Source organism: Corynebacterium sp. HMSC069E04 (assembly GCF_001813175.1).
GTDB classification, from domain to species: Bacteria; Actinomycetota; Actinomycetes; order Mycobacteriales; family Mycobacteriaceae; genus Corynebacterium; species Corynebacterium aurimucosum.
This window is the reverse complement of the sequence record NZ_KV811674.1, coordinates 72,897-113,903: the sequence shown is the minus strand read 5'-3', so window position 1 is coordinate 113,903 and position 41,007 is coordinate 72,897. Positions and strand designations below refer to the sequence as shown.

38 protein-coding genes, 1 tRNA gene and 2 pseudogenes are annotated in these 41,007 nt (G+C 58.3%); 26 read left to right on the top strand and 15 right to left on the bottom strand.

Annotated elements, in window-relative coordinates; translation table 11 throughout:
• Both HMPREF2896_RS06715 and HMPREF2896_RS06710 read right to left on the bottom strand, forming a co-directional pair.
• Positions 1–374, bottom strand: a pseudogene (locus tag HMPREF2896_RS06715) (IS256 family transposase); the annotation flags it as partial.
• Complete coding sequence (locus HMPREF2896_RS06710; RefSeq protein ID WP_141754769.1) at positions 374–1,720, bottom strand: hypothetical protein; 1,347 nt, start codon at positions 1,718–1,720, stop codon at positions 374–376. The gene HMPREF2896_RS06710 and the pseudogene HMPREF2896_RS06715, both read right to left, overlap by 1 nt.
• Before the next feature lie 966 nt (positions 1,721–2,686).
• Here HMPREF2896_RS06710 and HMPREF2896_RS06700 point away from each other — a divergent pair.
• Positions 2,687–3,139, top strand: coding sequence for a hypothetical protein (locus HMPREF2896_RS06700; protein ID WP_141754768.1), 453 nt, complete (start codon positions 2,687–2,689; stop codon positions 3,137–3,139).
• 236 nt (positions 3,140–3,375) lie between these two features.
• On the opposite strand, the gene HMPREF2896_RS06695 is transcribed toward HMPREF2896_RS06700, so the two are convergent.
• A complete protein-coding gene (locus HMPREF2896_RS06695) occupies positions 3,376–3,558 on the bottom strand; it encodes a hypothetical protein (protein ID WP_141740744.1) in 183 nt (60 codons plus the stop codon).
• 363 nt (positions 3,559–3,921) lie between these two features.
• On the opposite strand from HMPREF2896_RS06695, the gene HMPREF2896_RS06690 reads away from it, so the two are divergent.
• The 7 genes from HMPREF2896_RS06690 to HMPREF2896_RS06660 all read left to right on the top strand — a co-directional run bounded on the left by HMPREF2896_RS06690 (position 3,922) and on the right by HMPREF2896_RS06660 (position 15,766).
• Positions 3,922–6,375 (top strand): type I restriction-modification system subunit M, encoded by a 2,454-nt coding sequence (locus HMPREF2896_RS06690; protein WP_070447683.1) that lies wholly within the window; start codon positions 3,922–3,924, stop codon positions 6,373–6,375.
• Positions 6,372–7,553, top strand: coding sequence for a restriction endonuclease subunit S (locus tag HMPREF2896_RS06685; protein ID WP_083276498.1), 1,182 nt, complete (start codon positions 6,372–6,374; stop codon positions 7,551–7,553). The genes HMPREF2896_RS06690 and HMPREF2896_RS06685 overlap by 4 nt, the downstream gene beginning before the upstream one ends.
• Positions 7,550–10,636, top strand: a complete 3,087-nt coding sequence (locus HMPREF2896_RS06680; RefSeq protein ID WP_070718602.1) for a type I restriction endonuclease subunit R — start codon at positions 7,550–7,552, stop codon at positions 10,634–10,636. Before HMPREF2896_RS06685 ends, HMPREF2896_RS06680 begins: the two co-directional genes overlap by 4 nt.
• Positions 10,620–11,360, top strand: a complete 741-nt coding sequence (locus HMPREF2896_RS06675) for a M48 family metallopeptidase (RefSeq protein ID WP_083306513.1) — start codon at positions 10,620–10,622, stop codon at positions 11,358–11,360. The genes HMPREF2896_RS06680 and HMPREF2896_RS06675 overlap by 17 nt, the downstream gene beginning before the upstream one ends.
• Positions 11,350–13,173 (top strand): ATP-dependent nuclease, encoded by a 1,824-nt coding sequence (locus HMPREF2896_RS06670; RefSeq protein ID WP_141754767.1) that lies wholly within the window; start codon positions 11,350–11,352, stop codon positions 13,171–13,173. Before HMPREF2896_RS06675 ends, HMPREF2896_RS06670 begins: the two co-directional genes overlap by 11 nt.
• A 9-nt stretch (positions 13,174–13,182) precedes the next feature.
• Entirely contained in the window at positions 13,183–14,865 is a 1,683-nt protein-coding gene (locus HMPREF2896_RS06665; RefSeq protein ID WP_070718596.1) for a UvrD-helicase domain-containing protein, read from the top strand.
• A 337-nt stretch (positions 14,866–15,202) separates the two neighbouring features.
• Positions 15,203–15,766, top strand: coding sequence for an RBBP9/YdeN family alpha/beta hydrolase (locus tag HMPREF2896_RS06660; RefSeq protein WP_070718593.1), 564 nt, complete (start codon positions 15,203–15,205; stop codon positions 15,764–15,766).
• On the opposite strand, the gene HMPREF2896_RS06655 is transcribed toward HMPREF2896_RS06660, so the two are convergent.
• Positions 15,761–16,090 carry a transcriptional regulator gene (locus HMPREF2896_RS06655; protein ID WP_070718590.1) on the bottom strand — a complete coding sequence of 110 codons (330 nt, stop codon included), beginning with the start codon at positions 16,088–16,090 and terminating at the stop codon, positions 15,761–15,763. The two genes, HMPREF2896_RS06660 and HMPREF2896_RS06655, sit on opposite strands and share 6 nt — an antisense overlap.
• Positions 16,083–16,487 carry a hypothetical protein gene (locus HMPREF2896_RS06650; RefSeq protein WP_070445022.1) on the bottom strand — a complete coding sequence of 135 codons (405 nt, stop codon included), beginning with the start codon at positions 16,485–16,487 and terminating at the stop codon, positions 16,083–16,085. Before HMPREF2896_RS06650 ends, HMPREF2896_RS06655 begins: the two co-directional genes overlap by 8 nt.
• 637 nt (positions 16,488–17,124) lie before the next feature.
• Between HMPREF2896_RS06650 and HMPREF2896_RS06645 the strand changes: the two genes are divergently transcribed.
• Positions 17,125–17,197: transfer RNA gene (locus HMPREF2896_RS06645), tRNA-Glu, on the top strand.
• Between the two features lie 94 nt (positions 17,198–17,291).
• On the opposite strand, the gene HMPREF2896_RS06640 is transcribed toward HMPREF2896_RS06645, so the two are convergent.
• Both HMPREF2896_RS06640 and HMPREF2896_RS12420 read right to left on the bottom strand, forming a co-directional pair.
• Complete coding sequence (locus tag HMPREF2896_RS06640) at positions 17,292–17,999, bottom strand: hypothetical protein (RefSeq protein ID WP_246815725.1); 708 nt, start codon at positions 17,997–17,999, stop codon at positions 17,292–17,294.
• A 116-nt stretch (positions 18,000–18,115) separates the two neighbouring features.
• Complete coding sequence (locus HMPREF2896_RS12420; protein WP_083276437.1) at positions 18,116–18,406, bottom strand: hypothetical protein; 291 nt, start codon at positions 18,404–18,406, stop codon at positions 18,116–18,118.
• 167 nt (positions 18,407–18,573) lie between these two features.
• Here HMPREF2896_RS12420 and HMPREF2896_RS12415 point away from each other — a divergent pair, with 167 nt between their 5' ends.
• Positions 18,574–19,377 carry a chymotrypsin family serine protease gene (locus tag HMPREF2896_RS12415; protein ID WP_083276436.1) on the top strand — a complete coding sequence of 268 codons (804 nt, stop codon included), beginning with the start codon at positions 18,574–18,576 and terminating at the stop codon, positions 19,375–19,377.
• Positions 19,378–19,420: 43 nt separating this feature from the next.
• On the opposite strand, the gene HMPREF2896_RS06630 is transcribed toward HMPREF2896_RS12415, so the two are convergent.
• Entirely contained in the window at positions 19,421–20,134 is a 714-nt protein-coding gene (locus HMPREF2896_RS06630) for an IclR family transcriptional regulator (RefSeq protein ID WP_070445015.1), read from the bottom strand.
• A gap of 48 nt (positions 20,135–20,182) precedes the next feature.
• Between HMPREF2896_RS06630 and leuC the strand changes: the two genes are divergently transcribed.
• From leuC to HMPREF2896_RS06615, 3 genes are all read left to right on the top strand, one after another.
• Entirely contained in the window at positions 20,183–21,625 is a 1,443-nt protein-coding gene (gene leuC, locus HMPREF2896_RS06625; protein WP_070718588.1) for a 3-isopropylmalate dehydratase large subunit, read from the top strand.
• A gap of 16 nt (positions 21,626–21,641) precedes the next feature.
• Entirely contained in the window at positions 21,642–22,232 is a 591-nt protein-coding gene (gene leuD / locus HMPREF2896_RS06620; RefSeq protein WP_070718583.1) for a 3-isopropylmalate dehydratase small subunit, read from the top strand.
• 75 nt (positions 22,233–22,307) lie between these two features.
• A complete protein-coding gene (locus HMPREF2896_RS06615) occupies positions 22,308–23,192 on the top strand; it encodes an EI24 domain-containing protein (RefSeq protein ID WP_070718581.1) in 885 nt (294 codons plus the stop codon).
• A 49-nt stretch (positions 23,193–23,241) separates the two neighbouring features.
• On the opposite strand, the gene HMPREF2896_RS06610 is transcribed toward HMPREF2896_RS06615, so the two are convergent.
• A complete protein-coding gene (locus tag HMPREF2896_RS06610) occupies positions 23,242–24,240 on the bottom strand; it encodes an NUDIX hydrolase (protein WP_070718577.1) in 999 nt (332 codons plus the stop codon).
• Positions 24,241–24,388: 148 nt separating this feature from the next.
• On the opposite strand from HMPREF2896_RS06610, the gene HMPREF2896_RS06605 reads away from it, so the two are divergent.
• The gene (locus tag HMPREF2896_RS06605) at positions 24,389–25,387 is read left to right on the top strand and encodes an NAD(P)H-dependent glycerol-3-phosphate dehydrogenase (protein ID WP_070643396.1); all 999 of its coding nucleotides are present in this window, start codon (positions 24,389–24,391) and stop codon (positions 25,385–25,387) included.
• A gap of 21 nt (positions 25,388–25,408) precedes the next feature.
• The gene (locus tag HMPREF2896_RS06600) at positions 25,409–26,479 is read left to right on the top strand and encodes a D-alanine--D-alanine ligase family protein (RefSeq protein WP_070718575.1); all 1,071 of its coding nucleotides are present in this window, start codon (positions 25,409–25,411) and stop codon (positions 26,477–26,479) included.
• A 29-nt stretch (positions 26,480–26,508) separates the two neighbouring features.
• Here HMPREF2896_RS06600 and HMPREF2896_RS06595 read toward each other — a convergent pair whose 3' ends face one another.
• Positions 26,509–27,423 carry a DUF3515 domain-containing protein gene (locus tag HMPREF2896_RS06595; protein ID WP_070718572.1) on the bottom strand — a complete coding sequence of 305 codons (915 nt, stop codon included), beginning with the start codon at positions 27,421–27,423 and terminating at the stop codon, positions 26,509–26,511.
• Positions 27,424–27,513: 90 nt separating this feature from the next.
• On the opposite strand from HMPREF2896_RS06595, the gene HMPREF2896_RS06590 reads away from it, so the two are divergent.
• From HMPREF2896_RS06590 to HMPREF2896_RS06555, 8 genes are read left to right on the top strand one after another with little or no spacing between them, the layout of a single operon-like run.
• A complete protein-coding gene (locus HMPREF2896_RS06590) occupies positions 27,514–28,479 on the top strand; it encodes a thiamine-phosphate kinase (protein WP_141754766.1) in 966 nt (321 codons plus the stop codon).
• A gap of 35 nt (positions 28,480–28,514) precedes the next feature.
• On the top strand, positions 28,515–29,123 hold the full coding sequence (locus HMPREF2896_RS06585; RefSeq protein ID WP_201829587.1) for a uracil-DNA glycosylase: 609 nt from the start codon (positions 28,515–28,517) through the stop codon (positions 29,121–29,123).
• Between the two features lie 10 nt (positions 29,124–29,133).
• Positions 29,134–30,552, top strand: a complete 1,419-nt coding sequence (locus tag HMPREF2896_RS06580) for a DAK2 domain-containing protein (protein WP_070718566.1) — start codon at positions 29,134–29,136, stop codon at positions 30,550–30,552.
• 3 nt (positions 30,553–30,555) lie between these two features.
• Positions 30,556–32,652 (top strand): ATP-dependent DNA helicase RecG, encoded by a 2,097-nt coding sequence (locus HMPREF2896_RS06575; RefSeq protein WP_070718563.1) that lies wholly within the window; start codon positions 30,556–30,558, stop codon positions 32,650–32,652.
• 42 nt (positions 32,653–32,694) lie between these two features.
• Entirely contained in the window at positions 32,695–33,297 is a 603-nt protein-coding gene (gene rsmD / locus HMPREF2896_RS06570; protein ID WP_070718560.1) for a 16S rRNA (guanine(966)-N(2))-methyltransferase RsmD, read from the top strand.
• A gap of 2 nt (positions 33,298–33,299) precedes the next feature.
• The gene (coaD, locus tag HMPREF2896_RS06565; RefSeq protein WP_070444976.1) at positions 33,300–33,776 is read left to right on the top strand and encodes a pantetheine-phosphate adenylyltransferase; all 477 of its coding nucleotides are present in this window, start codon (positions 33,300–33,302) and stop codon (positions 33,774–33,776) included.
• A 6-nt stretch (positions 33,777–33,782) separates the two neighbouring features.
• The gene (locus tag HMPREF2896_RS06560) at positions 33,783–34,538 is read left to right on the top strand and encodes a sulfite exporter TauE/SafE family protein (protein ID WP_070444973.1); all 756 of its coding nucleotides are present in this window, start codon (positions 33,783–33,785) and stop codon (positions 34,536–34,538) included.
• A gap of 25 nt (positions 34,539–34,563) precedes the next feature.
• Positions 34,564–35,418 carry a PPK2 family polyphosphate kinase gene (locus HMPREF2896_RS06555; RefSeq protein WP_201828279.1) on the top strand — a complete coding sequence of 285 codons (855 nt, stop codon included), beginning with the start codon at positions 34,564–34,566 and terminating at the stop codon, positions 35,416–35,418.
• A 3-nt stretch (positions 35,419–35,421) separates the two neighbouring features.
• Here HMPREF2896_RS06555 and HMPREF2896_RS06550 read toward each other — a convergent pair whose 3' ends face one another.
• From HMPREF2896_RS06550 to HMPREF2896_RS06530, 5 genes are read right to left on the bottom strand one after another with little or no spacing between them, the layout of a single operon-like run.
• Positions 35,422–35,952 (bottom strand): hypothetical protein, encoded by a 531-nt coding sequence (locus HMPREF2896_RS06550; RefSeq protein ID WP_070444967.1) that lies wholly within the window; start codon positions 35,950–35,952, stop codon positions 35,422–35,424.
• Positions 35,949–36,473 carry a hypothetical protein gene (locus tag HMPREF2896_RS06545; RefSeq protein ID WP_070444964.1) on the bottom strand — a complete coding sequence of 175 codons (525 nt, stop codon included), beginning with the start codon at positions 36,471–36,473 and terminating at the stop codon, positions 35,949–35,951. The genes HMPREF2896_RS06550 and HMPREF2896_RS06545 overlap by 4 nt, the downstream gene beginning before the upstream one ends.
• A complete protein-coding gene (locus HMPREF2896_RS06540; protein WP_070444961.1) occupies positions 36,470–36,991 on the bottom strand; it encodes a YbjN domain-containing protein in 522 nt (173 codons plus the stop codon). The genes HMPREF2896_RS06545 and HMPREF2896_RS06540 overlap by 4 nt, the downstream gene beginning before the upstream one ends.
• Positions 36,984–37,499: a YbjN domain-containing protein gene (locus HMPREF2896_RS06535; protein WP_070444958.1), complete on the bottom strand. Its 516-nt coding sequence runs from the start codon at positions 37,497–37,499 to the stop codon at positions 36,984–36,986. The genes HMPREF2896_RS06540 and HMPREF2896_RS06535 overlap by 8 nt, the downstream gene beginning before the upstream one ends.
• 28 nt (positions 37,500–37,527) lie before the next feature.
• Positions 37,528–38,925, bottom strand: coding sequence for a TIGR01777 family oxidoreductase (locus tag HMPREF2896_RS06530; protein ID WP_070718557.1), 1,398 nt, complete (start codon positions 38,923–38,925; stop codon positions 37,528–37,530).
• 160 nt (positions 38,926–39,085) lie between these two features.
• Here HMPREF2896_RS06530 and pyrR point away from each other — a divergent pair, with 160 nt between their 5' ends.
• The 3 genes and pseudogenes from pyrR to pyrC all read left to right on the top strand — a co-directional run.
• Positions 39,086–39,676: a bifunctional pyr operon transcriptional regulator/uracil phosphoribosyltransferase PyrR gene (gene pyrR / locus HMPREF2896_RS06525; RefSeq protein ID WP_070444952.1), complete on the top strand. Its 591-nt coding sequence runs from the start codon at positions 39,086–39,088 to the stop codon at positions 39,674–39,676.
• Entirely contained in the window at positions 39,677–40,648 is a 972-nt protein-coding gene (locus HMPREF2896_RS06520) for an aspartate carbamoyltransferase catalytic subunit (RefSeq protein WP_070718555.1), read from the top strand.
• A 44-nt stretch (positions 40,649–40,692) separates the two neighbouring features.
• A pseudogene (gene pyrC, locus HMPREF2896_RS06515) lies at positions 40,693–41,007 on the top strand (dihydroorotase); the annotation flags it as partial.

Below are 41,007 nucleotides of genomic sequence, written 5' to 3'. Positions count from 1 at the left end.
TTTCTTATGCCTAAGCTGGGGTTCCATTCGCTGTCGATGTGGATGTCGTATGTGGCTGGTCGCCCGTCTGGGTGGCCGCGTCGTGTGAGTTCTTCTTTTGCCCAGGCTGCGCGTGCTGCTTTTTCTCCTTGGCGTTCGAAGTCTTGTTGCTTGGCTAACTCCAGTGGCGCTACAGGGTCTTCGGTGTGGGTGTAGAGCCACCAGTCCATGGTGATGCGCTGATGCTCATCGAACATGCCCCGATGGTTTCCGGCTAAGTCTTTGAGCTGTTTGTTGATGCCACCTTCCAGCAGGTTCGTGGTGGCTTTTAGATCCTGGGGGACACCTTCAGGCGGGGCAAAGAAGGTAAATAGGTGTCCTGCGTGTATGAGCTTCATTGAGTATGCACCAGGCAGCGTTGAACGAGTGTGGTAGGCCAGCACTGTTTGATGGCACTGGCAGCTCCTTGCCCGCCGTCGATGACGGCGATTAAAGGTGCTGGAATGGTCTTGAATTCATCCCACTTCACCACTCTTTCTCGGAGAGCTTCGTGGAATTGACGGCTGCGGATGATTTCATCGGCCCGCTTCTCAGCTATCGCGACCTTCTTGCCCCAGAGCTCCCTGGCACGCCGGCTCAACTCTCGGTCATGCTCGACCCAGCAACGAGACAGCGTGATTTGGGCGAAAGCCGCCGGTATTGAGGTTTCGGCAGTCCTGGTGATTGAGTCTTTGGCCTGGTACTTGCCGATCGTAATGGTGAGGTTTCCGGTGTACGGGTGGTCGTAGGGCTTCTTGATCCTCGCGTCCGGCCACCAGCGTAGATCTCTTTCAAGGTCTTCGAGTTCTTGCTTGGTGGGTTCTCGCTGGACAATGTCTACCCGCTCGGTAGCAGAGACAAAGTAGTCTCTATGCCCGCCGTTGAAGCCGTAGCCCGTATTTCTAGGGTTGAGAGAGCCGCGCTCGCGAGATGTCTTATGGCCGGAGTATGGAATGACATCGATCTCCTTGTACTCCCACCCACGAGCCTCGACCTCACGAAACAGCATGTGCAAGGCTCTCTTGGTACGCTTTTGGAGGTCACGAGTCGTGTTGGTGGAGTACTTCATGACCTGGCCTACGGCTGGGTGGTAGCGTTTAATCTCATCTGAAATTGGATCGCTGAGCCACTTGTCTACTGGAACGAGCGTGAGGTCGAAGAATTTCTGTGGTGCACGGTAACTGCCCTCGTTTCGGACTCGGGAGGTCACCCGCCAGGTGTCGCCGAGGAGAGAGCGTGAGGAACGGAGCCTTCTCAGGGCGTCTTTCCATCTGGCTTCTTCGTCATCGGTAGCCAAGGGTCTGGTGATGACTTGGAACTCTGCCGCCAGCAGCTCGTCGAAGAGCTGCTCGGTATCTACAGCCGGGGGAGCGGGTGGTGCGATCTTCTTTGGGATTGCGGGCCTGGTGGCGGTTGGACCTGTGGCCAGATCTCGCCGTGGAGCTCGAGACTTCACCTGAGACGAGCCGGTGAGTGCCTCTACGCCGGCGAGGACGTCCCTGCCTCGCTGCGTGATTTGAGCCTGCCACTCCTTGCCTCGCCCTTTGATCTTCACGAGGCCGTAGCTGGCCATCATGCGGGCTGAGCCCTTGTAGTAGGTTTCTGGCCAGTCGGTGTCAGGGCACCCGTCGTTGATCCGCTGCAGGACTGTCTTCTGGCGTTCAGTGAGCTCCTTCTTTGCCACAACTTCAGTATCGGCCAAGACTCCTACCTGGAGGATCGATTACGGCAATCTATCTGCATAACCGGACCACCCCTGATTACTGCGTCAATTTGAGTTAGTACGTTTGGGAACGAGTGTTCTAAAATTTCGTCAGACAGAAGCGATACTCCAGCAGTACCCGGCTACGATCAGCTTATGGCCAAGAAGAAGTCGAAAGACCAGAGCAAAGACCTTAAGCGGTTGTCGAGTGAAGCGGACCTGCCAACGATAGTGGTCGTAGCTCTGGGGGATGCTACAGCGCTCGATTTCTCACCCCTGGCGGGACAACGGAGAGTCGCGGAAGAAGTCCGCTAGGTCCGCTCAGCCTTGCTTTATGCGGGGCAGGTCGAGCTCGTGTCTCCGGCACTGTTGCACCTGAAAACTCGTTGATCTCTCTCGGTCGGGGACTGACGGGGTCATAGCACTGCTTGAGATGCATTCGGGGGAAAAGGGAGCTGACCTAGTAGGACGAAGTCAGCGTGAGATAAGTGAAGTCTTGCGGGTGTCACGCGAGTTGGCAGCTTTTCAGAAGCAGTATTCCCGCGCACAGCGACGGAATAGTCCCGAACTTCGCGAAGCTCAAAAGGTCCACGATCAGTATCTTGGTTCGGGGTACGACTCGATAGCCAGTCGGATGCGCCGGCAGTATGAGGACTCTTGGCGTAACTATGGCGGAGACGATATTGACCAAGCCCTGGACAGTGGCGCGCTGACCTTTAGCTCTTCTAGCCTATTCTTGGATGAGACGACCAGTGACTTGGACTCAGCGTATTTCACAGCCCTACTTACCAGACTCCTACAGAACCCGAGATCGCACCTACTCCTCGATGATCACATTCGCCTGTTGGCTGAAGAACTTACCCAAAATGGTGAAGCCTCCCCGTCGGACGTCGCTCTGACCAACTCTGCCCGTGCCGGGGTCTGCTCAAGATTTATCGAGCACTTACCGGTTTTCCCGATGCTTCCATGGAGAATATTCTTGAAGCTAGATCCGAACTTACAGATCTTCGTGGCCGGTACTTTAGGGGAGTGCGGCACGTCCAGGACAAGATTGCATCATCTCCACTTGAAGCAGACTTCCTGCCAGAAGTGAATGTCTACTGGCGCGACGAAGTTCACCTTACTGTGGCGGAGATGGCCAAGGCAGCGGCTCAGACTAAGGCTGCTGCTACCTGGGAAGTTTCAAGTGAAGCCCTGGCTCGATTCCTTGATGTCCCCACGATTCAGGAGGGGGTCGGAGCCCTAACGATGGGGTTGGCTGGGACTGCGTTGGCAGACCTGGCTACTGGAGGACTTTCTGCACTGGCATACAAATACGGGCTAAACGTGCATGAAATTCTAAAAGCTCGCCAGGCGAAGCGGACGCAGGACGCAGGCTCGGAATGGCAGTACTTACTCCAGCTGACGAAGCGGCTCTGACCTGGAAGCGAGCAGCTCGGAGCTCCAGGTTGGAGAGCGTAGATCTCGCTTGTAGTGCTGCGCCGATACTTGTTCAAGCCTGGCGAGACGGCCCTTGTGCTCATCGATGACTTCATCGTGGCGACTGAGTTGCTCATTCTAAGGTACTCGCTTTGCGATTTAGTTGTTCATCGTTCACATGTTCTTATTTGGGAAGCGCTTCCTGGCGAGCTGAAATCGCTACAGTGTAGCTATTGTCACAGCTTAAAGTACCTTTTCCACTCTCGCCTGTAGATCGGCTCGCCGCCCGTATGTTGGGAGACCCACTGGGCCTCCTCCTCAGTTTCACACGGCTCGGAAAAGGAATTCCAGTCTCGGTCGAAGACGATCCAGTCAACGTAGCCGTCCAGGCCTGGGTTGCGGCTCTCGGAGGCGCTCATGAGCACGACGCTACGAAGCATTACCAGGCAGGGTCGCCCCCCCTGGAGTGGACGAAGTTCCACCGCTTGCGTGTTCGAACATGGCGACCTCTCCGAGAGGTGTGTGGACTCGTGGACATAGTTAACAAAACCCCAGTTCGGAGGTATAATCAAAACATTGACGACCAACCCAGGGCTGAAGCTACAGTCCGCCACTTCACACCTGACGAGGGCAGTTCCCGGCAACCATGTCGGTGGCGATCAGTAGAGTCAACTACCTAACAAGATTTAGACCACCCAGCGTGGAGGAGAAAACCGCAAGATGAGCCTGAGAGTCCAACAAGCATCAATTAACGCCGAGTCGTCGAAGGCGGTGACGTGGTAGTGGCTCTCAAGAAGTCTGATCTTTACAGCTCCCTCTGGAAGAGTGCCGATGAGCTGCGCGGCGGCATGGATGCCAGCCAGTACAAGGACTACGTCCTGACGCTCCTGTTCGTGAAGTATGTCTCGGATAAGGCCAAAAGCGACCCCTACAGTCTGATCGAGGTTCCCGAAGGTGGATCTTTCGATGACCTGGTAGCACTCAAGGGTGCTCCCGATATCGGCGAGAAGATGAACATCGCCATCCGTCGCTTGGCTGAGGAAAACGACCTGCAGGGTGTGATCAACAACGCCGACTTCGATGACCCGAACAAGCTAGGTGAAGGTAAGGCGATGCAGGATCGCCTAACGAACCTCATCAGCATCTTCCAGGACATCGACTTCACCGGTTCCCGCGCTGAAGGTGACGACCTGCTCGGGGATGCGTATGAGTACCTGATGCGGCATTTTGCGACGGAGTCCGGCAAGAGCAAGGGGCAGTTCTACACCCCGGCTGAGGTTTCCAGAATTATGGCCCAAGTGCTGGAGATCCCGAAGGATGCTCCCCGCTCTACCACCGTTTATGACCCGACTTGTGGGTCTGGATCACTCTTGATCAAGGTTGCTGACTCTGCTCCCAACGGCTTGTCGATCTATGGCCAGGAGAAGGACAACGCCACCTGGGCACTATCTCGGATGAATATGATCCTTCACGGCAACGAGACGCACGACATTCGCCAGGGAGATACGCTCTCTGATCCGAAGTTTCTCAAGGGCGAGCAGTTGCAGACCTTTGACTACTTCGTGGCCAACCCACCGTTCTCCGTAAAGACTTGGAAGAACGGCTTCGACAAGGAATATGACCGGTTCGAGGGTTTCGCTGAGCCGCCGGAGAAGAACGGCGACTATGCCTTCTTACTCCACATGGTGAAGTCGCTCAAGTCTGATGGTCGGGGAGCGGTGATTCTTCCCCACGGAGTGCTCTTCCGTGGCAACACTGAAGCCGCGATCCGTGAAGAGCTGATCCGGCGCGGCCTGATCAAGGCGATCATCGGACTGCCGGCCAACCTCTTCTACGGTACGGGAATTCCGGCCTGCATCATCGTCATCGACAAGAAGGACGCGGCAAACCGGACGGGCATCTTCATGATCGATGCCTCCAAAGGCTTTGAAAAGGACGGGCCGAAGAACCGTCTGCGTCCTCGGGATATGCGCAAGGTAATCGACACCTACCTTGCTGGCGAGGAAATTGAGCACTACGCCCGAATGGTGCCGCTCTCTGAGATCTCTGATGCGAAGAACAACTACAACCTCAACATCCCGCGCTACATCGACACCTCTGAACCGGAAGACATCCAGGACCTAGAAGCCCATCTCAAGGGTGGTATCCCGAACCGAGATCTCGATACCCTGGGTGAATACTGGGATGCTTTCCCGAAACTGCGCGGTGAGCTGTTCCGGCCTCTGCGGGAGGGATACTCCGAGCTCACCGTAGAGCCCGAGCAGGTAGCCAAGGTGATTGAGGAATCAGAGGACGCTAAGGCTTTTACCTCGACTGTTTCCAAGGCTGTTGAGGATTGGTGGGGTTCTCACCGATCTCAACTGGAGGCGATTGACTCGCAGACCAGGCCGCAGCAGCTGATTGAGGATCTTGGTGATGACTTGCTGGAGAAGTTCCGGGGTCGTCCGCTGATCAGCGAATACAGCGTATACGAGCAGCTGATGAGCTACTGGAATGACACCATGCACGATGACGTCACACTCATCGTCGGGTCCGGCTGGGTTGATGCTGCTCAACCGCGTGAAGCTCGGATCACTGGCTATGACAACAAGAAGAAGCCGAAGTACGAGGCCGCTGACCTGGTCTTCGGCACGGGTGTCAAGGCCCAGCGTTGGGTAACTGACCTGATCCCGCCGGCACTAATCATCGATCGTTATTTCGCTGAAAAGAAGGCCGAGCTTGATCGTCTCACTGCAGAACAGGAGCGCATTAGCCAGGAGCTCCTGGAGTATATCGAGGAGCACGCGGTCGAAGAAGGTCTGCTCTGGGAGGCCGTCAATGACGATGGCGGGGTCAAGGTTGGTGATGCGAGAAAGCGCCTCAAGGAAGCTAAGGCTGAGGGGGCAGAGGCGGAGGAGATTGCCGCGCTCAATCATGCCGTAAAACTGTTTGCTGCTGAGACAGCGGCAAAGAAGGCTGTGAAGGATGCCAATCTAGACCTCAACTTGAAGACTTTGGCTACCTACTCGAAGTTGGAAAAGTCGACTATTTGCGGGCTGATTATCGAGAGAAAGTGGGAAGTCACAGTACATACGAAGATCCGACTGGTTGGATTCCTTGCCACTCAACAGCTGACTAATCGACTGGAGGTACTGGGGCAGCGTTACAGCTCGACACTGGACGAACTTCAGCAAGAATCACAGGGACTTCAGTCAAAAGTCAATGAGGGTCTCGCGAAGATGGGATTCTGGAAATGACCAGTGACTGGGTAGATACCACGATCGGCGAACTAGCAGTAGTCACACGAGGCGCGTCTCCTCGCCCGATCGCTTCGGATCGCTGGTTTGATGACGCTGGAAAAGTTGGGTGGGTTCGAATTGCAGACGTAAACAGGTCAAATGGTCGGGAGCTCAAGGTGACGTCTCAACGCCTTTCCGAAGATGGGATACTGCGAAGCCGTTTTCTAGAATCAGGAACTCTGATTCTGAGCATTGCTGCATCTGTTGGAATCCCAGTTATAACACGGATTCCAGCATGTATTCATGACGGTTTTGTTGCCTTAACTTCAGTTAAGGCCGATCAGAAATTTATGCTCTATCTTCTCAAGGCTGCTGAGGGTCGTTTAAAGGAAGCCGGCCAGTCGGGTTCTCAAATGAACATTAACTCAGACATTGTGAGGGGATTGCCTGTCAGAATACCTGCAGATCTAGCCGAGCAAAAGGCGATCTCAAGTGCTCTTTGGGAGAAAGACGACCTCATTTCCTCTCTCGAGCGCCTCATCTCGAAGAAGCAGGCAATGAAGCAGGGTATGATACAGCAACTTCTTAGTGGGGCGACTAGGCTAGATGGATTTACGAGGTCCTGGGACAGAACCAGACTTGGTACGGTACTTAAGTTTCAAGTCGGATATCCTTTTCCATCTTCAGGATTCTCCAAATCTGCTTCAGGAATGAGGCTTGTCCGGAACAGGGATCTCCGCTCAAATGATTCCGTTATATTTTTTTCCGGAGTGTTCTCAGAAGATTTCATCCTTGGGGACGGTGACATTCTCGTGGGAATGGATGGTGATTTTGAACCAATCATTTGGAGAGGTGGTCCTGCGCTTCTTAACCAACGAGTGGGTCGGTTGATACTCTCACGCCACGTAAATGGCGCGTATCTATCTTATGCTTTGGAAAAGCCGCTTTTAGAAATGCAGAACTCAACCGGTGCTACTACGGTCAAGCATCTCTCGCATCGAGATGTGGAAGATTTATCCATTCCTCTGCCGCCAGTAGAAGAGCAGGAAGCTATTGCCCAGATCCTGCAGGATGCCGACCAGGAAATCGCTGCCCTTAAGCGTCGCCTCGAGTCCGCTCGCAGCATCAAGCAAGGCATGATGCAGGAACTTCTTACTGGTCGTACTCGTCTGCCTGTCGAGGAGGTAGCGTCATGAGTCTGGTCGGGCAGCGTGAGCGTGTCACGCAGGATCACGTCGTAGGCATCCTGTCCAGCCAGCTGGGCTACGAATATGTCGGGGATTGGAAGGACCGGGCTAACTCCAACGTTGAGGAAGAGCTGTTGCGCCAGAATCTGCTGGCACGTGGCTATGAAGAGGACTTGGTTCGGCGTGCCATCGAGCAGCTTCATAAGGTTGCTTCGCTGCCGGCTGGCGGTTCGCTTTACGAGGCCAACCGCAATGTCTACAGCCTGCTTCGCTACGGCGTGAAGGTAAAACGCAACGCCTCGGAAAACTTCGAGACGATCTGGCTTATCGACTGGGACAATTCGGAAGCTAACCACTTCGTGGTGGCCGAAGAGGTGTCGATCAAGGGCAAGAACACCAAGCGTCCAGATGTCGTGCTCTACGTCAATGGCATCGCTCTCGGCGTCATCGAACTCAAGCGTTCCAAGGTCAGCGTTGGGGATGGTATCCGCCAGCACCTCGGCAACCAGAAGGCAGACTTCGTTCGACCCTTCTTCACCACTGTCCAGCTGCTTTTTGCCGGTAATGATGTTGAGGGCCTACGTTACGGAGTGATTGAGACTCCGGAGAAGTATTGGCTGGAGTGGAAAGAACCAAGCGAGGTTGAGAACCATCTCGACCGTGGGTTGCTCCAGATGGCCAGCAAACAGCGCTTCCTCGAGCTGATTCATGATTTCATCGTCTTCGACTCTGGTGTGAAGAAGACAGCCCGACATAACCAATACTTCGGTGTTAAGGCTGCTCAGGAGCGTATTGCTCGTCGCGAGGGTGGTATTATTTGGCACACTCAGGGGTCAGGCAAGAGCTTGACGATGGTGTGGCTGGCGAAGTGGATCCGAGAGAACCAGCGCGAAGCGCGTGTCTTGGTGATCACCGACCGGACTGAGCTTGATGAGCAGATTGAGAAGGTCTTTGCCGGTGTCGATGAGACCATCGAGCGATCGACGTCTGGAGCAGACATGATCGGCATGCTGGACCGGAACAAGCCGTGGCTGATGTGCTCACTGGTGCATAAGTTCCGGGGTGATGACGAGAAGGACCAGGGCGACACCGAAGACTTCGTGCGTCAGCTCAAGAAACCTCTCCTTCAAGGGTTCAACCCCAAGGGCAATATCTTCGTCTTTGTCGATGAAGCTCACCGCACCCAGAGCGGCAAACTCCATAAGGCGATGAAGGAGTTGCTGCCAAACGCGATGTTCATTGGCTTTACTGGCACTCCGCTTCTCAAGAAGGACAAGGCCAAGAGCATCGAGACCTTCGGCTCGTACATCCACACCTACAAGTTCGATGAGGCCGTTGATGACGGCGTGGTGCTGGATCTGCGTTATGAGGCGCGAGATATCGAGCAACGCCTCATGAGCTCAGAACGGGTGGATGAGTGGTTCACGATTCACACTCAGGGCATGACCGACCTGACAAAACACCAGCTGAAGAAGCGCTGGGCGACGATCAAGGCAGTCGAGTCCGCAGAGCCGCGAGCTCGGCAGATCGCCGCAGACATCCTGATGGATATGGCCAGAATGCCCCGCCTGATGGATGGCCGAGGCAACGCCATGCTGGTGTGCTCAAGCGTCTACCAAGCCTGCAAATTCTACGACATCTTCAGCCATAGCGAACTGGCTGGCAAGGTTGCCATCATCACGAGCTATGAGCCGAACGCTTCCCAGATCTCGAAGGAAGACTCCGGGGCTGGCAAGAATGAGGAGATCGTCAAGTACGACATCTACCGTCGGATGCTTGCGGACTACTTTCAGACCAACGCTGATGATGCCGTCAAGCGGATTGACGAGTTCGAGAAGAGCGTCAAGGAGAAGTTCATCAAGCATCCTGGTCAGATGCGGCTGCTGATCGTGGTCGACAAGCTCCTGACTGGGTTTGATGCTCCGAGTGCAACTTATCTCTACATCGATAAGAACATGCAGGACCACGGCCTATTCCAGGCAATTTGTCGCGTGAACCGGCTTGACGGTGACGATAAGGAGTATGGCTACATCGTCGACTACCGCGACCTGTTCAAATCCCTGGAGGATGCGGTTTCTGACTACACCTCCGAAGCCTTTGCTGACTACGACGAAGAAGACGTGGAAGGTCTGCTCAAGGACCGTATTGAGCAAGAGCGCCAGGACCTGGACGAGGCTCTTGAGATGGTACGAGCCTTGTGTGAGCCGGTGGCTCCGCCGAAGGGCACGCTGCAGTACCAGCATTATTTCTGCGCGAGGGAAAGTGGCAACGCAGAGCAGCTCAAGGCCAACGAACCGAGGCGAGTGGATCTCTACAAGGGCGTGGCCAGTCTGGTCCGTGCCTATGCGAACCTGGCCAACCGGATGAGTGAGGCTGGATACTCGGAGAGTGAAGCTGCTTTCATAAGGTCCGAGGTCAAGCACTTCGTCGATGTCCGCGACGAAGTGAAGCTCGGTGCTGGCGAGAATGTTGACCTCAAGCAGTTCGAGGCCGGCATGCGCGCGCTTCTCGACACCTACATTCAGGCGGATGCATCCCGGAACCTGGCGACCTTTGACCAGGGTCTCATCCATCTCATCGTCGAGCATGGGGTCGGAGTTATCGACAAGCTACCGGAGAATATCCGGAAGGATCCAGAGGCTGCTGCCGAGACCATCGTCAACAACGTTCGCAAGACCATCGTTGACGAACAGGCGATGAACCCGAAGTACTACGAGTCGATGTCAACGCTCCTGGATGCCTTGATCGAGCAGCGGCGTGAGGCTGTTATCGACTATGAGGAGTACCTGCTGAAGCTGGTTGAGCTTGCCCAGCGGATTGCTCGGGGAGAGTCGGATCAGAAGTACCCAGAATGGGCTGGCACGTCTGCGCGCCGTGCCCTGATTGACTTCGCCTGGCCGGAGGATATCGAGGTCGACTTTGAGCGGGTGTACGGCATAATCCAGCGCAATAAGGAGCACGGCTGGGCTGGCGATAAGACGAAGCAGAAGTCGCTAATGCGTACCGTCGCTCTCAATTTCCCTGGACTTTTGCAACCTGATGAGATGAAGAAGCTGCTTGAGCTCTTGGTGATGCATGATGAATTCCGCTAGTGCTTACCTCACCGTCTCCGGTCTTGATGTAGAGCTGGTCTACAAGGACATCAAGAATATGCACCTGTCGGTGTATCCACCGATGGGTCGCGTGCGCGTGGCTGCGCCCGCCCGCCTGGACGAGGACACTATCCGTCGGGCTATTATCCAGCGACTGCCGTGGATCCGGCGTGAGCGGGAGCGACTGCAGAAGGCAAAGCGCCAGACGGAGCGGCAGATGGTTTCCGGAGAGAGCCATTACGCCTGGGGGAAGCGCTACCGCCTCGACGTCTCAAAACACAGTGGAAATCCCAAGGTGGTATTGGCCGGCGATACTCTGTGGCTCTACTCCCCGGAAGGGTCGACTCGTGATGATCGATTCGGCATTCTCGACCGCTGGTACCGACGGGAGCTCAAGGCCGCACTCCCGCCTCTGCTTGAGAAGTGGGAGGCTGCCATGGGGGTGAAAGCTAACCAGATTACGGTCAAGCGGATGAAGACCAAGTGGGGGTCGTGCAATCCTGATAGCCGTAACATCTGGTTCAACCCGGAGCTAGCAAAGAAGAATCCTCGGAGTCTGGAGTACCTGGTGGTTCATGAGCTGGCGCATCTGATCGAGAGAAGCCACAACTCTAGGTTTGTAGCGGTGATGGATCAGCACTTGCCAGACTGGACTGCTCGGCGAGATGATCTAAATGATGCCCCTCTGGCGGCAGAAGACTGGAGTGAGAGCTTTGACTATTGAAAGCGACGCCGCCGCGGCAATGTGGCTGGAGAGCGTACGGATCAAGGGATTCAGATCATGCGAGGACACGGAAGTAGCGCTTAGCCCTGATCTGACTCTTCTGGTCGGAGAGAACAATGCGGGCAAATCCAACATCATTGATGCCCTTCGCCTAGCAACGACTCCATTGAGTGGACGACGGACGAGGTATTTCGAGATTGATGACCCGTCGATCGGGGCCGACACTAACCCAGATATTGAGCTTGTTTTCGCGGACGGAGACAGCTTCCAGCAGGCATTATTCATCGGTGCGTTGGATCTCAACGCTAAGAAAATTCACCACCATGTCCGCTATTTTCCGCCAACTGATCAGTACCCGCGCGGTCGAACCGAGCGCTTGGCAGGGCCAGTTGCCTCTCCGGATCCAGAAGCTGAGGTGCGGTCGAAGATCAACCACGTTTACCTGGAGCCGCTACGCGATGCGAAGCGGGAGCTGGACTCCGCCAACGGTCGCCGTTTGGGGACGATCTTGCGCTACCTGCTCGACAAGGAGGATAGGGAAGCTTTCCTGAACGAGGCTCATGCCGCTACTGAGAAGCTATCCGAAAGTAGTGCGGTCCAGGGAGTTAGCGACAAGATTCAGGGGCATCTATCCTCGCTAACCGATGCGGTGCGTGGACAACAGGTGGCGCTTGGTTTTGAACAGCCCTCGCTCGAGCATCTTGCGCGAGGTCTCCGCCTGAAGATGGCAGAGCATGGGATAGATGCAACTGACCTTGCATCATCCGGATTGGGGTACGCTAATCTCCTGTTTATGTCGACAGTCTTGCTTGAGCTACAGGAGGCTAACCAGTCCGAGCTCACTCTGCTATTGGTCGAAGAGCCAGAAACGCACTTGCATCCGCAACTCCAAGGTGTCTTGCTCGACTTCCTCCTCGAGCAAGCTGAGAATTCTGTCTCCCAGCCAGAAGAGGGGCAGCCCGCTGGTCGGATCCAGGTTATCGCGACGACACATTCTCCGAACCTGGCCAGCTCGGTTGGACTAGAAAGAACCGTAGTCATCCGATCGACCAAGCGCGAGGGCCGTAGTAATACGGCAGCGCTAGCTCTTAAACAGGTCGAGTTCGACGATGAGAACGACCGAAGGAAAATCGACCAGTACTTGGATGTAACTCGATCTGATCTGCTGTTTACTCAGCGGGTCATCCTGGTCGAGGGAATCTCTGAGGCAGTTCTATTACCAGCACTTGCACGGCACTGTGTGTTCGACCGAAGCGATCCCGAACAGGCGAAACAACTCCGTCGTTTCAATGCCACACCTATCGTCAACCTCGGTTCTGTGGATTTCCGTCCGTACCTCACGCTGCTTCTGTATGACTTTGGTGGGGGTTTGCGGCTCGCTGACAAGGTGATCGCACTTACGGACGAAGACCCACCTCTCGAAGATCTGGAAGCCAAGAGCATCAATAGAACTGAAGACCTCGAGGATATCGCTCTCAACTTACGAGCTGACAATGTGTTGAGTGTGGAGACATCAAAGTACACACTAGAGGCAAGCTTGCTGACCAGCTCGGATGCCAACAACAACATCCTTAAGGGGGCGTTCTTGAAGCAGCATCCCCGCTCTGTTAAGAAGTGGGAGGCTATCGAGAATGCACCTGCGCCGGCGCGGGAGATGTACCGGAGACTCCAGGTCAAAAAGGATGCGGAGAATCTGTGTATCAGCAAGGGTCAGTTTGCTCACGACGTCGCAATTGCTATATCCGAGCCAGATGTGACCTTTGCGTGCCCGGATCAACTTCGAGCAGCGATTGAGGCAGCAGCCGAGGACTAGAGGTGAGAAATGACTTTTGAATTCACACCGGCCCAGCGGGCGCTCATCGAGTCGGAGTCTGGCGGCTTCTTTGAGGCCTGCCCGGGCGCTGGGAAGACACAGACCATCGTCGAGCGGTTTGCAACACGTGCGGATACAGAGAACTCGCGGCGCGGCGTCGCCTTGATTACCTTTACCAACGCCGCTGCGGAAGAAGCCCAGAGGAGGTGCTCGCACAAACCAGAACTACTCCAAGCGCCGAACTTCGTCGGAACGATTGACAGCTTTATCAATAGGTTTTTCGCGGCACCATTCTATAAGGCGAGGTTCTGCAAGACTCCTACATTCTGGGATTCCTGGAGCAGTCTTGATTCAGCAGTCGTGACGATAAAGGGACAGGCGCCAGCACCGCTGGATGACTTCATTTGTCATAATGACCGGGCGACCCTGCTGGACAAATACAGGTGGAAGTATAAACATTACCCCATCCGGGTATTGGAGTCTGCCGCGCATGCTAAATGGAAAGAACTGACCAAGGCGGGACATCTCGACGCTGACACTTCGAGACTTCTGGCGAGAATTGAGATTGAAGAGAACAGGTACGGAATCGTCGAGCTGTTGGCTACTCGATTCGAGGAGGTTATTGTCGATGAAGTCCAGGACTGTAATACTGTTGACCTTCTCGTCCTACGGACACTTCAGGAATCCGGCATCCGTTTGATCACGGTTGGGGACATTGACCAATCTATCTACGAGTTTCGAGGCACGTCGGTTGCTGAAGTACGCAATTTTGTCGATTCGAGAGACCGCCAGCCGCGAATTAACACGAACTTCCGCAGTTCGCCCGCTATCTGCAAGATCGTGGACAGTCTGCGCGAGGGCACGAGTACAGACACTGCTGGGGGTAGAGCATCCAGCTGTGAGATCCCAGTACATCTTGTCGGCTATAGAGAGACTTCGGATATTGGTCCCTCAGTCAAGGCAGTAATGGACCAGTACCAGGAACTATCTCAGCCGGTATTTCTAGCTCACAAAGGAGATAACGCAGCCCTTGCAGCAGGAGGCCGAGCAAAGAAAAAGACGTCTGCCAACAAGGTTGCAGTTCTTGCAGGGTCTTGTAACGAACTCCTTTACCCCTCCTCGACGTCGGCGCAGCGGACCCGAGCACTTATTGATATCGGTCTGTCGCTGCAGAGGTTGCACCCAGATAGAGGCCTAGCTAAGGCTAGTGAAGAGAGGTATCTCGAGAGTCTTGGGCTGACTAAGAGTGCATACCGCGAGTTATGCCTGAGGTTTGCAGTGGCAGCAGGAGATCCAACGGGGCTGTCTCGCGGCGACTTCAGAGAGAAAGTTGTCCAAGTAGCGGACAAGTTTGGAGTCGCTCTCGACCGCGACCGCACCAAGACACCTTTAGCCAATGTCTGGATCTGGGACGGGGTACCGACAGCCGAGAACCAGTATGAGCATTCAACAATTCACGGTTTTAAAGGATTGGAGACAGACTCGGTCGTACTGATAATTCCAGGAGATAATTGGACCGGGGACACGATCCGTGACTGGAGTGAAAACCAAAGTTCAGAGGCAAGAAGAGTCCTCTATGTCGGCGCGTCCAGGGCCGAGCGGCTACTTATACTGGCTGTACACAGTAGATACATAGATGCCGTGAAGGCAATATTAGAAAGAGACGCAGTCCCCCTTGCGCTATCTAGATAGAGGACCGGTCGTCTACGAAAGAAGGTCTACTCTGCTGCCTGAGCTCCAGGAGTCACGCCATAGCAGCCTTTAATCCGACCCACTGCACGCCAGAAGCCGCCATGGGCTGGATTTTACTATAGATTGATTGAGAAACAATAGTATAAAAAGTAAACTTGACGAGTTAGGGGCTTTAAATGTCCAGAGCAGACCATGACCCCGCCGGAGCAGCGGCAGATTTGCAATCTATTGAAGAAGAGGTAGCTAAATATGAGCATGCGAGAGATGAAGCGGAGGCGCTTCACACAGAGTGGCAAGCACGATGAGCTTGCCACTCTTTTTCGTATGATCGGCGACCATGCACTTCTACATTGTTCATGGATACCAAGCCAGCCCTGACAGTCACTGGTTCCCGTGGCTAGAACGCCTGTTGACCTTCGATGGCCACACCGTTCACACCATCGCGCTGCCGGAACCGAACGCTCCGAAGCTCGATGAGTGGGTAGAGGCGATACGCAACGATATTAAGCGTCCAAACGCTAATACCTGCATCATCACGCATAGCCTGGGCGGCACTGCGCTGCTGCACTATCTCACGGCATTGGAGGGCGAGTGGGAGCTTCCTGGGCTCTTCATTGTCTCTGGGTTTGTGGAGAAGCTTCCTGTCATCCCAGAGCTTGACGAATTTATTGGCCAGGCCCACGTCGACGTGCCTGCTGTCAAACCCCACATCGCTCACATAGAGGTCTTCGTGTCTACGGACGATGTCCTGGTGGACCCTTCCCTCACGCAGCAGCTTGCCGACGCCCTCTCAGCCGCACCCATCACTATCCACGACGCTGGACATTTCCTTGAGAGTGACGGCTATACCGAGTTTCCACAGCTGGGGGATCGCATAGCGCAATGGCTGCGCAACCTATAAGCCTCCAGTCATGGCTTTGAGCGCCTCCACGTGCTGCACGTAAGCTTGTGTGCCTGCCTCAGTAAGCGTGACCCACACAGTGTCCTTAGCGCGGGTAGAACCGTACTCTCGGGCGCGGCTAATATAGCCGCGGTCTTCGAGGTGCTTTAACTGCTTGGAAAGTGTATCGGCGGGTAGCTCGGTCAACTCGGCGAGCGTGCTGTACTTCATTTGCCGACCGTCGGTGGCACCGGCGGAGTGGAGCGTGGCACAGATTCTGAGGCGGTTAATCGGGTGGATAACTGGATCCAGCTCAGGGGATTGGTTGGGCGCTTCCCTAGACACTGGCGCCCTTTATTGCCGCGTTGCGGTTCTCGTACAGCATCCAAGCCGTCGCTGCTGAAACGACGACCCCGCTGGTGATCATCCATGGCCATGTATCAGGTGTCGGCGTGGTGGAGAAAATCATTGCAGCGGGAAGCAGTACGCGTGACCACGTGGCGCGATCGTTCCTTGGCCCCTTGTTGGGATTGGGGCGAACAAAAGGGTTCGCGATTTTGTCCTTGAGGAGGTAGCCGAGAATGAAGGTCGGTATGAGGATTGCGAGGGTGTACCACCACGACAGCTTAGAGAATGCGAGGCTACTGCCGATGCCGAGCGCTACAAGTGTTACCGCCCACCTGCTCTGCTTCCAAGCTGTGCGTTGTTGGACCTCTCTAATGACTTTTAGGTCGCTGCCCATGAGGTGCCTCCTTTGTTTGCATCTAGTGCAAGTGTAACGCTTGCACTAGTGGCAAGTAAAGGGGCGTGGCTTCTCGTGACATCTGAGTGGTCTGGTTTTACCCCATACCGGTGTGCATCTTCGGCGAGGTGGACGGGAGGGGCGGTGGAGTACCAGGGGGTGGACCAGTGGCCAATTGGTCTAAGTCCTACCGGTATGCCTTTTCTGGCCATACACTGCAGGTACAACGCATTCCCGACAGAAAGGAGAGCGGATGGCGGAAGTTGAAAATCATCACTATCGCCGACGCAACCCTAGCAGATAATACAAGGCGGCATCGCCATAATCCACAACTTCTTAAAGCCAACACTCGAGCGAAGTAGGAGCCTTGCACCGCATGCTGTTAGCGCACGTGTCCTCCCGAACCTCCAGCGATGACTAACTAGTGCTCCGGCCCCAGCAGCCAACGGCACGCCAGCGGAATAACCACTGATTCGATCCGCACCTAGGCCTTGAGAGTCGAAGTTTACATCGCAGCCATAAGTGGCAACGAGGTTCGGGATTTTATCTGTGTAAAAAGGGTCCGTTACCTGCCGATTTGTGCAATCTTTCGGGGATCCTATAGTGTTTAGCAAGTCCGAAACGGACAGCTAAGCGAGCCCCGTTCGTCTAGCGGCCTAGGACGCCGGCCTCTCACGCCGGTAACACGGGTTCAAATCCCGTACGGGGTACAAATAAAGAGGGCGACAAGCGATATAGCTGTCGCCCTCTTTCCTGATCGGGTTATGGGTTATCTGATCGGGTTATGGGTTAGCGGTCTGGAGTCTAGACAATGAGGACTTCAGCGTTATTACCGCCCGTGCAGCGAATCACCTCGTGCTCATCAATGTTGCACGTCAATGAGTAGTTCTGCTGTGTGACCGAGCTGTTGACGGTTACCTGTGCGGGGATATAGGCGCGGAGGTCATCCTGGGAGCTTGGGGCTAAGGTCATCAAGCGGCCGGCTGTGGAGCGCGCAAAATCGCAACTAGTGTTTGCGCCGGCCATGACGAAGGCGATGTTATAGCCATCGCCCATCTGGCACACCGTGGCGGGTGTGCCGTGAACGTTGACTGCTGCACCGTTGGCTTCGCCTTGGGGAAGCTGTCCGGAGAGGCTATTGTAGGTGGACATCTTTGCAGCCTGAGCGGTCTGGTGCTGGCCTGCGCCTGGTTGGGCTCCTTGCACACTCTGCGCTTGAGTATCCGGCTGTTGAGGCTGGCCCCCAGGCTGATCGGCTGCGGTGCCGGGCAATGTCGGTTCGGGGCCGGATGGGGCTCCTTCGTCGGCGGAGTTGGGAACGTGAAGTTCAGCGTCATCATTGAGCGGCTGAAAGGCTGGGTATGTGTTCTCGAAAGTTGGCTCACCCGATACTTCGCCCGGGCCTGACGATGCTGCCATGTCGGATGACGTGGAGCATCCAACCGTTAAAACACCGGCGGTGGCTATGGCTGCAAAAGCTGCGACGGGTCGGAGGGTGCGCGTGGAAGTCATAAGTTCCACCCTAACGGGATGTGCCGAGATGCGCTGGAGAAAACGGGGAGAGCTGCCCAAGCCCGGCATCGTGGGCGCGGGCTAGGCAGCTCAGAAAAACGGAATCCGGAGTGCTCTTAGTGGCAATCCCAGTGGCCATCATGCGCTGCGTGGCGGTGGCCATCGTGCAGGTAGTCCACGTGATCGCCGTGCGGGAATGCGACGTGGCCGCAGCCTTCGCCGTGCTCGTGGTCGTGGCCCTCGTGAACGGTGTGCTCGGATGTCTCGCACTCGTCCCAGTGGCCTTCATGCTCGCGGTGGATGTGGCCATCGTGCAGGTAGTCCACGTGATCGCCGTGCGGGAATGCGACGTGGCCACAGCCTTCGCCGTGGGTGTGCGTGTGCTCGTCGTGAATGGTGTGGGTCATGACTCCTCCTTGAAAGGCTGGGGATTTTCAATCAGTTTTCAGTAGCTGTCACTGTCAGTAAAGCGTGTTTTCAACTCAGTTTCATTATTGGGGGTGCTAGGGGGTGTTAGTAGAGTGACGTGCGGGGCGTGAGGTGTATGTGGGGTGAAACAGGCTAGAGTGAAAGTATGATGAATAAGTCTCCTCAGCGTCGCCTTTCGCTTTTTGCTTCCGGCCTTGGTTCTGTGGTTGGTGCATGCTCGCTAGCCATTGCTCTTGCTACCCCCGCAACGGCTGCCGAGGGTGTGCCGGTGAGGCAGGGGCAAAAGGTTGCTGCTGCTGATGGCACCTTGTGCAGTGTCGGTTATGTTGAGGCTAGCCGGGCGTGGACTTCGGCCCACTGCGGTCTCAACGGGGAGCAGATGTATAACGAAGCGGGCCAGCACGTAGGAACCTTGCGTTGGTTCAAGCCTTCTGGGGCGGCAGGGCATGACTTGGCCTATATTCAGTTCGCCGGCGGAACGTACTCGGCCGGAAACCCCCTGACAGGGGATGGCATGGCGCCGGTCCCAGGCGAAGGAGCAGCTGTGTGCTTCGACGGGCAGGCCACGTCGCGTCAATGCGGTACTGCGGTGCGGGGGCCAGGCCTCTTTCCTGGAATGAACTATGCGGTCGACGTGTCGCTGGCACCAGGGGATAGCGGTGGAGCAGTCTCCGTTCCAGGGCAGCCAGGTGTGGTGGGTATTTACCAGGGGATTACCCAGACCAATCGAGAAGGCCGGACGGTAATTTTCTCAAACTATGCACGGATGCCACACGCGGATGAACTGGCGCGCTTGCCGCACCAAGGTTGGGTACCGCGACGTCCCAACCGGGAACCAGGAAATCCAATCCGGGTGGCGCAGGAAAAGGGTGAGGCGTTGTCCTCGACAAGCAGCGCGGGCCCAGAAGGACTGCGTGGCCTCGCAATGTATTTTGGTTTGAGTATTTAGAGGTATCTGGGGGCGGAGTTTGCAGGCCTAGCCGTCGGCGGTCTTAGCGGTTGCCATTGTTCGGTGCGCTGTTGGAAAGGGCGGCGCTCAGCCGGTTGGAAGCGCTGACCAGTACATCCGCAAATTTCTCCGCTGGGGAGGGACGGAAGCGCTCGGCCGAACCAGAAATGGAGAGCGCGGCGATGAAGTTTCCGGCGCCGTCGAAAACTGGTGCGGAGATGGAGGCGAGGTTGGACTCGCGTTCCTCGATGGATTCGGAATAACCGTTGGTGCGTGCGAGTTCGACATCGTGCTCGCTGAAAATGGCATCCTCAACGTGTACATCGGCAAAAGCTGCGAAGATTCTAGCGGCGGAGCCAGAGGTGAGCGGGAGCTGGCGGCCTACAGGGACCACGTTGTGTAGTCCAATTTCTGGCTCGCGCGTGGCAATGCAGGTGCGGGTGGTTCCCGAGAGTTCGTATAGCTGGACGGATTCGCCAGTGGCGTCGAGAAGCTCCTCCATGATGGGGCCGGCGGTCTCGATGATTCGATCCCGGTTGCCGGGAAGGGCGGGACCCGCACCCCACTTACCGTCGGGCGTGCGGGTAAGGATCCGGTGTGCCTCGAGCGCTGTGGCGAGACGGTGTGCGGTTGCCCGGGGTAGGCCGGTGGTCTCGCACAGCTCATTGAGCGTGGAGGGGCGGTTGGTCGCGGCCATCATGATGGCTACTGCGCGATCCAATACCTTAATTCCTGATACTGCGCTATACTCTCCCATATAATGAAATCTACGTCCCATTAATTGAGATTTCAAGTGGAGAGATACATGACTGAGAAACTGACACTCGCAGAGAAGGTATGGCGCGACCACGTTGTGCGCAAGGGCGAGGGCGGCGAGCCCGATCTTATCTATATTGACTTTCAGCTCCTGCACGAAGTTACCAGCCCGCAGGCTTTCGATGGTCTTCGCCTGGCCGGTCGCAGGATGCGTCATCCAGAGCTGCACTTGGCCACTGAAGACCATAACGTGCCCACCGTCGGAATTAAGACCGGCAACCTTTTAGAAATTAAAGATGAGGTCTCCCGCACGCAGGTATCTACCCTGCGCAAGAACTGTGAAGAGTTCGGTGTGCGCTTGCATTCGATGGGTGATGCTCAGCAAGGCATCGTTCACACCGTAGGCCCCCAGCTGGGAATTACCCAGCCCGGCATGACCATTGTGTGTGGTGACTCGCACACCTCGACGCATGGCGCCTTCGGCTCCATCGCCATGGGCATCGGTACCTCCGAGGTTGAGCACGTCATGGCCACCCAGACGCTTTCGCTCAAGCCTTTCAAGACGATGGCTATCGAGGTTAGCGGAGAGCTGGCGGAAGGTGTTTCGGCCAAGGACTTGATTCTGGCTATCATCGCCAAGATTGGCACTGGCGGCGGCCAGGGCCACATTATCGAGTACCGCGGCGAGGCCATTCGCAAAATGTCGATGGAAGCGCGCATGACGATCTGCAACATGTCCATCGAGGCTGGTGCCCGCGCTGGCATGGTGGCTCCGGATGAAACCACCTTTGAGTACGTCAAGGGCCGCGAGTTCGCCCCGCAGGGCGAAGACTGGGACGCAGCGGTTGACTACTGGAAGACGCTGCCGACCGATGAGGGCGCCGAGTTTGATACCGTCGTGGAGATCGACGGCTCTGCCCTCACCCCGTTTGTCACTTGGGGCACGAACCCGGGACAGGGCTTGCCGCTGAGCGCTGTGGTGCCCGACCCGGAGGAGTGCGGTGACGACGGTGAGAAGGCTGCAGTCGAGAAGGCCTTGGCGTACATGGACCTGGAGCCTGGCACGCCGCTTCGCGATATCCAGATCGACACTGTCTTCCTGGGCTCCTGCACGAACGCTCGCATCGAAGACCTGCGCGCAGCCGCTGAGGTAGTCAAAGGGCGCAGTATCGCGGCTGATACCCGCATGATGGTGGTTCCGTCATCGGCTGTGGTCAAGGCGCAAGCTGAGGAAGAAGGCTTGGATAAGATTTTCACCGATTTTGGTGCTGAATGGCGAACCGCTGGTTGCTCGATGTGCCTGGGCATGAACCCGGACCAGTTGAAGCCGGGGGAGAGGTCGGCGTCGACAAGCAACCGCAACTTTGAGGGCCGCCAAGGGCCAGGCGGCCGCACCCACCTGGTGTCCCCGGCCGTTGCCGCGGCGACAGCAGTCCTGGGACACCTGGCCGCACCAGCAGATATCGTCGATGCCGCCGTGGCCGGCGCTTAAGGAAAGGGAGAAGACAATGGAGAAGTTCGTTACTCATACTGGCATCGGCGTTCCGCTGCGAGTATCCAATGTGGATACTGACCAGATTATTCCGGCGCGCTACCTCAAGTCCGTTAAACGCACCGGCTTTGCCGACGGACTGTTTTCTAACTGGCGCAGCGATCACAACTTTATTCTCAATCAGGAACCGTTCAGGGAAGGCTCTGTGCTTTTCGCGGGGCCGGACTTTGGTACCGGGTCCTCTCGTGAGCACGCAGTATGGGCGCTTGCCGAGTATGGATTCAAGGCGGTGTTTTCTTCACGCTTCGCCGATATTTTTCGCGGCAATTCCGGAAAGGCTGGCCTGCTGACGGGGCTCATGGAACAAGAAGACATCGAGCTCATCTGGAAACAGTTGGAGGCCGGCGAGACCGAAACCACCGTCGATTTGGAATCGCGGACGGTTACCGTCGGCGGCAATAGCTACACCTTTGAGATCGATGATTACACTCGCTGGCGCCTTATGGAGGGGCTCGATGATATCGGTCTGACCCTGCGCAATGAGGCCGATATCGAGGCTTTCGAATCCACGCGCCCCGCGTTCAAGCCCCGCGTCGTAGCATCTTAACGTGAGCAATAAAGGTGTGGGAGCGTTCCCCGCCTCCTGTGGCGCGGTGCACATAGCGCCGTTAACATCCTCGGCATGAGCAATCCTTATCAAAGCTTTAGCGGAGACAGAGGCAATCAGTTCGGCGGCGCAGGCGGGTATGGCGGGTATGACTATCACGACACTGCGGGGTATGGCCATCAACAGCCAGGGAACTACGGTTATCAGCAGTCCAGCAACTACGGTGAGCGCCAGCCTGGCGCCTGGGCTGGAAATCCACCAGGCGGGGCGCCCGCCCAACCCATCGACGCCATGGATATTGTGGGCCAATCATTCAAGGGCTACCTGAAGCAGCCTGTGCCAGGGATGTTGGCCATGCTGGTGCATTTCATCATCACTTTTGCTCTTCTTCTTGTTCCGAGTACCGCTGTAGGCGGCATCTTCGCAGTAATGGAAGAAAACGGCACGGACATTGAGCCTTTGGTGCCTACCGTCGGGATCCCTCTCATGGTTGTCATGGGGCTAGTCGCCTTCGCTTATCTTTTCTGGCTAATGGCGAACCTCTTTAATGGTTCCCGGAAGATCGCTGATGGGGAGCAGGTCACCTTCCGCGACTACTTTAGGTTTGCCCAGCTGAGTGGTTGCGCCGGCGTCTATGCCTGCTTCTTTACTTTGGTAATGCTCGGATCTATTGCGGGCGGCTTCCCTGGTCTGATTCTCTTTGCGCTCCTGTGGCCAGCGCCCGTGATTAAGGCGGATAACCCTGATAAGCCTCTCATGGACTGCTTCCGAGAGGCCCTCAACCTGGTCATGGAGAATCTAGGGCAGTCGCTGCTCTTTATCTTGGTCTGCTCCCTCATCGCGAGCTTGCTTGTCTTTATTCCCATAGTCGGCTTCCTTGCCGCCTATCCGATCTGGGCGCTCGGGATGGTCCTTTTCACTCGCGCTATGCAGCGCCGCCCTGCAGCGCGGTGGGAATAAGACAGCAGGGCAGCACTGAAGTTCCTGAGAGACGGCGGCGATGCCGTACTTAGCGCACAGGAAGCGGGCTAGCCAAGTAGTCCGCCCCGGTAAGCTCACCGTCGTTGAAGGAAAGAACCCATACCGAAGCCTTCTTGAACTTGAGCTCATCGATCGACTTTTTAAGGAACTTCGGCGCGTAGGACTCGATGATGCCGGGGATGGTCAGCCCTTGGCTGACGATAACCGGAACACCGCCGCCGTCGACCACGCGCTGGAAGGCGGCGCGTGCGTCGTCGGGCGATTCAGCAAAGACATCATCGCCGAATGCTTTATTCACGGCGATGTCCATGCCGAGTTCATCGGCCAGTGGGGCAGCGGTGTGCTGGCAACGCTGCGGCGGAGCGCTATAAATGGCGGTCGGATGAAATGGCGTGAGCATCGGCACGAGCATCTCCGCTTGGCGGCGCCCCTTTTTATCCAGCGGGCGCAGGTCATCATCGCCTTCCCACGAGCGGCGCTGGTGTGCGCGTGCATGGCGCACATAAAGAACGCGGGTCGTAGGCGCAAGGCGCAGACGCTTGTGTGCCTTGCCTAGCACCTGGGCATCAACGTCGTAGGAGAGTAATGAGCTGGCCTCGGCGATCTTCATCCAACGCAGCTCATCGGTCTCTTCATTCGGGGTGTACTCACCGTCGAGTACACGGGCCAGCCAGTAGTAGACCACCTTCGTGCGGCCTTGCACCGGGTAGGCCACCTTGCCGATGAGCTTGCCTAGGCGCACGGAGTAACCGGTTTCCTCGAAGATCTCGCGCGCGGCGGTCGCGGGGAGCGATTCGCCCGGATCGACCTTGCCCTTGGGCAGCGACCAATCGTCATAGTGGGGGCGGTGGATAAGTGCAACCTCCGGATCGTGCGGGTCGCCACGCCAGAGAACCGCGCCGGCGGCAAGCGTCGTGCGCTTGAATTCTTCTGCCGGATCGACGGGGATCTCCTGGTGGCGTCCGGAAATGAAGACTTCCGAGCGAATGTCTTTGTCCGTCTCGTGCATGTTCTTTGCCTTGGGCATGCTGCTCCTTTTGCGCCGGTAGCTTTCAACCTTCTCTATCTTCCTCCACTCGCCGTCGCGATGCAGCCTTACGCGCCGAGCGTGCAGGAATGCCAGGCGTGCTTTAATGGGAAAAGCCAATGCAGAGGAATCTAGAGTGAGGTGGCACATGGCAAACGTGGCAGTAATGGGGGCAGGCTCGTGGGGAACCACGCTGGCAAAAGTCTTTGCTGACGCCGGCAACGACGTCCGCTTGTGGGCGCGCCGCGAGGAATTGGCGAATGCCATCAACACGCGCCACGAGAATCCGGATTACCTCCCAGAACTCCCGCTTCCTGAGTCGATTAAGGCCTCCACAGAGCCGGCAACAACGCTGCAGGCCGCGGATATTGTGATCTTCGGCGTTCCCTCTCAGACGCTGCGCGGAAACCTGGAAAAGTGGGCGCCACTCTTGCCTGAGGACGCGACCTTGGTGTCGATCTCTAAAGGCGTGGAGAAGGCCACACTCAACCTAATGAGCGAAGTTATCGCAGACGCCGCTGGTGTCTCCTCCGACCGTATCGCGGTCCTCTCTGGGCCCAACCTAGCCAAGGAGGTGGCCCAGGAGCAACCGGCAGCCACGGTGATTGCCTGCAGCGATGCTGCCCGTGCCGAGGCCGTGCAACATGCCGCCGCAGCACCGTATTTTCGGCCCTATACCAACACCGATGTCATCGGCGCGGAGATCGGCGGCGCCTGCAAAAACGTGATTGCACTTGCCTGCGGCATGGCGGCGGGTAAGGGGTTAGGCAACAACACCATGGCCACCATCATCACGCGCGGGCTCGCGGAGATTACTCGCCTAGGAGTGAAGCTGGGAGCGGACCCGTTCACCTTTTCTGGTCTAGCAGGCATGGGAGACCTCGTGGCGACGTGCAGTTCGACGTTGTCGCGTAACCGCACCTTTGGGTATCGCCTCGGCCAGGGGGGCACGCTGGAGGAAGCAACTGCCGCCACCAACGGGCAGGTTGCGGAAGGCGTTATCTCATCTGATTCCATCTTTCGGTTGGCGCAGCGCGCAGACGTAGAGATGCCGATTACCCAAGCGGTCTACGGTGTGTGCCACCGCGGGGTGACTGTCGACGACATGATTGTTGCTCTGATGGGTCGCACCAAGAAAGCTGAGTAAAGCCGAGTAAAGTTGCTCGGTATGACTGAAGCGAAACCTGTGCGCGTTGCCGTTGTGTACGGCGGTCGCAGCTCCGAGCATTCGGTGTCGTGCATTTCCGCCGGCGCAATCATGGAGCACCTTGATCCGGAAAAGTATGAAGTCGTGCCCATTGGCATCACGCGGGAAGGCACCTGGACGCAGGGCAACCGCGCGGGACTCGACATTGTCGACGGGCGGCTGCCCGAAGTAGAACTGCACGATGAGCTGGCGTTATCCCTCAACCCTGCCACGCGTGGGCGCATCCACAATGTCACCCGCCACGAGCACTACACAGAGGTCGATGTCATTGTCCCAGTTCTGCACGGCCCCTATGGGGAAGACGGCACAGTGCAGGGCCTCTTTGAACTTTCCGGGATTCCCTACGTCGGCGCAGGCGTATTGGCTTCGGCTGTCGGAATGGACAAGGAGTTCACCAAGAAGCTTCTGGTCGCGGAAGGCCTTCCGGTAGCGCCGCAAGAAGTACTCACAGGGGAAGCCACGCTTAATGACGCCCAAAAGGAACGCCTTGGCCTGCCCGTCTTTGTGAAGCCGGCGCGGGGCGGATCCTCCATCGGTGTGTCCAAGGTCTCCGCATGGGAAGACCTTGAAGCAGCACTAACCCTGGCCTATGAATCCGATGACAAGGTCCTCATCGAACCAGAAATCAGCGGCGCCGAGGTGGAGGTGGGAGTTCTTGAACGCCCCGACGGCAGCCTCCAGGCCTCTGTCCCCGCCAAGCTCTTGGGCACCACGGAGTCTGAGGAAGGCTTTTATGATTTCGATGCCAAGTACATCGACGAGGGCGTCTCGGCAGCAATTCCTGCTCCGTTGAGTGAGGAGCTGACCGCCGAACTTCGACAGCGCGCTATTGAGGCTTTCCGGGCGCTGGGTGCCTCGGGCCTATCGCGCGTGGATTTCTTCGTCAGTGATGATTCCTACTGCATCAACGAAGTGAATACCTTCCCCGGCTTCACCCCGATTTCTATGTACCCGCAGGTCTTTGCTGCGGAAGGGGTAGGTTATGCCGAGCTGCTCGACACCCTTATTCAGACGGCCCTCGCGCGTTCCTAGGGTGACGATGTAGGCCGCGCCTCTCACACCTACTGGGAGGGAGTGGCTGCCACGAGGGCGTCGCTAAGCCGCACCAGCGCGGAATTCGCAGCATCCTGTGGGGCAGACAACGCGAGGTCCTCCGCCCGGCCGAGCGCGAACCATGTGCCGGCCGTGGTGCCCTCCGCCAGCGTGGTGTCTTCGAACCACGGGACGTCGTTGACCTGCTGGAGCTGAACACCTGCTCGGTAGTTCTCCGGAGAGGCCACGCCGCAGCGCACGACAATCTCTTCCTGACCCGGTGCGCTATAAACCCAGGTGTTCTTATCTCCCACATCCGCGCGGCGCGTATAGCCCTCTGCAAGTGTTTCCGGCAGGGCCTCTTCTAGAGCGGGACACATGGAATCCGGTCCAGCCTTGAGCTGCGATAGCGGCGCTGGGTTGGCCTTCTGTGCCTTCTTTTCTAGTTGCTGGAAGGCTGCTTCTAGCCCCTCTGGAGCGTCATCATGGGCCTCCTCCGAGGAGGTTGTCACCGCGATGGCGGGGGTGTGCTTGGTGCTGTACCACGTCGAGAGGGTGGAGCCGGGGGTGGCGTCGAGGACCTGTAGCCACGATTCGCCGTCGGACTCGACGGTGTGGGAGTAGTCGGTAAACTGCTGCGGCAGGTCAACACCACAGCGCAGCGTTACTTTGTCCTCCGAGTTCTTTGCCCACGCGGCGGCGCCCGCCGGGGCAGGATCGACCAAGTCGACGCGCGGGTAACCCATGAGCTTGTCCGGCAGCGCATCGACGACAGCGGCACACTCGGGGGAGTCCGCTGCCTCAGAGGGAGTGGGAGGCAGCGCCACTGGCTGTTGCGCGGCGCTGGTGAATACGTATTTGGCACCAAAAATCACCGCGAAGACCATCGCGATGGAGATCCCGAGTGAGATGTAAATAGCGGTGCGGTTAAATTGGGTATCCATAGGGGCTTATCCTATCGCTGATAGCCCGAGAAGAACGAACGCGGACGGCGCGCACGAGTGGCGTGTAGCCCGCGCAAGGAAAAGGAGTCCGTGACGGTGGGTTTGTCCCATACCCTCGATCAAGCCGGTGAACGGCACGTTATCCATGAGATTGTCACTGCAGCCCCGAGCGCGCTCAACGGCGACGATGCGGCAGTGCTGTACCCGGCGGCACCCAATTCGCGCACGGTGGCCGCGACAGACATGATGGTGGAAGGTCGGCACTTCCGGCGGGACTGGTCCACCGCCGCGGAGATCGGACAGAAAGCTATTGTGCGCAACTTCGCGGATATTGAGGCGATGGGGGCGCGCCCCACAGCGGCATTGCTGGCGATTGCCGCCCCGGGAGATACCTCGGTGGACTTCGTGCGGGGGATTGCGCAGGGTATCGCTGAGCGCTGCGCGGTATATAACGCGGAGCTCGTAGGCGGAGATCTGACCCGCAGTGAGAGCTTGGTCATCAACGTCACGGCGTTAGGCTCCCTGGGTGGAAGTGGTGCAGCGCTGACTCTGGATGGTGCCCGGGCGGGCCAGAAGTTGGTAGCACACGGCAAGATTGGGTATTCCGGGGCGGGCCTGGCACTGTTGCAACGCTATGGCCGCGCATTGCCGCCGGAGTTAGAAGAATTCTGGCCTTTGGTCGACGCCCACTGCGCTCCCTCCCTCACCCCGGGGCGTGGTGTCATCGCGCGGGCAACCGGTTCGACCTCGATGACGGATAACTCGGATGGCCTCGTGCGCGATATAGGACACTTAGCTGGGCGTTCCGGGGTGCACATCGACCTTGACCGTGGAGCGATTGCCCCTGACCCGCTGCTGGCTGCCGCCGGCGCGGTGCTCGATATCGATCCTTGGGAATGGGTCTTAACCGGCGGCGAGGACCACACGCTGTTGGCTACCACGTACAAGGCCCCTCCCTCCGGTTTCCGGGAAATTGGTCGGGTGATGCGCGGTAGCGGCGTGACCATTGACGGAGAGGAGCCGCGCTATAGCGAGGGCTGGGAGGGATTCGCGTGAGCCACATTGATACCTCTCACATTCACTACTCGTGGATGCCTTACATCCGGCAGGCACTGGAGGAAAACCTTCCACGCATTGAGCGCGAGATTGGCGCAGAGTTCCTGCCGCCCGCCGAGAATGTATTCGCCGCCCTGTCTATGCCGCTCGAGGACGTGCGGGTGCTCATCGTGGGCCAGGACCCCTATCCCACGCCGGGGCATGCCATGGGTTTGTCCTTCTCCACGCGATCGGGCGTGCCGGCCCCGCGTTCGTTGAAGAATATCTACGCCGAGCTTGGCGACGACCTCGGCATCCCCGGCCGCGCTGATGGTGATCTACGGGCCTGGTTTGAGCAAGGAGTGCTGCTGCTCAACCGAGTGCTTACCGTGGCCCCGGGCCAGGCCGGTTCACACCGCAGGCTCGGGTGGGAAGCGATTACCGAGGCCGCCATCAGAGCACTGGCGGGGCGCGATATCGTGGCCATTCTATGGGGCCGCGATGCCCAAGCCTGCCAAGCTTTCCTGCCCGGTACAGAGTGCATTACCTCCCCGCATCCTTCGCCGCTGTCAGCGCGGCGTGGATTCTTCGGGTCGCGTCCCTTTTCCCGGGCCAATGCGGCTTTAGAGGCCCGTGGCGTCCCCGCGGTGGACTGGCGCTTGTAGACTAGCCAGCATGTCATATCCCGCTGAGTTGGATGCTCGTGGCCTCCACGAGTGGGCCGCCCGAACCGTGGAGGAGCTGCAGCGCCGCCGCGCCGAGATCAATGCCCTCAACGTTTTCCCAGTGCCCGATTCCGACACGGGATCCAACATGGCGCACACCATGGAGTCCGCGTTGGCGGAGGCCAATAAGGGCGAGGTGGACGTGGCCGAAGCCCTGGCCATCGGCTCAGTGCGCGGCGCCCGCGGCAATTCGGGGATGGTGCTCTCCCAAGTGCTGCGGGGGGTTGCCGATGCCACGACGGATTCGCGCGTGGACGGTGCGGTACTCGCCGATGCTTTGACCTTGGCTGTCACTTTGGTGGACCGCGCGCTTGCCGCACCGGTGGAAGGAACGATTATTACCGTGCTGCGAGCCGCGGCGATCGCCGCCAATCAGGCTGCCGAGCAGCCTGGGGCCGAGCTTCACGGCATCTTGCTCGCAGCGGTCGAGGCCGCACGGAAGGCCCTTGCTGAGACCCCCTCGCAGCTATCGGCCCTGCGCGAAGCCGGCGTTGTGGATGCCGGTGGAACCGGCTTCGTAATTTTGCTCGAGTGCTTGCTCACTCAGGTCACAGGGCCCGACCCTGCCAGCCAACCCCTGACGGAGTCGGTGCCACTTTACTCCGCGGAGCCTGCCGTGCGGGAGCCACAGGCAGGAGAAGAGCTCGCAGAGATCGAAGCCATCTTCTTCTTTGAGGGCAACCTGGGCGACATCGAAGAGACCTTGGCTCCGCTGGGCAATAGTCTCGTCATTGCACGGGCGACGGAAACCTCCGCCAGCGTGCACATCCATAGCGCTGAGGCGGGGGCCGTGATCGAAAAGGCCTATTCCCTGGGAAAGGTCAGCAACCTGCGGCTCGAAGCGCTACCGCAGACGGGTCAGGCGGCCAGCTGCCAAGATTCTGGTGGTGGCGGGGGAGCACAGCGGCGTATCTTTGCCGCGGTGCCTGAAGAGGCAGCGCGGGAGCTTTTTGAGAAGGCGGGGGCGGACGTCGTCAAGCCCGGCGAAGAACTGCAAAGCGCCGGGGAGGGAGATCTTTTCTTGCCCAATGGCTGCGGTGGTGACCCGGGCAAGGCTACTGTCATTCCGACCGATTCCCTGGTAGTCGGGCTGGCGGCGCTCTCGGTTTATGCGCCGAGTTCCGCGCACACCGACGACGTGCTCGCCGCGATGAAGGACGCTGCCCGCTCCATGCGGGTAGCCTACCCAGATAGAGAAAACGTGGCTGGGATTCTAGCGGCATGTCGTACTCAGCTGGGCTATGGCGGCGAGCAGATCACGGTGCTGACTGGCCTTGAGCTAGAGGAAGACGAGTTAGCCCGAGAGTTGGGGGTTGATGTCGTGGTTCTGCACGTGCCTGGACTGCGCACTGAGATTGGGGTGGAGTAGACCATGCTGGGCTGGCAGGATGACCGCGCACTGACGGATATCTTGGCAAAGAAGGATGCCGCGGCTTTCAAGCGCGCCTTCGGATACACCACGTGCGGGGAGCTGCTCAGCCACTATCCGCGCGACTACATCCGCCACAATAAGGACGTGGGCCTCGGCGGTGCTGAGGATGGTGATCACGTCACCATCACTGGCGTTATCGAAGAACTCCGCGTTAAACACACATCTAAAGCCGTGGTGTTTATCCTCTACATGGATAGCGGAGTCCAGGCCTCCTTTTTCAATGCGCACTACGTGCAGCGCGTGCTGGGGCGCGGCATGCGCGTCATGCTCTCCGGCAAGCTGAAATACTTCCGGGGATACCCCAGCTTGCAGCACCCCGATTTTCTCATCCTCGACCCCGGCCGCTATCAGGAGTCCCTGCTGGATAGCACTACTGGGCAGGGGACAGGTTCGCTGAAGAAGCTCTCCCAGTTCGGCTCGCTGGAGACCTTCCTGCAGCGCGAATGGATTCCCGTGTACCCGGCTAGCGGAAAGGTGACGTCGTGGTACATCATGGGCGCTATCCATAAAGTGCTCGAGCACACCCCACCGATCCCGGAGCCGCTGGACTATCGGATGATGGTGACGCTGGATCAAGCCGTGCGCGAGATCCACGAACCGGGTGATAATGGCCCGGAGCGCGCTATCCAGCGCCTCAAGTACAACGAGGCCCTATCGGTGGGCCTAGTTATGGCCTTGCGTCAGCGCGATGTCAAGGCGCGCACGGCAACCCCGATGCCGGCAATTCTGGAAGGTTACCGCGATGAGCTGCTCAGCGAGCTACCCTTCGCGCTGACTGACGGTCAACGACGTGTCATCGGCGAGATCGACGCAGATCTGTGTGGCACCGCGCCCATGATGCGGCTGTTGCAAGGTGAGGTCGGTTCAGGCAAAACGCTCGTTGCCACCTGTGCCATGCTGCAGGCGGTTGATGCTGGAAAACAAGCTGCACTGCTTGCCCCGACGGAGGTACTGGCGGCGCAGCATGGGGCGTCGATTAGCGCCAGCGTTCCCGAAGGTGTCACCGTCACGGTCCTAACGGGTTCGATGAAGACGGCGGAGAAACGCAAAGCTTTGTTGGAGATTGTCTCTGGCGAGGCCGATATCGTGATTGGCACCCACGCCATCATCCAGGACAGCGTTGAATTCTTCGATTTGGGCCTCGTCATCGTGGATGAGCAGCACCGCTTTGGCGTCGAACAGCGCGATAGCCTGCGCACCAAAACTCGGAAGGGAACCAGCCCGCACCTGTTAGTGATGACTGCGACACCTATCCCGCGCACGATTGCCATGACGGTGTTCGGTGATCTAGCGGTATCGACGCTCAAGGAGCTGCCCGGTGGACGCAAACCTATCTTGTCCGCGGTGGTTCCCGAATGGAAGCCGGAGTGGGTACGCCGCGCCATCGAGCGCATCCGTGAAGAGGTAGGCAAGGGTCACCAGGCTTATATCGTCTGCCCGCGGATTGAAGGAGAGGGCGGTGTGGAAACCATGTCGGTCCAACTGCGCAACCTTCCCTTGCGCGGATTGCGAGTGGAGATGCTCCACGGCAAAATGCCCGATAAGGACCAAGTAATGGAGAGCTTCGCGCGCGGGGAGATTGATGTCCTCGTGGCCACCACGGTCATTGAAGTCGGCGTCGATGTTCCCAATGCCACCGTCATGCTGATCCGGGAATCGGAGAACTTTGGAGTCTCGCAGCTGCACCAGTTGCGCGGGCGCGTGGGACGCGGCGGCAATGAATCGGTGTGCCTGCTGCACACGACGGCTGAGCCTAATAGCAAGTCTTTCCGGCGTATCAAAGCTATCGCGGATACGCCATCTGGTTTTGACCTAGCTGAGCTCGACCTACAGCAACGCCACGAAGGCGATATCTTGGGAACACTGCAATCCGGTACGAAGCGCACGCTGAAGTTGCTGGACCTCATCAATGACCGGGACATCGTCGAGCGCACGCATGCTGATGCCGCCGCGTTGGTCGAGCGCAACCCTGAATTAGCGGAGGAACTGACGCACAACCTAAGCGCAGATGAACAGGGATTTTTGGAGAAGAACTAGGCTTGTCACCGCGGGAAACTGAGGGGAGATAGGGTAGAAGCCATGACCAGAATCATCGCCGGAGAAGCCCGCGGGCGCACCATCAAGGTGCCCGAAGCTGGGACGAGGCCCACGTCCGACCGTGCCCGCGAGGGCCTTTTCTCATCGTTGAATGTGCGCTGGGGGTTCATTGATTCCCGCGTGTTGGATCTCTTTGCTGGTTCCGGCGCCTTAGGCCTTGAGGCAGCTAGCCGTGGCGCTGAGGAAGTCGTCCTCGTGGAGAATAATGCCGCGGCCGTGAAGGTCATTCGCCACAATATTGGGGTGGTGAAGCACCCGCGCGTGGAGGTACGAGAAATGAAAGCCTCGTCATACCTTGCCACCGCACCGCGCGGCTACTTCGACATGGTGCTCGCGGATCCGCCCTATGACTTCGATGATGTTGATGGTCTTCTCGCCGCCATCGAGCCGGTGCTGGATGATGCCGCGATAGTTGTCATCGAGCGCCACGTGGGCTCGCCGCACACACAGTGGCCAGATGGCTTTGAGCCCACCGGTCAGAAGCTTAAGAAGCGGACCTTTGGCATCGCGCGTTTTGATATGGCGATCTATCACCGCAGTGCGGATAGCTCGAAGATCGATACCACCGGAACCCAGGAGGACTAGCCATGCCGACTCACGCCGTATGCCCCGGTTCTTTCGATCCCATCACGCTGGGGCACGTCGACGTTTTTAATCGTGCCAGCGAGCTTTTTGACAAGGTCACGGTGCTGGTGACGGGAAACCCCGACAAGCCTTCTGGGCTGTTTAGCGTGGAGGAGCGCGTGGACCTTATTCGCCGTACCGTTTCCCCGGAGATCGAGGTGGACTGGTGGGGCGGATTGTTGGTGGATTACACCAGCGCCCATGGCATAGACACGATTGTGAAGGGCTTGCGCTCCTCCTTGGATTATGAGTATGAGCTGCCGATGGCGCAGATGAACCGGCGCCTTTCCGGAATCGATACCGTCTTTTTGCTCACGGATGAGAAATACGGATATATCTCTTCTTCGCTGTGCAAGCAGGTGGCGCAGTACGGCGGTGATGTTACGGGTATGTTCCCGGATCATGTGGCTGCCGCAGTGATGGAACGCTACCGAGGCTAAAGGGATATGTCTGTACTGGCAATACCCCTCGTTGTCCTCCTTACCGTCATCGCTGGCTCGTGCTTGCAGCGAGTCTCCGGCATGGGCCTGGGCCTCATTGGTGGGCCCATCCTGACGCTTTTCCTCGGCCCCGTCGAAGGCATCATGGTCATCAACGTCTTGGCCTGCCTCAATGCCATCCTCACGACCTATTCGATGCGTGAGAATGTGGACTGGGGAAAGTGGCTGCGCATCGGTCCTTTCATGGTCCTCGGCTCAATTCCGGCGGCGCTGCTCATCGCCCGTATTGATACTGCGGCGTTGTTGGTTCTGGTTGGTGCCGCCTTATTGATTGCGCTGGCCGTGGTGGTCTTTGGGCGCAAGTTCGTCCCGGAGATGAGTGGCACGGGCCCGGCCATCTCCGCGGGTATTTTGGGCGGGTTCACCAATACCCTGGCCGGCGTGGCTGGCCCGGTCATCACGGTCTATGCCCAGGCCGCGCGGTGGCCCAAGGAGGTTCTCGCGCCGACCCTGCAGCCCTGCTTTGTCATCGGCGGATTGTCCTCTGTTCTGACGAAGTACTTCTTGGGCTCCGGCGGCTTTGACGGTTTGCACTGGCTGGTGTGGCCCTGCGGGGTAATTGGAATGTGCGTTGGCATTCTCTTAGGAAAGAAGATTGCTGGGCGCGTCTCTCGGGACAAGGCCCATAAGCTATCACTGTGGCTGGCCAGCCTAGGAGCGCTCAGCGCATTGCTGCGAGGCCTTTTTACTCTGGGTGCTTAAACAGCGTCTCGGTATGGTGGAGTCCATGGCGAAATTCAAGATTGAGGACGCGCTCGCCCTGCGAGCTGGCAAAAATTTTCAGATTGACTCGGTTGATGCCTCGGCAACGCCTGGCTTCGACGGCGATAAAGCGGCGCTCGACGCCCGCTTCTCCAAGTATGACGATGAGCTCTATGAGCTGCAGGAGCGGCTTTTTGCCAACGGCCGCAGCTACGGTGAGGACGCCCCGGCGGTGCTCATCGTCCTGCAGGGCATGGATACCTCGGGCAAGGGCGGTGCTATCCGCCACGTGTTGAGCACCTTCGACCCGCAAGGAACCACGACCGTCGGCTTCGGTAAACCCACCGAAGAGGAGCTAGAGCATGACTTCCTGTGGCGCATCCGCAAACATGACCCGCAGCCGGGACAAATCGTGGCCTTTGACCGCTCCCACTACGAGGATGTCCTCATTCAGCGCGTGCACGAGTGGGTGGATGAAGAAGAGGTGGATCGGCGCATCGAGGCCATCCGTGACTATGAGCTGGAATTAACGGCCAGGGGAGTCAAGGTCATTAAAATCTTCCTTCACTTGTCCAAGGAAGCCCAGAAGGAAAATCTGCTGGAGCGCACGGAGCGGGAAGATAAGTTCTGGAAATACGACCCGGCTGATGTGGAGGAGCGCGCCTATTGGGATGAGTACATGTCGGCCTACGAGGATGCTATTCAGCGCACGGATGAAAACTACGCGCCCTGGTACGTCATTCCTACCGATAACAAGAAGTATGCCCGGATGGCGCTGAAGTTTCTCATCGTGGATCTCCTGCGCCACCTAGATCTGGAATGGCCGGCGCCCGACTTTGATCCGGAAGTCGAGCGCCAGCGTATTAAGGACGCTGACTAAGAGCTAGTCGCTCTCTGTGCCATCGACGTCGCTGGCCAGCTCGCGGGCGGCGGCGTTAAACGCATCCAGAACAGACAGCAGCGCTTCTTGCGCATTGATGATGCCGAGGTTGAGCGCGTGAAAGAGCTGGTCCTCGTTCAGACCAGCGGTGGTGACGAAGCACGCATCACCGCGCAGCTCAACCTCATCCTCAGCTAAACCAACGAGCGCGCGCCCATCGAAAGCACCGGAATTGAACTCGTTGCAGAGCACATGGAAGATGGGGAGCATCTCCGCATTGAGCTGTGTGGACAGCACGCTCTCGATGCGCACGAGGCCCTCTTCCACGGTGATGACCCAGTCAAGGTCGTTGAGGCGGGCAACTGCGGTTGTCGCATCTTCAGGGTGCGCGGTGGCTGCCATATCCAGCTCGGCGCCGTTGAGCACGCTCAACACGCGGTCCCGGCCGACGGCGGCCAGCGGTGATCCGGAGAGAATGTCGAAAGGATCGGAACTGCCGGATGCATTCTGGTTCTGATGTGGGTCCTGGCTCATGCTTGCTCCTCCTTATCCCAGGTGACAGCCTGCGGGAAGCGCTGTGCCACGACGTCGAAGATCTCAGCGAAGCTGGCCAGTGAACTCAGCAGGAAATGGCCGAGCTGAGCCAAGGAGAGGCCTTCGCCCACGCCCATGGCGCGGTTGGCGCCTAGGTGGATCTCCGCGTTACCCTTCGCATCCTCTTCTACGAGGAAGTTCAGGGTGGGCGCAACGCTGGCCCAGTTCAGCTCCGCCACCACGGCGGCTACCTCCGGTTCGAGGTGTGCTGGAAGAGTGCCCTCCCACGAGGCGAAGGCACTGAGTACCTCGCCTTCAGCGTCGAGCTCACAGTGCACTGCGATATGGGGGACACCGGTCTGCAGCACGCGGCGCGCGGAATCGGCACTGTCGGCGCCAGTGTCAGCGTCGTCTTCTGGCTCTGGGGTTGCCTCGATGAGTGCATAGTCGGCGGCGATAAGCTCGCACAACTGCGCCAACCGGTCGATGGTGACCGGCTCAACCACGTGGAGATCGGTCACTGCTGCTCACCCTGAGCGCCCTCGGCCCCCTCGCCCGCCTGCGCGGCTGACTCGGAACCGAGCTTGGCCATTTCTTCGGCAGCGGCGACCATGGCGTTCTGGGCGTTGATGACGCCGTCCACAGAGGCGCGCAGTGCGGCCGCGAGTTGTTCATCGGTCATTCCGGCCGCGCAAGGAATGTCAGCCTCGGTGCGTACGAGCAGCATGCCGTCAAAATCAGCAATGACGGCGCGTGCCCCCATAGCCACGGAGTTGATCTGGTTAGCGGCCAAGAAAAGACCTGCGTCTGCCTTGGCATAGTTGACGTCCGTCGGAACATCGCAGCGCACGATAGCAACGCTCTCCAGGACGGCGAACATGCACGGCAGACCGTTGAGATTAGCGGTCGCGGCGTCGTCGCGACCGGTGACCGGCTCGAGTTCGATGTCGAAGGTCTTCATCGCCTCGATAATGCGGTCGAGGGTGACCTCCGGCAGTGCGTGCGGATCCTCGGCGGTAGGCGTTGTCGGATTAGTCATGGTTGTGCTCCTTCCAGGTGACAAGCTGCGGGTACTGCTGTTCCATCCACTCGAAGGATTGCAACACAGCATCCAGGGTGGACATGACGAACGCGCCGAGCTGGTTGCGGGATGCACCATGGGTTACGTCCAGATCGCGTGCACCGGAGACCGCCAAAGCGTTGTCTGGCGCTTCGAAGAAGCGGAACGTCGGCGTGAAGTGGTCCTGGTTCCATGCGTTGATGTGCATGAGCAACGCAGGGCCTTCGGAGGCGGGGACAGAGCCGCGCCATACGGAATCGACGATGAGAGAGGAGCCAACGAGCTGGAAGGCGATGGCGGCGTTGGAGAAGCCGGTGCGCAAGAGGTTGACCGTTTGGCCGTCTTGGGTCTTCTGCTCTTCGATGCGGTATTCCAAGCCTTCTGACTCAAAGATTTCCGCTATGCGCTCGAGGCTGACTTCTTCGATGGGTGTGTCAGGCTGCAGCTGGCGCTGCTGCGCGTGGTCATGGTTAGTGGTGTCCGTCAATTCTTCTACTCACTTCGCTACATTTTTCTTAATCTTTTCCGGCCCCGACACTACCGGAGCCGTCTTCCCCGGGTGCGCAGGTGGGGGCCTCGACGAGTTTTTCGCCACCGAGCTCGTGGGCGAGCGCTGGAGCGATGTCGGGGTAGCGGAAGGCGTGGCCCAGCGCTTCCGCGCGCGTGGGAAGGACCTTTTGGTTGGCCAGTGCCAGCTCACGCGCACCTTCCTTACCCAGCAGTAGCGCTGGACCAACGCTGGGAATGGGGATGACGGTCGGCCGGTGAAGGAGTGAGCCGAGGGCATCCACATAATCGCGATTGAGCACCGGGGTGGGGGAGACTGCGTTGATGGCACCGCTCCAGGCAGGGTCGAGGGCGGCGCGGACGAACATATCTGAGAGATCATCCTGCGCAACCCAGCTATTCCACATGCTGCCCTTGCCAAATGAGCCGCCCAGTCCAGTAGAAAACAGCGCCCGCAGCAGCGGCAGGATTCCCGCGTTGGCAGATTGCACGATGCCGGTGCGCAGGTTCACCACTCGTTTCCCGGCCTCACGTGCCGGCGCGCAAGCATCCTCCCACGCCTCCACGACATCGGCCAAAAAGCCCTCACCGCGCTCCGAGCCTTCGGTCAGTTCTTCATCGCCCCGGTCCGGGCCGTAGATACCGATAGCGGAAGAACAGACCATCGCAGTCACGGAGGGAGTCTCGGCCGCCAGCTGCGCCAGCAGGTGAGTAGGGCCTACACGTGAATCCCGAATAGCTTCCTTGTGCGCGGTATTAAAGCGCCCGAAAATCGGCTCGCCGGCCAGGTGGATGAGGATATCAACGCCGTCCAGCAAATCTTTGGCGGGCACAGTAGGCCGCCACAGGCGCTCGCCGACACCTGGTTTAGAGCGCACGAGCGGAATGACGGTGTGGCCCAAGGTGCCGAGCTGTGCGGCCACAGCAGTGCCTATCGTGCCGTGCGTACCAGTTATTGCTATTGTGCGGGGCTCGGCGTTGAGAGCACCCAGCCGCTGAGCAAAGCGAAAATCCTCAATGAGCTGCTGCTGCCGGTAGGCAAAAATCGATTCCACTGCCCCCGTGGGGATGCGGGTGTCCACCTTGTCGGTGATGAGCGTGCCTTCTGGGTGGTCTTCAAAGACGTGTTCGTGGCGCCAATTGGCCAGCGAACGGAAGGGGGCATTTATGCAGACATCAGCGAAAGAACGCCGCGGCTGGTACCTACTCAAATCATGCCGGGCGACCCATTTCAAACCACCAGGAAACCCCAAGATAGAAGTCCCATCAGCTAATGACTCAGCCTGCTGCAGGGGAGTCATGAAACCGAAAGGCGCGGTGAGGCGCGCGAGCGCTCCCGGGCGGGTGTGCCATTGCCAAACCTCTTCGCGCGGGGCTGGAACAACGTGCTGGGTAGTAAAACTCACTGTCTAGGGACCTGCCTCAAAAGATTCGGGGTGCGAGGGCGTACACAGCACGCCTGAAGAGTGCTATGGTTAGTGCTGGCTTTCAAGCATAGACAAGTCCTTTTAACCATTGTCCGACATCCTTTAAAGACCGCACCGTGAGGCGGGGAAGGAGGTCACGATGAGTGAAACCGGCACCCACGCGGAGTCCAACGAGCTGTTGAGCTCGAAAGACGTCGCGCGCACTGTCGCACGCATCGCGCACCAGATCATTGAAAAGACAGCGCTAGATTCGAGTGATTCCGCTCGAGTCCTGCTCTTAGGCATTCCCTCTGGTGGCGTGCCGTTGGCGCAGCGCCTTGCCGAAAAAATTGAGGAATTCTCCGGGGTGGAGGTTCCTTGGGGCTCCCTAGACATCACGCTGTACCGCGATGATCTCTATGCCCGCCCGCACCGTGCATTGCAGCCTACGACGGTGCCCGACGGCGGCATTAACGGCGCCACCGTGATTCTTGTCGACGACGTCTTATACTCCGGCCGCACTATCCGTGCCGCACTCGATGCCCTCGCGGACATCGGCCGTCCCGACATCATCCAACTCGCAGTCCTCGTGGACCGTGGACACCGCCAGGTCCCCATCCGTGCTGATTACGTGGGCAAGAACATTCCCACCGCGCGCGACGAGGACGTCACCGTGTACAACGCTGATATCGATGGCCGCGATGCCGTCGTTCTCACCCGCTTCACTGCACAGCCCGGCAAGGAGGCATAAATGAAGCACCTCATTAATATCGCCGACCACAGCGCCGAGGAGATCCTTGGGCTGATGGATGAGGCCGACCGTTTCCGGGAAGCCCTCGAAGGCCGCGAAGTCAAGAAGCTGCCCACGCTGCGCGGGCGCACCGTTTTCACCTTGTTCTATGAAAACTCCACCCGCACCCGTTCTTCTTTCGAAACGGCGGGTAAGTGGATGTCGGCTGATGTCATCAACCTCTCCGCGTCGACGTCTTCGGTCAAGAAGGGCGAGTCCCTCAAGGACACCGGGTTGACTTTGACGTCGATCGGCGCAGATGCCATCATCATGCGCCACCCTTCCTCGGGTGCTGCGCAGCAGCTCGCCGGCTGGGTGGCACCTGAAGGGCAGGGGCCGAGCGTCATCAACGCCGGCGATGGCTCTCACCAGCACCCCACGCAGGCGCTTCTCGACGCCGTCACGATGCGCCAGCGCCTGCACCTAGGAGCGGATCGCTCCGCTGCAGGCACCGGCTTCGAGGGACTGAAAGTCACCATCGTTGGTGATTGCCTGCACTCCCGCGTCGTGCGCTCCAACGTGGACCTGTTGTCCACCCTGGGAGCCGAGGTCACGCTCGTCGCTCCGCCGACACTGTTGCCCTTCGGCGTGGACACTTGGCCGGTGCGGGTCTCCCATGACTTCGACGCCGAGATGCCGGAGGCGGACGTCGTCATGATGCTGCGCGTTCAGGCAGAGCGCATGAACGGCGGCTTTTTCCCCTCGCACCGCGAATACGCCGCCCTCTACGGGCTGTCCAAGGACCGCGCCGCGGCCATGAAGAAGGATGCCATCATCATGCACCCAGGCCCCATGGTTCGTGGCATGGAGATCAACTATGCCGTGGCCGACTTTGACAACACCGCAGTGCTCCAGCAGGTCAACAACGGTGTCCATGTGCGCATGGCCACCCTCTTTACGCTGCTGACGAACGGCGAGAACGCCGGTATCTAAATCGAGTTATCTCACATACCAACGAGGAGAGCTTTTCAGAAACCATGACTAATTATCCAGACACCGGCGTGCTCTCTGCTCCCGCGGCCGGCACTCTACTCATCACCAACGTTCGCCCCTATGGCGAGGGCGAACCCACCAGCATCCTGATCAAGGATGGCGTTATCGAGGCCATCGGCACTGCCGCCGATGCCGGGGACGCCAGGGACGCCGGGGCCGTGACCCCGGCAGTTGAGGTGGACCGCACTATCGACGGTGGCGGCAACGTGCTGCTGCCGGGGTTGGTGGACATGCACGTTCACCTGCGTGAGCCGGGCCGCGAGGACACCGAGACCATCGAAACCGGCTCGCGCGCTGCC

What these genes read in the sequence shown, in the direction of transcription:
- HMPREF2896_RS06650 (WP_070445022.1), bottom strand. Translation starts at nt 16,487, where the DNA reads ATGGGCAGCGACCTAAAAGTCATTAGAGAGGTCCAACAACGCACAGCT.
- HMPREF2896_RS06610 (WP_070718577.1), bottom strand. Translation starts at nt 24,240, where the DNA reads ATGCCCAAGGCAAAGAACATGCACGAGACGGACAAAGACATTCGCTCG.
- HMPREF2896_RS06585 (WP_201829587.1), top strand. Translation starts at nt 28,515, where the DNA reads ATGCCTTACATCCGGCAGGCACTGGAGGAAAACCTTCCACGCATTGAG.
- leuC (WP_070718588.1), top strand. Translation starts at nt 20,183, where the DNA reads ATGACTGAGAAACTGACACTCGCAGAGAAGGTATGGCGCGACCACGTT.
- pyrR (WP_070444952.1), top strand. Translation starts at nt 39,086, where the DNA reads ATGAGTGAAACCGGCACCCACGCGGAGTCCAACGAGCTGTTGAGCTCG.
- HMPREF2896_RS06675 (WP_083306513.1), top strand. Translation starts at nt 10,620, where the DNA reads ATGATGAATTCCGCTAGTGCTTACCTCACCGTCTCCGGTCTTGATGTA.
- HMPREF2896_RS06680 (WP_070718602.1), top strand. Translation starts at nt 7,550, where the DNA reads ATGAGTCTGGTCGGGCAGCGTGAGCGTGTCACGCAGGATCACGTCGTA.
- leuD (WP_070718583.1), top strand. Translation starts at nt 21,642, where the DNA reads ATGGAGAAGTTCGTTACTCATACTGGCATCGGCGTTCCGCTGCGAGTA.
- HMPREF2896_RS06695 (WP_141740744.1), bottom strand. Translation starts at nt 3,558, where the DNA reads ATGAGCGCCTCCGAGAGCCGCAACCCAGGCCTGGACGGCTACGTTGAC.
- HMPREF2896_RS06665 (WP_070718596.1), top strand. Translation starts at nt 13,183, where the DNA reads ATGACTTTTGAATTCACACCGGCCCAGCGGGCGCTCATCGAGTCGGAG.
- HMPREF2896_RS06605 (WP_070643396.1), top strand. Translation starts at nt 24,389, where the DNA reads ATGGCAAACGTGGCAGTAATGGGGGCAGGCTCGTGGGGAACCACGCTG.
- coaD (WP_070444976.1), top strand. Translation starts at nt 33,300, where the DNA reads ATGCCGACTCACGCCGTATGCCCCGGTTCTTTCGATCCCATCACGCTG.
- HMPREF2896_RS06685 (WP_083276498.1), top strand. Translation starts at nt 6,372, where the DNA reads ATGACCAGTGACTGGGTAGATACCACGATCGGCGAACTAGCAGTAGTC.
- HMPREF2896_RS06615 (WP_070718581.1), top strand. Translation starts at nt 22,308, where the DNA reads ATGAGCAATCCTTATCAAAGCTTTAGCGGAGACAGAGGCAATCAGTTC.
- HMPREF2896_RS06540 (WP_070444961.1), bottom strand. Translation starts at nt 36,991, where the DNA reads ATGACTAATCCGACAACGCCTACCGCCGAGGATCCGCACGCACTGCCG.
- HMPREF2896_RS06640 (WP_246815725.1), bottom strand. Translation starts at nt 17,999, where the DNA reads ATGACTTCCACGCGCACCCTCCGACCCGTCGCAGCTTTTGCAGCCATA.
- HMPREF2896_RS06575 (WP_070718563.1), top strand. Translation starts at nt 30,556, where the DNA reads ATGCTGGGCTGGCAGGATGACCGCGCACTGACGGATATCTTGGCAAAG.
- HMPREF2896_RS06595 (WP_070718572.1), bottom strand. Translation starts at nt 27,423, where the DNA reads ATGGATACCCAATTTAACCGCACCGCTATTTACATCTCACTCGGGATC.
- HMPREF2896_RS06580 (WP_070718566.1), top strand. Translation starts at nt 29,134, where the DNA reads ATGTCATATCCCGCTGAGTTGGATGCTCGTGGCCTCCACGAGTGGGCC.
- HMPREF2896_RS12420 (WP_083276437.1), bottom strand. Translation starts at nt 18,406, where the DNA reads ATGACCCACACCATTCACGACGAGCACACGCACACCCACGGCGAAGGC.
- rsmD (WP_070718560.1), top strand. Translation starts at nt 32,695, where the DNA reads ATGACCAGAATCATCGCCGGAGAAGCCCGCGGGCGCACCATCAAGGTG.
- HMPREF2896_RS06660 (WP_070718593.1), top strand. Translation starts at nt 15,203, where the DNA reads ATGCACTTCTACATTGTTCATGGATACCAAGCCAGCCCTGACAGTCAC.
- HMPREF2896_RS06560 (WP_070444973.1), top strand. Translation starts at nt 33,783, where the DNA reads ATGTCTGTACTGGCAATACCCCTCGTTGTCCTCCTTACCGTCATCGCT.
- HMPREF2896_RS06555 (WP_201828279.1), top strand. Translation starts at nt 34,564, where the DNA reads ATGGCGAAATTCAAGATTGAGGACGCGCTCGCCCTGCGAGCTGGCAAA.
- HMPREF2896_RS06700 (WP_141754768.1), top strand. Translation starts at nt 2,687, where the DNA reads ATGGAGAATATTCTTGAAGCTAGATCCGAACTTACAGATCTTCGTGGC.
- HMPREF2896_RS06630 (WP_070445015.1), bottom strand. Translation starts at nt 20,134, where the DNA reads ATGGGAGAGTATAGCGCAGTATCAGGAATTAAGGTATTGGATCGCGCA.
- HMPREF2896_RS12415 (WP_083276436.1), top strand. Translation starts at nt 18,574, where the DNA reads ATGATGAATAAGTCTCCTCAGCGTCGCCTTTCGCTTTTTGCTTCCGGC.
- HMPREF2896_RS06550 (WP_070444967.1), bottom strand. Translation starts at nt 35,952, where the DNA reads ATGAGCCAGGACCCACATCAGAACCAGAATGCATCCGGCAGTTCCGAT.
- HMPREF2896_RS06520 (WP_070718555.1), top strand. Translation starts at nt 39,677, where the DNA reads ATGAAGCACCTCATTAATATCGCCGACCACAGCGCCGAGGAGATCCTT.
- HMPREF2896_RS06600 (WP_070718575.1), top strand. Translation starts at nt 25,409, where the DNA reads ATGACTGAAGCGAAACCTGTGCGCGTTGCCGTTGTGTACGGCGGTCGC.